Genomic DNA, 54,070 nt, shown 5'->3' with positions numbered 1-54,070 from the left:
GACACGAAGCGGATCCGTGCGCTCGCGGTGCCGTTGACGGACGAGGTGATGGTTTCGGAATAGGTGCCCGGTGCGACGTGAACCGTGTCGCCCGGCAGGGCCAGGTTGGAGGCGCGCTGGATGGTGCGCAACGGAGCGGTGCTGGACGTGCCCGCGTTGGTGTCGCGGCCCGAGGTGGAAACATACAGGTTTCTTGCAGACGCTGCAGCCGAGCTCATGAGTAATACTGCAAAACCGCTGAGCAACATTAGCTTAGACATATTGGATGCCGCACCTTGTCGAACTACCGCGCAAACCAGCTTTTCGGGCGAACTTAGCACGATTTACGCCCTGCCGCGCTTTTGGCTGGATGGGCATGTGCACGATACCGAACCAGTCGGTGCCGATGGCGTACAAGGAATTCGACGACGCGGGGCGGATGCGGCCTTCTGCCTACGACCGGGTTGTCGACGTGATGGAAGAGCTCTATAAAATGACGCTGCTGATGCGCGGCCGTACCGACTACCTGAGCGACCGCTACAGCGAGCGCAACGAGCGTGCAAGGAGATCGACCGGCAGATTGAAAAATTGTAGGTGGCGGTCAACTGAATCAGCTGACGGGTGCAAGCGCCTTCAAATACGCCAGTGCACGCTCGACGGTAGCGATGTCGTCCTGCCGCCCAACCCCAACCCGCCCGCTTCGAAGATCGACCTTGACCTCCAGCGCCGGATCGATCTTCCGGATTGCCGTCTTCAGACGATAAACGCACAACACGCAGCGCAAGCCCGGCACGGGATACTCGACCATGATCGCTCCAAGAGAGATGAATATGAGATCGAGCGTAATCCTTCCAATAATGGCAAGGTCAATCGAATTCGAAAGCCTGTCCGCCAACCGTCACCAGGCGCCGGCTCCCCGAACTCTTGACCGTCACATTCGGCCGCTTGCAGCCGACATCCAGCAGTACCAGGAATTCCGCCACCGAGCCGCCATCGTTCTTCAGGTAGAAGGCGCCATGGTCCTCCGTCACGCCCTTCTTCGGCCGCGGCCCATCCCACTTGGCGAACGGGGCGTCACCGTTCAGGTCGCGCAGGCAGACGGATTGGCGGCCCGATCCGATCTTCACGCTGGCCGGGCTCTCGACCTTCATGAGGACCGGCGCGTGCACGTTGAACTCGTAGGTGTGCGGCGCATTCGCCGCCAGCTTGTCGCGCACCACGAAGGCGTTCGGGCCATGCAGGTACACGACCTGGCGCCTGGCCTGGGTCAGCTGGCCGCCGTAGGCCGGGGCCGCATCGCCTTCGGCGTAGTCGTGGTCCGGCTTCACGGAGAACGCGGTAATGCGGCCGTAGTGCTGCAGCTGCTCGCGGTAGCCGTTCACCAGCTGTCCCTTGCCGCCGTCGAAGGTGACCGCGTTCTGCGACCTGGTCTGGCGGTACCAGTCGGTCCATTGCGGCGAGCCGTACCAGTCGTACCAGCCGGCCTTGACCAGCAGCGGCTTGCCCGCCACCGTCAGCAGCAGGCCGTTCTGGTCGCCGTGGCTGTGGTTGAACGCGCCGTAGGGGCTGGACTTGAAGTAGAACGAGGTATCCCCGCTCGAGCCGATGTCCTTGTGCATCGCCACCCAGCCGATGCTCGGGAACGAGGCCGCGTTATCCGGCGGGATCTTGCGCCGGGTCCCGGTCACGGGCATCGGGTAGGGGCCCTCCAGCAGCGACAGCGCATCCTCGCTGGCCTTCACCTTGCTCGCATACCAGGCGGCGCGCGGCGACACCATGCGGTTCGCCAGCGCGCGCAGCACGCGGAAGTCGGGCCTGGTCTCGGAACCGTCGCCAAAGGCATGCACGGGAGCGCCGGGCGGGACGAATTCGATGAGGAAGTTCATGAAACCCACCGTCCACGGCTTGGCGTACAGGTTGACGCCGGTCGCCTGGAGAATCGGGTCCCACAGCGCGACCAGGTAGCCGGCCGTGTATTCGGCGTAGGCGGTGCCGTTGGCGTAGCCGCCCTCCTGGCCCGACCACGGCTCCGGCATGGCGGCATGGGCACGGAAGCTGAAGTCGAACCACTGCTGCGCGTCCGGGATGTCACCCAGCGCCAGGGTCGAGATCAGCGCCATATAGCCCTGCAGCGTGGTGGCGTGCGGATCGAAGGGATGCTGGTCCAGGCGTCCGCGGTCGGCGGCCAGGTCCTTGAACATCTCGGCGGCGCGCACGCTGACGGTCTTCAGCCATTTCGCCTTGCGGCCGACGTCCAGGTCGCCGGCCAGCAGGTCGGCCGCCTTCACCAGCGAGAGCGCGATCTGGCGTGTCGCCTGGTCCTGGCCAGCATGGCCGGTCGGACCCGCGGGGTCCAGCGCGGCCAGCTGGTCGCCGCGCTTGAACGCTTCGTTCAGGTAAACCGGGTCTTTCTTCAGGCGCCACAGGATGGCCGCCGATTCCAGCTGGCGCGAGGCTTCGTCGATGCGGTTCGCGACTTCCCTCTGCTGGGCCGCCATCGCCGCGGTCAATGGTGCAGCGATCACGAGCGGCCAGTTCTCGTCATCCAAGTCCGGCAGCGCCCCGGTCTGCAGCTTGACCACGTTGACCAGGCGGCTCAGGTAAGGGTCCAACTCCTTCTTCTTCGAGGCGCTCCAGGCGGCGTAGGGCGTGAACGACGGCGGCAGCGAACGCGGCCGGGCCCTGGCCAGGATGCGCGCGCGCAGCGCTGCATTGTCCGGCACCTCGAATGCGGTCGACTTGCCGGTGATCGAGAACGTCCGCGGCGTCGACCAGTCGTTCGATCCGGACGGGCGCACGCGCCAGCTGTAGTTGCCCGGCGCCAGGGACTTGGCCGGCAGGTACCAGTTGCGGTCGACGGTCGCACCGAGCGGCGAACCGCCCTCCGGCCTGATCTGGATCTCGTAGCGGGGGGCGCCGCCCGGGTAACGGGCCCAACTGAAGGTCGGCGGGTTCTGCAACTGGACTTCGCTGTTCGAGGGGATGGTCCGGACGACCAGGGGATCGGCCGATTGCGCCCAGTCGGCCTGCGCGCTGAGCGGCCACAGCAGCGGCATGAAGGCCGCCGTAACGGCTATTCCTTTCCAGTGCAATGTCATGCGGATGCTCCCGTGAATGGGAAGCATGATCCTACCGCACGACTTTCTCGACTGTGCGCCAGTTAGCGGTACCGGCGAGCGTCCGTGCCGCGCCGGACGAAATCCGCTGCGCCGGATGCTTTCGTTTACTACCCCGCTTTTGTCGCGAAACTGTATCAATTTGTCCAGCTACGACGGTAAATCTGCCTCTTTGATATTTGCTCTTATACAATCACGGCTCAAGGAGAACATCATGTATCGCGTACTGTTGATCGAAGACGATCCGCGCCTGGCGGAACTGGTCACGGAATACCTGTCCGGCTATGAATTTTCGGTCGAGCTCGTCACTCGGGGCGATACCGCGCTCGAACATTTCAAGGAAAAGCAGCCCGACATCGTCGTGCTCGACCTGATGCTGCCCGGCATGGACGGCATGGTGGTATGCCGCCAGATCCGCGAACAGTCCGATGTGCCGATCCTGATCCTGACCGCGCGCGAAGATACCTACGACGAAGTCTCGGGCCTGGAACAGGGCGCGGACGATTTCGTCAACAAGCCGGTCCAGCCGCGCGTGTTGCTGGCCCGCCTGCGCGCCCTGCTGCGCCGCACCCAGACCAAGGCGGTGCCGGATACCCGGATGCTGGAATTCGGCCAGCTGCGCATCATGACCAACGACCGCAGCGTCACCTGGCGCGGCCTGCAATGCGTGCTCAGCAATACCGAGTACAAGCTGCTGCTGGTCCTGGCCGAGGCCGCCGGCCGCGTGCTGTCGCGCGACGAACTGCTCAAGAAGATGCGCGGCATCGAGTTCGACGGCCTCGACCGCAGCATCGACAACTGCATCTCCAAGCTGCGCAAGAAGTTCGACGACAACCTCTCCGAAAAGATCAAGACCGTGTGGGGCGAGGGTTACCTGTTCTCGCCCTCGGCCTGGAACTGATCAACGACCTCCAGACACGTCGATGAAGCTGCCGGTCGTATAGGACGCTTCATCGGACAGCAGCCACAGGATGGCGCGCGCCACCTCGATCGCTTCCCCTCCCCGCCCCATCGGCACCGAGCCCTGCAGGCGCGCGATGCGTCCCGGTTCGCCGCCGCTGGCGTGCATCTCGGTGTCGATCAGGCCGGGGCGCACGCCGTTCACGCGGATGCCCTCGTCCGCCACTTCCTTCGACAAGCCGATCGTCAGCGCATCCAGCGCCGCCTTCGAGGCCGCATAGTCGACGTATTCGCCGCTCGACCCCAGCACCGCGGCGCGCGAGGAGACGTTGACGATCGCGCCGCCGCTGCCGCCATGCCTGGTCGACATCCGCAGCACCGCTTCGCGCGCGCACAGGAAGCTGCCGGTCACGTTGGTGGCGAGGATGCGCCCGATGCGCGCCGCATCCATCTGCTCGACCCGCATCTGGCGCGCCAGGATGCCGGCATTGTTGACCAGGCCGTCGAGCCGGCCGAAGCGTTCGTCGAGCGTGGCGAACATGCGCAGCACATCGTCTTCCCGGGCGACGTCGGCCTGCACGGCGAAGGCGCTGCCGCCGGCATCTTCGATGCGGCGTACGATGGTGGCGGCGGCCGCGCGGTCGGCACGGTAGTTGATGGCGACTTGCCAGCCGCGTTCGGCAGCCAGGATGGCGCAGGCGGCGCCGATGCCGCGGCCGGCGCCGGTAATGAGCAAGGATTTAGGCATGCCGCAAGAATAACGCGGCTATTCGAAGATGGGAAGGATGGCCAGCGGGGCGTTGTAGGTGGCGATCTGGCCGCGCTCGGCGCCGCCGCCGAAGCGCCAGCCGACGGCCGGGAAGCCGCCCTCGGCCTCGGCATTCGTCACCGGCAGCACCTGCTCGGTGCCGTCCGGGCGGCGCAGGCGGGCGCCGGCTTCGGTCTTCTTCGCGAACACGAAGCGCACGCCGGCGCACTGGCGCGAGCGCTGGGAGGCGTCGACGTAGCGCGCGAAATCCAGGGCCTGGGCGCAGGCGCTGCGCAGTTCGGCGACGTCGTAGACGCCGTCGGCGCGCGGCGCGATCGACACCTGCGGGCGCAGGGTGAAGGCGATGCCCTTGCGGTTCAGGCTCAGCGAGGCGTTCTCGTCGTAGGCGGCTTTCTGCAGGGGGAACACGGCGCGTCCCAGCGGATCGAGCGGCAGGTTCAGCTGAGTCGACCTGCCGGTCAGGCTCAGTTGCAGCCCTTCGGCGAGGGCGCCGCGCTCCCTGGGCAGCACTTGCAGCTGGTTCACCAGCAGGTTTTTCGGACCGCCGTATTTGTCGAACACCACCATGGCCCGGTAGGCGTCCCGGTAGCTCACGGCATCCTGCGCCTGCGCGCCGGCCGAACCGGCCGCCAGCAGCAGGGCAAGGGATGCGATGAGTGGTCGAGCGGGACGCATCGTCAGAATCGATAGGCGAAGGCGGTCGAAACCGTCAGGTTGGTGGGCCGCTGGGTAAGCGGGCTATGGCTGGCGTCGCCCAGCAGGCGTTTGGCCTGCAGGTTCGAGGTCAGCATCCAGGAGGGGCTCAGCACCCAGTTCCAGCGTACGGAAGCGTGCACGTCCTGCAGGCCGCCGCCCGGCTGCCAGGCGCCGAAGCGGCTGCGCATGGCTTCCGCCACGGTGACGCCGAAATAGGTTTCGCTGTACTGGCGGTTGACCAGGCCCACGCCGGCCGTCAGCGACACGCGGTGATGGCTGCCGGCGGCCAGGGCCAGGCGCTGGACGTTCAGCTCGAGGCGCGCGCCGTCATGGTCGCGGCCGGCGCCGACCAGCAGGCTGGAAGTCAGGCGCCACTGCGGGTCGAGGTAGACATTGTAGAATCCGCCGAACTGAAGGCGCGCACCGATCTCGTCCATGCCGGCCAGGCGGCCGGTCATGAACATCGCCTTCTCGCCGGCCGCCGGGCCGATCAGCCCGTTCATGCCGACGCCGCCGACCTCGACGCTGGTGCCGGACTCGTCACGGCCAGCCTGGACCGCCAGCAGCGGGCCGTACTCGACGGTGGGCGACCTGGACAGGTGCATGCCGGCGCTCATCCCGGAAATGAAAATGCCGTTGCTCCATTCAACCTGGAGCACCGGCAATGCGGACAGCTTGCGGCTTCCCGAACCCTCGTAGCGCGGTGCCGACTGGGCGCCCAGGCCCACGTACATGTCGCGGCTGCCGTCCGGCATCGGATTGACGGCCGGCGTCTGGGCGCGCGCCGCACCGCCAGCCAGCCAGCCCGCCAGTGCGCCGGTACTCACAACGAGGAAGAGAAGCTTGTTCATAGGGTGAGTAAAGATTCAGGAAGACAACATTCTACGTGCTTGTCTTTCGTCCTCCCACATCTTCACTGTCCCTGCACGACTTCTGTCGCAAATTCGACCGGCAGATCGCTGCGCTCGATGGCGACCAGGTGGGCCGGCGAGGTCATGATCATCGCGCACATCACGCCCGGCGGCGGATGCCGGTCGACTTTCTGGACCGTGATCTTGCCGGCATCGCGGGTGATCTTCGCGATCGAGGTCGAATAGCAGGGGTTGGTATAGCCCATGAAGACGCCGACCACCATCGTGGTGCTGAAGTCGACCGGCGGCACCGGCTGGTCCGGCGCATGGTAGCGCCACAGCAGGGACCAGGCGTCGGCATCCTTGACGACCACGGTGCGGGCTTCCTCCACCTTCGACTGGCTGGTCTGGCTGATGGTCTTGAACGGGACCTCGTTGGCGGAGGCGGCGACGAACTCGACCGGGATATCGCTGCGCTCGATCGCCACGACCTGCATTGCATGGGTGACCACGGCCGGGCAGACGTCGAAGGTCTGCAGCTCGCGCTCGTCGACCTCGACCTTGATGGTGGTCGTGCCGGCGGTCACGCGCGGGATCGCGATCGTGTGGCAGCCGCTGCCGGATTCGCCGGCGAACACGCCGACCAGCATCTTGTTGGCGAAATCGACCGCCGGCAGTGTGGGCGCCGGCGTGCGGCCGGCGACGTGCTCGCTCCACAGGCGGCCCCAGGAAGCTTCGTCCTTGATGACGACATATTTCTTCCCGGTCACACCGGAGAAGCTGTCCTTGGCCACGCGCTCGAAGGGGATCCGGGTGCCGGCCGTCGGCAGGAAGCTGACCCGTTCGACCTTGTGCGTGCCGCCGAGTCCGAGGTCGGGCTTGTCGAGGTTCTGGATGATGGTCTCGAACAGCGTGCGCGCGGCGCCGTCCTGGCAGGTGGTGCGCGGACCGGCGAAGGTGTCGCCGTGGGTGCACAGCACGGTGTCCGGCTTGTCGCCGTACAGCACCTGTTCATAGGAAGCATCGGCGCAGTAGCCGGCATGGTCCCACAGGACCTGTTTGCCGTCGATGAGGTAGAGGCGGTTGCGGGTCTCGTTACAGCTGGCCTCGCGCGCCCGGGTGATGAAGTCGCCCAGCGCCAGGCTCGGGGCCGGTTCACCCACTGCCACACCCTGGCTGGCCTGGCCTGCCTGGCGGTCGGATTGCGTACCGGAACCTCCGCCGCAAGCGGCCAGTCCCGCCGCCAGAAGCGCGCCGGCGACCGGCAGCGCAAACATCGCACGTCCAAAGATCCTCATGCTGCCCTCTTTCGGAATAAAAAAGGCCCACCGTCAGTCGCGCATCAGGTGGGCCAAACGGAAAAACCTGATGAGTAACGATCCTACGCAGGACATGCAAGCAAATCCCCCTCGAGATGTCCGGCTTTTGTCTGAACTTTGTAAAAGATGGTTTTTTTGATCATTGCTCCTATACAATTTCGCCTCATGAGCATGACGACCTGCCCGGCAGCGTGAACCGCCTCTTCTTCCGTTTTTTCATCCTGGTCATGCTGTCGATCACGGCAGCGACTTTCGTCGTGTATTTCGTCTTCACGCGCCTGTTCGGCGATCCCTTCGAAGACATCGCGCGGCGCCAGGCCTCGGCCCAGATCTTCCTGCTCGAACAATACGTGGACCAGGCGCCCGCCGACGAATGGCTGGGGCGCCTGAACAAGGTGCGCGAGGTATCGACGACGCAGTTCGACCTGATCCCGCTGGACCAGGCGCGCCAGGCCCTGCCCTACGGCAGCCGGGCGGCCTTCGAGCGCGGCGAGCTGGTGCTCGACCCCAGCCATAAAACCTTCTTCCGCCGGGTCGACCTGGCCGGCGAGCGCTATATCGGCAGCAACGAGGAGGCGTTACGCGCCTCCCGCCTGCCGGTCGACCTCGGCCAGGCCCTGCTGATGGAACTGGTGCGCTACGTGGTGGTGGCGCTGGCGCTGCTGGTGCCGATCGCGCTGTGGTCGCGCTCGCACTGGCAGGGCCTGCAGATGCTGGCGCGGGTGGCCGACGAGTTCGGCGCCGGCAAGCTGGCGGCGCGCGCGCAGATGAAACCCTCGGACGCGGCTTATCCGCTGGCCCAGCGCATCAATGCGATGGCCGGACGCATCCAGGGGCTATTGGAATCGCAGAGGAACCTGCTGCATTCGGTGTCGCACGAATTGCGCACCCCGATCGCGCGGCTGGAATTCGGGCTCGAACTGCTCGCCGACAAGGCCGGCGACCCGGCGCTGTCGAAACGCGTTGCGGCCATGCACGGCGACCTGGCCGAGCTGAACGAGCTGGTAAACGAACTGCTGTCGATGAGCAAGCTGGACAATGCGACGGAAGCGCAGCGCGCCCTGTTCGAGCTCGAACCGGTGCTGCGCGAATGCGCCGAGGGCCTGCATCCGCCGCCGGCCGAGCTGCACGTCGAACTCGGCGCCATGCTGGGCAGCGTCGCCGGCGACCGCCGCCTGCTGGCGCGCGCGGTGGGCAATCTGCTGCGCAATGCCCAGAAATACGCGGCGCATACGGTGGCGCTGAGCGCCCGCCGCGACGACGGCCTGCTGCGGATCCTGGTCGACGACGACGGCCCCGGCATCCCCGAGGAAGAACGGGAACGCGTGTTCGAACCCTTCTACCGCCTCGACCGCAGCCGCGACCGCGCCACCGGCGGCTTCGGGCTTGGACTGTCGATCGCGCGCAAGGCGGTCAGGCTGCATGGCGGCACCTTGCGCGTGGAACGCTCGCCGCTGGGTGGGGCGCGCTTCATCATCACCCTGCCCGACGGCGTACTGACCGGCTGAGCTTATTTGCTCTGCAGCGCCTTGGCGACCAGGGCATCGGCCACCTGCAGCGTGGCCTGGAACATTTCCTGCGGATTGTTGGTCTTCAGGCTGGCGTTGACCTGCCCCGGCGAGGTCACGTAGCGGCCGTCGATGACCAGGGTCGGCACCGTCTCGACCTTGTAGGCGCCCAGCACGCGGTCCAGTCCGCGCAGGCGGGTTTGCACGCCGAAGGAATTCCAGGCGTTCAGGAAGGTCGCGCGGTCGATGCCGTTCTTCGAGACCCAGTCGATGATGGGGCCGTCCTGGTTCAGGCGGATGCGCTGCTTGTGGACGGCATCGAAGACCTTGCCATGCATCTCGTCGAGCTTGCCCAGGGCTTCCAGGGTCAGGAACAGGTGGGCTTCCGGATCGTTGGCGCCCGTAAATGGCATGTGGATGCGGCGCACCTGGATGCGGTCGCCCTGCTTCTTGACCCATTCCTCGAAGCCCGGCTCGAGGCCATTGCACACCGGGCAGTGGTACATGAAGAACTCGATCACCTCGACCTTCTTGCCGCTGGTCTGTACCGGCTGCGGCTGGGCGAGGGTCGTGTAGTCGACGCCGTTTTGCGGGTTCGCCGGCGATGCGAAGGCCGGGATGGCGACGGCGGTGGCGAGCAGGCAGGCGGCGGCAAGGCGCAGTAGACGCATGGACAATTCCCCTTGTGGTTATCGGTATTGTCTAGCTTATCATTCTTTCGGGCAAAAAAAATCCCGCCTGGGTCGCGGGATTCTCGAATAAACCTGAAGAGTCAGCGGCGGCGCGCCGGCGTTTCCGCAGGCCGTTCCGGCTTCAGGTGGCTCATGCCGTACCACAGGTGTTCCCAGAAGTGCGGGCGCGAGTCCACGGTCAGCAGGCAGCGGCGGTCGATCTCCCCTTTGAACAGGGGATCGGCACACTTGTTCGTCATCAGCGCATAACGCTGGTTTTCGGCATTCACGAGGGCGATGCAGAGCCAGAAGACCAGGCCGACGAGGACCGCCACCAGGGCCCAGGCCCAGTGGAGGTAATACCTGGTGTCGTACAAGTCCTCGTCTTCCGGCTTGGACTTGTCATAGATCTTCAGGATCTTGCCTTCGGCATCGCTCATTTCGATTTGGCTGCCTTCGCGACCAGTGCATCCATGACCTGCAGGGTGGCCTGGAACAGCTGGGGTTCGTTACCCGTCTTGACCGAATTGTAAACCGTCGCCGGCGAAGTCTGGTACTTGCCGTCGATGACGATGGTCGGCGCGCCATCGACCTTGTAGGCATCGACGACTTGCGACAGGCGGCGCAGCTTGGTCATCACGCCGAAGGAATTCCAGGCGTTGGTGAAGGTCGCGCGGTCGATGCCGTTCTTGGAGGCCCAGTCGATGACGGTGGCGTCGTCCTTCATGCGGATGCGGTCCACGTGGATGGCCTTGAATACCTTGGCGTGCATCTCGTCGACCTTGCCCAGCGCTTCCAGCGTCAGGTAGAGGTGGGCTTCCGGATCGTTGGGGCCGCTGGCCGGGATGTGCACGCGCTTCAGGACGATGTTATCACCCTGCTTTTTGACCCATTGTTCGAACTGCGGTTCCAGCGCGTTGCAGTGCGGGCAGTGGTACATGAAGAACTCGATCACCTCGACCTTCTTGCCGGCGGCCTGCGTCGGCTGCGGCTGAGCGAGCGTCACGTACTCGACGCCGTTCTTCGGGTCGGTCGGCGAGGCGAAAGCAGTGCTGACGACGAGACTGGCGGCAAGCAGGGCAAAACGGAGGGAACGCATAAGTATCCTTCTAGTGTGGGTTGTGCAAACGACCGCGAGATTACCACTTTTTCGCCTGCGAGCCTTAGCCGGGGCTTATTTTTTACGGCACTTACCAATGGTAACAAAAACCGGCTTCCCGTCAATTAACAATTGATCGCGCCGTAGTAAGTTCACGCCAGGTTGTCGAACCGGTCCTTCAGTTCCTGCCGGGCAGGACGCATTTCGTCGAATCTCGCATCACATCGGTACTTTTACTGTCCAGCCCATTCCACCATGACTTTCCAAGAAAACAATTAATTCGATTTGCATAAAACAAATCTAAATAAATTAAATCAGAAAAATTCGTTTGATAAATATCAAATCACTTATCAAATTTTATCGCTAGAAAACCCATTTTCAGACGGAATAGATATCCGAAAATATCTTGCCGAGAAACTGAACAATATGTATAGTAAAAATCAGAAAATCCATCCCCAACCATGCGAGGACGAATTGAGAAATATCCGAAACTGCTGGCTTGCTTTCAAACGCCTTTTAGCATTCAGTATTATGGGCTTCATTCTCTCGTCGGGATCTGGAATGGCCAAAGCCGAGACTTTGCCGAGCTCGACGACGGCTGACTGGAGTTCCTTGCTGGATAGCGGATGGACCTGCGGCCAAATCACCGGATCGCGCTGGAATCAGTGGAAAAAGAGCGTTCTATTATTTGCCGCAACCAACGGCTATGGTTTCAAAGGCGAGTGTGCAAAAATTTCGGACAGAGCGGCAGGCGACCCCATTCGCCCCGGTACGATTCTTGTCATTTTTCGAGACAAGAACAATATCGTCCAGTACGCCGGATGGTATGACTCGAAACTCGACAGGGAAAACCAGCCGATATTTGGCGGCATCTCGGCCGTCAGGGCGGAAACGCATTATGACCTGAGAGCGACGACGCCTCCGTATCAAATAGCATCGCCCCCATACAGGCCGATGTACACCATGGAAGAACGGCGAGCGTTCATGGGATGGCTCGACCTGCGGCGCGTGCAGCCGACGGCGTATTATCATATCCTCAGCGTGTTCGAATCCAACTTCACGTACCAGAACGGATGCGTTACGCCATTCACGGTATGTGGAACCGGCCGCATCGACATACCGATTTCGAACGGATCGGCAAACATTAATATCGGCTTCGAAGACGCGGCAGGCACCAGGGTAAATGGGTGGCTTTACGAATATCATCCTCCCGAGCCCACTTTCCTCGAAAAGCTCATCGTGGTCGCATTCAGTATCGGTCTGGCGATCCAGGGCCAGTATATTGGTGAATATATCGGGCTTGCCGCGGGCACGGCGGAAAACGCAGCATTTGCGGCGGGATTTTCGAGTTTCAGTACCGGATTACTTCAGGGGCAACAGGTCAACCAGGCACTGCTGAGCGGCATAAAAGGCGCAGGTCTTGCATATACCGGAAAACTGGTCCTCAACGCTTATGGCGATCCGGACTCACTGGTTGGCGTCAGCGGAGCTGGCTGCCCTACCGGGGATCAATGCTGGTATTTCCAAATGGCCAACGGGTTCCCGCCGCTGAAACATCTGGCGGAACTACATGACCCATTTATTAACTGGAGCGTCAAGGCCTTCGGTTCGATCGGCGAAAACGGCTGGTACAAGGCGGTTACGATCGCGCCATTCATTGTGCCGGGCTGCCTGGCCTCCGACGCCTGCGTATCGGCTGGAATTACCATCGTCCGGGAGGACGAGATCAGGTAAGCCGACGGCAATTCGCACGTCGGACAGGACGCAGCCGGCCGAAACAGGGCTGCGTCCATCTTGCCGTAAAAGTGCCGAGCTAAAGCGTTCAGAAGTTGTAGCGCGCCGATAATTTCAACTGACGGCCTGCACTGGGGTAAATTCCCCCTTCGCAATCGAAGGCATAGCTGAAGTAATGACGGTCCGCCAGGTTCAGGCCCGCGACAGCGAACTCCCATTGACTGACACGCAATGCATAACGAGCGTCAATGGTCGTATAGGAGGATATCCGTGTCGGGCAGGCATTACTGACATCGCCGCCGTAGCGCTGGCTGTCGACCCATTGCACGCCGAAATCGGCGGTCTGGCCATTGCCCGGCAGCCAGGCCAGGCGGGCCGTGAGCACGTTCTTCGGCACCAGCACCATCTCGCGGCCGGCGTTCGGACCGTCCGTGAACTTGGCGTTGATGTGTTGCAGGTGGGCGGTGGCGCGCCAGGCGGTGGCCAGTTGGGTTTCGGCATCGATCTCGAAGCCCTGGCGGCGTGTCGGGTCGAGGTTGGTGTTGGCGAAGGCGGTCGGGTCGTAGAAGATCTCGTTGTCCAGCTTGTGGCGGAACACGCGCGCGGTCAGCTTGCGTAAGCCGTCGCCCCAGCTGGCGCCCAGCTCCAGGTCATGCGAGGTCTGCACCTTCAGCAGGCTCAGACTGGTGCGGTAGCTGTTCTCGTCGACATTGGCCACACGGTAGCTCTGCCCTGTCCGCGCGAACATTTCCAGTTGTGGCAGCACCGCGTAGCTGCCCTGCGCTTCCCACGCGTTCTGGGCCTGCGAACCGTTGTCGGCCACGCCGCCCGCCATCGCATCGACGTAGTCCTTGTCGAAAATCTCGCGGCGCACGCCCAGCGCCACGCGGCCATTGTGGGCCGGGTCGAAGCGCAATTCGTCGCGCACATACAGCGCCTTGGATTTCTGGCTGGCGTCGGCCAGCGAGAAGCCGGACGTGGTCTTGCGCTTCCAGTCGATGACGTCGATGCCGGCCACGAGTTCGTTCAGCATCCCGCTGCCGATGTCATGCAGCCAGCGCGCACGCGGCGAGAACTGGTTCTGGCGGCCCTTGAAATGCGTGACCGATGCCGACGAACCGAAGTAGTAGTTCGAGTCGGCCTCGCGTTCGCGGTGCGACAGTTCGGCCGCCAGGTCGACCGTGCCCAGGCGGTATTCGGCGTAGGCGTTGACGCGGTCGGTATCGAGTTTGCCGAAGTCCCGCGGCGTCTTGGTGTCGGTCGGATCGGCCTGGAACTCGGCCAGAGTCAGCGAACCCGGGAAGCGCTGGTCTTGGCGCGCGCTTTCCATGCGCACGCCGGCGCGGCCGCCCGAGTACGTGAGCTGCAGCCCGGCGGACACACTGTTCTGGATAAAGTTACCGTTGTCACGGTAGTTGTCGTTGTCCTGACGCGCCACGGCCACGTCCGCGCTAATATTGCCGGCCACGTGAGACAGGGAAGCGCGCACGTCGCGCTCACGGAATTGCCCTGCTTCGGCGAAAACCGAGCCGTGGGTGCCCGGCTGGCCCGAGCGGCGGGTGACGATGTGGATGATGCCGCCGGTCGCGCCCTCGCCGTACAGCACGCTGCTGCCGCCGCGGGTGATCTCGATGCGTTCGACGGTGTCGATCGGGATCGTCGACAGCACCGAGCTGGTCAGTTCGTTCTCGTTCAGGCGCACGCCATCGACCATGATCACCATGTTCTGCGCGCCATTGGTGCCGAAGCCGCGCAGGTCGAGCGCGAAGTCCGGTGAGGAATCCAGGCTCTGGCGGCCGAACACGCCGCCGATCTTGCGGATCGCCTGGTTGACGTCGTTGACGCCGGCTTCGCGGATCTCGTCCTGGGTGATGACGGTCGCGCCGATCGGCTGCAGCGCCTCGTTGCTGGGAAAGCGCGAGCCGGTGATGACGACGGTCGCCGGGGCGGCTTCGTCGGCCAGGGCGGCAAAGGGAATGGAAAAGGCAATGGCGCAGGCCAGCGCGAGCGGCTTTTTGGAAATCATCGATTATTCAGTGTTCGATCGTTAGGCCGGCGCGCGTCCCCGCACACCGGCTCGTCACGGAAGCGCGGCACAGTACCCGCTTCCCCCTGTCCTGGCCGGTATCCGGGCTCGCAAGACGGACCGCTCCACCTTCCTGCACGCGCAGCGCACAGTGGTCATCGAAGCGGCCAGCCGCCATCAAGGCGGCGCTTGTTTACCGTTGCGGGGGCAGCACACGTTGGCGCGGCGCCGGGGGCGCCTGCGCTCCGTGTTTCCCGTTTAACTGCACGCATAGACCATGCGTGCGGGCACCAGAACCGGCGAATTATAAACCTAACAAGCAACAACTCTGCCGTCTGGCGTCGATTTCGGGTCCGATTGTGCAGACCCGTGAGATTTTCAGCAAGGTTTTCGCATATAGTGTGAACACAAATACAACTTAATAAACAATCCATACTTGGGGGGCTTGCATGAGATTGGGTTCGACACTATTGCGCACGGGTGCGGCGGCCATCCTGCTGGCGGCCGGGGTGGCGGTCACCGCCGACCTGCTGGCCGGGCCGGACCAGGCAGCGCCCGCGCCCGCCGCGGCCGGCACGCCGGCGCCGGCGCCCGACGGCATTCCGCTGGCGGCACCGAACGCGGCCGCCGTCACCGTGGCAAGCGCAACAAACGCCTGGGGCGGCATACGCACCGGGCTCGAGACGACGCTGTCCGAGCGCGTGGTCCACTACGACATCGACGCCACCCTCGACCCGGTCAAGCACACCGTGACGGGCCGCGAAAAGCTCACCTGGCGCAACCGTAGCAGCGTGGCGGTGAAGAGCGTCTACGTCCACCTGTACATGAACGCCTTCGAAGGCGCCGGCAGCACCTTCTTCACCGAGAAGCGCCAGCGCGGCACCGCCTTCCGCTCCGGCGTCGACATCAAAGAGGGCGAATGGGGCCACATCGCGCTGCGCGGCGTGACCCAGGGCGAGGCCACCGTGCCCTGGACCTTCGTCCATCCGGACAACGGCCCGGCCACCGACCACACCGTGGTGCGCTTCGACCTGCCGGCCGCGGTGGCGCCGGGCGCCTCGACCACCTTCGACATCGACTTCCACACCCAGCTGCCGCGTGTGATGGCGCGCACCGGTTACTTCGGCAGCTTCCACCTGGTGGGCCAGTGGTTCCCGAAGATCGGCGTGCTGGAACTGCCGGGCGAACGCGGCGCCACCACGCCGCGCTGGAACGCCCACGAGATGCACCTGAACTCGGAGTTCTACGCCGACTTCGGCAGCTTCGACGTGCGGCTCACGGCGCCGAAGGACTACACGATCGGCGCCACCGGCGAGCTGCAGGGCGCACCCGTCGAGCAGCACGGCATGCTGACCCACCGCTACGTGCAGGGCGACGTCCACGACTTCGCCTGGACCGCGGATAAACGCAGCGCGAAGCCGATGGTCGAGACCTGGACCGGCCCGGGCAGCCCTAACGTCACCGTCACCGTGCTGTATCCGCCCGAGTACGCGGCCAGCGCGGCGCCGGCGATGAAGGCCGCCAAGGATTCGCTGAGCTATTTCTCGAACACCCTCGGCCCCTACCCCTACAAGACCCTCACCGTGGTGATCCCGCCGCACAATGCTGTAGAAGCCGGCGGCATGGAATACCCGACCTTCTTCACGGCCGAAGGCTATGCGAAGGTCGAGCCGGACCTCGCCAGCCAGTACTTGCTGGACTTCACCACCATCCACGAATTCGGCCACGGCTACTTCTACGGCATCCTGGCGAATAACGAGTTCGAGGAACCGGTGCTGGACGAAGGCCTGAACGAGTACTGGGACCTGCGCATGCTCCGCGACCGCGGCCAGAAGCTCCACGCCGGCACACCCTTCACCCGCAGCCTCGGCATCACGCCGGCCTTCGACGCCTTCGCGGCCGAGCGCATGGGCACGCCGCGCAACGACCCGGCCGACGCGCCGGGACAGAACGCCTACGACCGCCTGCAGGACATCGGCGCGGTCTACAGCCGCACCGCGACCCTGATGCGCGACCTCGAGGCGCGCGTCGGCAAGGAGCCGATGGAGCGCGCCTTCAAGGAATACTACCGGCGCTGGAAGTTCCGCCACCCGAGCACCGCCGACCTGCGCGAGACCCTGGCCGAAGTGACCGGGCAGCGCGCCGCCGTCGAATCGGTATTCGCCCGGCAGGTGTATGCGGCGACCAAGGTCGACGACCGCATCGCCGACTTCAGCAGCCGCGAACAGCTGCCGCTGCCGGGCACGCGCCAGGCGGGCAGCGGCTGGGTCGAGGACAAGCAGGCCGACCTCGACAAGCGCATCGAGAAGACGCGCGAAGCCTGGAGCAAGGCCAACCCGAAGGCGAAGGATGGCCTCGGCCCCTACCCCTTCCGCACCGAGGTCCTGCTGCGCCGCTACGGCGCCGCGGTGCCGCAGACCCTGGCCGTGAAGTTCGCCGACGGCAGCGTGGAAACCGTGCGCTGGGACGCCGGCGAAAGCTGGCACAAGTTCAGCTGGGTCAAGCCGGCGCGCGCCGTCTCGGCCGAACTCGACCCGCAGCGCCTGCACTACCTCGACGCCAACAAGCTGGACGACAGCCGCACCCTCAAGGCCGACGCCAGCGCCTCGCGCCGCTGGGGCATGGACGCGTCCTCCTTCATCGAATATCTCCTCAGCCTGATCGCGACCGTATGATGCACACCGACCAGACCCTCGACTCTCCCTCCCTGGCGCCGCAGAACGCCGGCGCCCGCCGCCGCCATGGCCTGCGGCCCTTGTTCGGCGCCATGCGCGCCGCGCTGCAATGGCGCCTGCTGCTGTGGTGGGCCCTGCTCCTGCTGCTGCCGACCATCGTCGCCAGCCTGCCGGTGTGGCAGATGCTGGGCGCCAACCTCGACCATTCCGTCCATGCGGCCCAGCTGGCGGACAAGCTCGACATGATCGCGATCGCCGACCTGGCGGGCAGCATGCGCGATCGCTTCGCCGCGGCGATCGGCGCCGGCGGCCTCGTCGCGCTGGGCCTGACCCTGCTGCTGTCGCCGCTGCTGGCGGGGATGAGCATCCACGCGGCGCGGGCGCCCCGCCGCCCCGGCTTCAGCGAGCTGCTGGCCGGCGGCGCCCAGGAATACACGCGCATGTTCCGCATGATGGTGTGGAGCGCGGTCCCGCTCCTCATCGTGGGCATCGTGGCCGGCATCGCCTTCAGGCTGGCCGGCAAGACCGCCGAGACTGCGATCCTGGAAAGCGATGCCGAGCATGCTTCGAATCTGGCGCTGATCGCCACCGCGGTGGTGTTCGTGCTGGTGCACGCCACCATCGACGCCGGCCGCGCCCTGCTGGCCAACGAACGCCGGCGCCGCTCGGCCATCGTGGCCTGGTGGGGCGGCGTACGGCTGATGCTGCGCCGGCCCTTCTCGCTGCTGGGCGTGTACGTGATCGTCACCGGCATCGGCCTGGTCCTGGCCGCGCTGCTGGCGGCAGTGCGCGTGCAGGTGCCGGCACTGGGCGCCGGCGGCACGATCGGCGCGGTCCTGCTGACCCAGCTGGCGGTGCTGGTGCTGGGCTGGATGCGCAGCGCGCGGCTGTTTGCGATGATGGCGCTGGTGCGGGCCCGTCCGCAGTGAGCTAGCTTCAAACCGTCGCTCCCGCCTGCGCGGGAACGACGGCTGCGTTACCATGGTGCTTTCACCGTCCGCCGAGGAGCCCCCATGCCCACCCGCCTGCCCACCTATTTCGTCTCGCACGGAGGCGGTCCCTGGCCCTGGATGAAGGGCCAGTACGGCGGCGCCTACGACCGCCTGGAAGCCTCGCTGGTCGACATGAAGCGCCAGGCCGGCGAGCGGCCGAAGGCGGTGCTGGTGGTGACCAGCCACTGGGAGACCGAACAGTTCATGGTGTCCAGCAATCCGGCGCCCGGCATGATCTACGACTACGGCGGCTTCCCGCCGCACACCTACCAGATCCAGTACCCTGCGCCGGGCGATCCTCGACTGGCCGCCCGCGTGGCCGACCTGCTCGGCGCCGCCGGCCATCCGGCCGCCCTGGACCCGGAGCGCGGCTTCGACCACGGCACCTTCTCGATGCTCTACCCGGTCTATCCGGAAGCCGACATGCCGGTGGTGCAGCTGTCGATCCGCCATGGCTACGATCCGGCCGTGCACCTGGCCGCCGGCCGCGCGCTGGCGCCGCTGCGCGACGAAGGCGTGCTGATCGTCGGCAGCGGCCTGTCCTTCCACAACCTGCGCCAGTTCGGCCCCGGCGGCGCGCTGGCCTCGCATGCCTTCGACACCTGGCTGCAGCACGTGTTGCTGGAACTCTCCCCCACCGACCGCGAACAGGCCCTGCTGAACTGGAGCGAGGCGCCCTTTGCGCGCCATGCGCATCCGCGCGAGGACCACCTGGTGCCGCTGTGGGTGGCGCTGGGCGCGGCCGAGCAGGAACAGGCCGCCTGCGTGTATCACGAAGACGCCTTCTTCGGCGCGCTGACGGTGTCGAGCTTCCGCTTCGGAACGGCGCCGGGAGAAGGCTGAGGCATGGGCGGCGATTTCACGGTCTCGAATACGGTTTCCGAGGCCGAGCTGCGACGCATCCACCGCTTCCTGGCCGAAGAAGCGTACTGGTCGAAAGGCATATCGATCGAGTTCGTCCGCAAGGCGCTGGCCAATTCGCTGTGCTTCGTGGCTTGTCTCGACGGCGAATTCGCCGCCTTCGGGCGCGTCGTCACCGATCTGGCTTCGTTCGGCTACCTGAAGGACATCTTCGTGCTGTCGGAATACCGCGGCCGCGGCCTCGGCAAGCTGCTGGTCGCCGCCATGCTCGAGCGGCTCGAGCAGGAAGGCGTGGGCTCGCTGATGCTGACGACCGCCGATGCGCACGGGCTGTACCGCCGCTTCGGCTTCGAGCCGGTCGGCGATTCGCCCAGGCTCATGCGCCGGGCCGTGGGCTGATGACGGAGACCTGAGCAGGGCTCAGGTGCCGCGCTTGCCGCGCGCCGCCTCTTCGGCCTTGCGCGCGGCCTTCTCCTCCGCGATGCGCGCCTTCTCTTCCATGTCGATGCGGTGCTGCTCGAGCGCCGCCGCGCGGGTCGCCGGCGTCTCGAGGCTGATGCGGCCCAGCGCGCCCTGGCGGTAATCCTGCAGCAGCACGTGGGCCGCCTTTTCGTAGTCGTAGTCGCCGCCGCGCACGCGGAAGCCGCGGCGCGCGGCCACGCCCTCGATCACGCCGACACCGTCCATGCCCTCGGTCTTGAGGCCGTAGCGGGCAGTCAGGAGCTGGGGGTAGCGCTGCAGCAGCAAGCCGCCCAGGAACTCGGCCACTTCTTCCTCGATCACGGCATTGGTGCCGACCGCGTGGCTGGCGGCCAGCATCAGGCCGTCGCTGTCCATCGCGATCTTCGGCCACAGCATGCCGGGGGTGTCGACCAGCACCGTGAACTTGTCCAGGTAGATCTTCTGCTGGGCCTTGGTGACGGCCGGTTCGTCGCCGACCTTGGCCACGCGCTTTTTCAGCAGCGCGTTCATCAGGGTCGACTTGCCGACGTTCGGGATCCCCATGATCATGATGCGCAGCGGCTTGGTCGGCACGCCGCGGTGCGGGGCCAGCGCCTTGCACAGTTCGGGGATGCGGGCGACGTCGGACGGCTTCTTGGTCGTCATCGGATAGGCGCTCACGCCTTCCTGGGCGTCATACCAGGCGGCCCAGGCGGCGGTTGCCACGGGGTCGGCCAGGTCGGTCTTGTTCAGGACCTTCAGGCAGGGACGGTTGCGGAACTTGCGCAACTGCTCGACCATCGGGTTGCTGCTCGCCTCCGGCAGGCGCGCGTCAAGGACCTCGATGACCACATCGGTGTTTTCCATCTGCTCCGCGGCCTGCTTGCGGGCAGCGGCCATGTGGCCCGGGAACCATTGAATCGACATACTTATTCTCAATAATCTGCGTACAAGGCGCTATTTTACGCTGGAGAAGCCCTCGAGCTCATGTTCGCTGAAGCTCGGGTTCGCCACGGCCTGGCGCAACAGCTCGGCGACATCGCCCTGGCGCAGCAGGGCCAGGTCGGCGCGCTGGCGTCCGAGCGCACGCTGGATCAGGGGGTGGGCCAGCAGCCTGGCCTCCTTTTTCGGGGTATCCGGGACCACGCCGGTGAGCCGGATCGCGGCCTGGTCGGCGGAGTCGTACTCGCGCGCCACCGCCCACTCGGCCTGGGACGGCTCGTCGACCAGCAGGCAGCGGATCGCATAGGCCAGCGAGGCCAGCGCATCCTCGGCAATCTGCGCCAGCAAGCCGCCCTCCACTTCCGGCCCCGGGATCATGGCCATGACTTCATCGAGGATGGCCGGCCAGGGCTGCTGGCCGGCGTCGCCGGTCAGGATGGCTTGCCAGAGCTCGGCGACGATCTCGCGCGCGCGGCCCTCCATGCCGGTGGATTGCATCGAAGCGAAGCGCTCACAGGCCGGCATGAGCCGGGTCGCGGCCGCCGCCGCGCAGGCCTGCCGCGCCGCCGGCGGCAATGCCGCCAGGGCACTCAGTTGAAATTGCTTGTCGTAGCTGAACGTCGAATCTGCCATTGGCACATTCTATCGCGCTACCGGCTTGGTGGCGCACTCGCTCGGCGGCGCGGGCTGGCTGGGGTCGAAGGCCTCCAGTTCCTTCTTCGCCAGCTTGACGTCCTTGCCGAACTCGGTCAGGTAGCGGCTGCGCTCCTCGCTCTGCCATTCGGCGTCCGAAAAGCCCTTCAGCGGATGGTTCTTGCTGGTGAAGACCTTGCCTTCCAGGCGAGGCATCAGGGCGCGGTCGGGGTCCGTGTTTTCCTTCAGCAGATAGCCGTCGACGTCGCGCAGGGTCAGCGGCAGGGCCGCGTCCTGGTCGCGCATCAGCTTGCCGAACATGGTCAGCCTGACCTCGTTGGGACCTGGGCCGAGCAGCTCGTTGAAGGTCAGCAGGGCGAAGGGCTTGCCGCGCGCATCGTCGACACGGCCGCTGATGATGTAGCGTCCCGGCAAGCGCACCTCGACCGGAAGGATGAAGCTGAGCGAGCCGTTCTCGACCGCTTCGCGGACCTGGCCGGTCCAGACCGCGGGCAGCTCGGGCGTGTAGATCACGTCGAACACCACCATGCCGTTCTTGCCGTTCACGTTATAGCTGACCTGGGTGCGGATGGTGCCGGTGAAGCCGGCCAGGCCGGTCTGCGCGGGGGCCAGCACGCCGGCGAAGGCGCCGTCGTTCGGCACCGGATCGGCGCCGTTGCCGTCGTCGGCGAAGGGGATGCTCACCTGCGGCGTCTGGCGCGCGCCGGCATAGGTGATGCCCTGGCTGAGCGCGCGCGTGACCACCAGCGGCAGCACCCGGTTCGAGGCATCCACGGCGCGCAGCGAGAAGGCCACCGCCTCGTTGGCCGCCATGTAGACCCGCGACTGCGAGGTCTGCAGCAGCACGCCGCGGTCCGCGCCGCCGCCCTGCAGGCGCATCGGGTTCATGTCGGTGACCGGCGCGTTCGGAAGATTCTGGTCGGCGTTCTCGGCCATCGGGCGCGAGCCCACCGGATACTGGCTGCTCTCGCGGTAGCTGCAGAAGGTATGGTCGGCCAGGCGGACATTCTCGATCAGCTGGCGGCGGCGCTGGCCGCGTTCGTCGACGGCCGGCAGGCCCTGCCCGCCCACCGGATCGAAGAAGGCCCGGCCCTGCGGGGCCGGGGCCTGGGCCGCGGTGGCGACGGGCGCCGGGCCGCCATGGCCCATCAGGCTCCAGACCAGCGCGGCCAGCACCGCCAGCGCCACGGCCGGCAGTGCCAGCCGGCGCAGCCAGGGCCGCGGTGCGGACCTTGGCTTCGGCGGCCGGCGCTTTTTCTCCGGTGGCTTGTTAGAGCGCACTGTTCACCATCGCACTTCGGACGACGGAAACGATGCCGGCCCAGTTCCCGCTCGTGTAGTGGTTATAGGCCTCATTGTCGTCCCGGAAGGACACCGAGTGGTAACTCCACTTGGCCGCGCCGCCTTCGTTGGCGGCGGTGCCGAGGGTCAGGTCGTTGCACAGCCAATCGCTGGGGTTGCAGTAGGAGCCGCCCGAACTGCCCGAGACGCCGCCCGAGCTGTGGTGGTACATGGCGCGCGCGGTGGCGGTCTTGAGGTCCTGGGTGAGCGGATCGGAGACCGCCCAGGAGCCGTAGTCGGCCAGCTCAGAGCCGCCGCCGGCGCCGGAGGCGGCGCGCACCCACTTGATGTTCCAGCCGGTCTGCGAGCTGCCGTCCGCATTGCCGCACACACCGGAGGAATTCGCCACCGCGTTCTTCTTCATGCGCGCCGAGCCGCCGTAGTTGGCCAGCACGTAACCCATCATCAGGTCGCCCGCGCTGTGGGTCGCGATATAGCACCAGTTGTTCCCGGTGCAGAAGCAATCGAGGGCATCGCGGATGTGGCCGCTCTGCGAGGCGATGCTGTTGTAGCCGTCCCAGTTGACGGCCTTCTTGTTGACGCCCGCCGCCGTCGACGACGGGCCCCAGTAGGTGAAGCTGTTGTAGTCACCGATCGTGCCGCCGCCTGTGCGGCCGTTGATCCATAAGGTGTAGTTGGTTGCCGATACCAGTCCCGCTACCGCGAACAGGCACACCGCCAGTATCGTGCGTATCAGTCTCATCTTTTCTCCACACAGGCGTACGCAAAAAAGCGCACGACCGTGCGGGAGCCGAGTCGAATGTAGATGGGACATATTTACAAGTCACACCGCGCGAGCCAAACTGCTGAGTGTGGCGAAAATGGCCTCATTTCGAGCTAGCGCGCATAGTTGACCATCGTGCCCAGCATCACCGAGACGATGCCGCTCCAGCTCGCTTCCGTGAAGTGGCCGTAGACTTCGCGATCGTCGCGGAAGGACACTGAGTGGTAGGCCCACTTGGTGCTGCCGCCCTCGTTGGGCGCCACCCCCAGCGTGAGGTCGTTGCAGAACCAGTCGCGCGGATTGCAGAGCGACCTGCCGGAACTGCCCGAGATGCCGCCCGCACTGTGGTAGGCCTCGACGCCGTCGTCCTGGCCCGGCAGGAGGAAGGAGCCCGGTCCGCCGGAGGCGCCGGCATACATGTAGAACCAGATATTGTGCGTGGCATTGTGGTTGTACATGGCGCGCGCGGTACTGGTCTTCACGTCCTGCACCAGCGGTTCCGAGGTGGTCCAGGCGCCGTAGTCGGCCAGCTCGGAACCGCCGCCGGAACCGGCCGCGGAGAGGACCCACTTGATGTTCCAGCCGGCCTGCGCGCCACCGCCCGCATTCCCGCACACGCCGGAGGCATTCGGCACCGCGTTCTTCTTCATGCGCGCCGAGCCGCCGTAGTTGGCCAGCACGTAGCCCATCATCAGGTCGCCCGCGCTGTGGGTTGCGATATAGCACCAGTTGTTCCCGGTGCAGAAGCAGTCGAGGGCGTTGCGGATGAGGCCACTCTGACTGGCGATGCTGCTGCGTCCGTCCCAGTTGACGGACTTCTTGTTGACGCCGGCATTGATGGTGCCGAGGCCCCAGTAGCTCCAGCTGTTGTAGTTGCCGATGGCGCCGCCGCCGGTGCGGCCGTTGATCCAGAGACTGTAGTTGGTCGCCGCTGCCGGGTTCGCCGCCGATGCGGTGAGTGCGAACAGGCACAGCGCCATGAAAGTGCGCAGCAGTTTCATATCCCCTCCAGTCCAGTGGTTTGTCGAGGTTAGATACCGCTGCGTTGCGGTGGTTCTCAGTCGAGATCGGCCAACGCTTTGACGTGCACCGCTACGCTGCGGCCCAGTGCGGATAAATTATAGCCCCCTTCCAGGCAGCTGACGATGCGTCCGCTTGCGTGCGTGCGCGCGACCTCGATCAGCCGGTGGGTGATCCACGCATAGTCGGCCTCGACCAGGGCCATGCCGCCCAGGTCGTCTTCCCGATGGGCATCGAAGCCGGCCGAGATGAAGATCATCTGCGGACGGTGCGCATGCAGGGCCGGCAACCATTGCTCCAGCACGATCTTGCGCACCGCGTCGCCGCCGCTGTAGGCCGGCACCGGAATGTTGACGCTGTTTGCCGTCACCGGTGTCGGCTCGCTGTACGGATAGAAAGGGTGCTGGAAGAAGCTGGCCATCAGCACGCGCGGATCGTCGCGGAAGGACTCGTCGGTGCCGTTGCCGTGATGGACGTCGAAGTCGACGATGGCGACCCGCTCCAGGCCGTGCACCTCGAGCGCATGGCGGGCGGCGATGGCGACGTTGTTGAAGAGGCAGAAGCCCATCGGCTCGCCGGGACGCGCGTGGTGGCCGGGCGGGCGGATCGCGCAGAAGGCGTTGTCGATGCTGCCGGCGATGACGGCGTCGGTGGCGGCCAGCGCCAGCCCGGCGGCGCGCAGGGCGGCGCGGTAGCTGTCCTTGCACAGCAGGGTGTCGCCGTCGAGCGGATAGTGTTCGCCGGCCGCGGGCAGGTTCTCGCGTACCAGGTCCAGCGCGCCCTGGCTGTGGTTGCGCAGGATCGCCGCCTCGTCGGCCGGCGGGCCATCGCAGCGCTCGACCAGGCCGTCCAGCCGGGCCAGGATCAGCTGGTCCTCGATCGCCTGCAGGCGCGCCGGCGTCTCCGGGTGCCAGTCGCCCATCTCGTGCAGGGAACAGTCGGGGTGGCTGTAAATTGCTGTGCTCATGTGCTGCGCATGGTAGATTGCCGATGACGCTAATCTACCATGCGCATCGGATCGACGAGAAGAAGCCATCCATGTTCAAACAATTACATTCCGCCGCGCGCCAGGTCGGACAGATCGTGGTGGGCAAGGACCAGCAGGTGCGCCTGGCCCTCACCTGCCTGCTGGCCGGCGGCCACCTGCTGATCGACGACGTCCCGGGCGTCGGCAAGACCACCCTGGCGCATGCCCTGGCCTTGTCGCTGGGCCTGCGGTTCAACCGCGTGCAGTTCACCAGCGACCTGCTGCCGGCGGACGTGGCCGGCATCTCGGTGTACGAGCGCGAGAAGAACGGCTTCATGTTCCATCCCGGGCCCATCTTCACCCAGGTGCTGCTGGCCGACGAGATCAACCGCGCCACGCCCAAGACCCAGTCCGGCCTGCTGGAAGCGATGGAGGAGCGCCAGGTCACGGCCGACGGCGTCACGCGGCTGCTACCCGAACCCTTCTTCGTGATCGCGACCCAGAATCCGGCGCACCAGGTCGGCACCTTCCCGCTGCCGGAATCCCAGCTCGACCGCTTCCTGATGTGTCTGTCCCTCGGCTACCCCGACGCCAGCGCCGAACGCGCGCTTCTGATGGGCGAGGACCGGCGCGCCATGCTGAAAACCCTGCAGCCGGTGATGCGGCCGGAAGAGCTGCTCGATGCCCAGCGCTCGCTGCGCGCCATCCATGCCTCCGGAACGCTGATCGACTACCTGCAGGCCCTGGCCCAGGAATCGCGCTCCGGCAAGCTGTTCGCCGAAGGCCTGTCGCCGCGCGCCACCCTGGCCCTGCTGCAGGCGGCGCGCGCCTGGGCCGCGCTGGAGGGACGCGACCACGTGATCCCGGAAGACATCCAGACCCTGCTGGTGCCGGTCTGCGCGCACCGCCTGCGGCCGCTGAAGGCCGCGCATGGGGGCGGCAGCGCCAGCCGCGACCTGGTGCTGCAGCTGCAGAAGTCGGTGCCGGTCTGAATGGTGGACGCGGCATTGACCAGGCTGCCGCTCGGGGTCCGCATCTTCGGCTGGCTGCGCGGACGGCGCAGCACCTGGCGCGAACGCACCACCGCGCGCGACCGCGGCGAGGTCGAGCTGAGCCAGCGCCGCGTCTACATCCTGCCGACCCGCGCCGGCCTCGGCTTCGGCGCCCTGCTGCTGGCGCTGCTGATCGGCTCGGTCAACTACAGCCTGGGCCTGGGCTTCGGCCTGACCTTCGTGGCCGCTGCCTGCGCGCTGGTCGACATGATCCATACCTACCGCAACCTGGCCCACCTGCACCTGCGCCCGGGCCGCGCCGGCGCGGTGTTCGCGGGCGAAGAAGCATCTTTCGAGCTGCTGCTGGCCAACCGCACCCGCCTGGCCCGCTACGCGCTCTGGGTCGACCTCGACACCGTCAAGGATGCGCGCCATGCGGTCGACGTCGCCGCCGGCTCGAGCACCGGCGTGGTGCTGTCCGCCACCAGCAGCCGGCGCGGCTGGATGAATGCGCCGCGCGTGCGCCTGTCCACCCGCTTCCCGCTCGGCCTGTTCAAGGCCTGGAGCTACTGGCAGCCCGATAGCCGCGCGCTGGTCTATCCCTATCCCGAACAGGACGCGCCGCCGCTGCCGGTCAGCGGCCACCCGAGTCCGGACGGCGTCAAGAGCGCCGGCAGCGACGACTTCGCCGGCGTGCGCAGCTACCAGCCGGGCGATCCGCTGCGCCAGCTGGCCTGGCGCCACATCGCGCGGCTGGACCCGGCACTCGGCGGCCAGCTGGTCACCAAACAGTTCGAAGGCGGCTCGATGGACGAGCTGGTGCTCGACCTCGACGCGCTGCCGCCGCGGCTCGATCTCGAACTGAAGCTGGCGCGCCTGGCGCGCTGGGTGCTGGAGGCGGAACTGCGCGCCCTGCCCTATGCGCTGCGGCTCGGCCGCCAGCGGATCGAGGCCGCGCTGGGGCCGGCACACCAGGCCGCCTGCCTGGAAGCGCTCGCGCTGTACGGCAGCGCCGCCGAGGCCACATGAAAGTCCTGCGCCCCGCCTTCCCGCTGTCGCGCGACAAGCAGGACACCCTGCTGCTGCTGGCCAGCACGGTGCTGGTGCTGCTGCCGCATACCGCCCACCTGCCGCCCTGGGTGACCCTGCTGTGCGGCGCGACCCTGGCCTGGCGCGCCCTGCTCACCCTGCTGGGACGGCGCATGCCGGCCAACCTGGTGCTGGTGCCGCTGGCGATCGCTGCGATGGCGGGCGTGCTGCACACCTATCACACGGTGCTCGGGCGCGATGCCGGGGTCGCGATGCTGGTGCTGCTGGTGGCCTTCAAGATGCTGGAGATGCACGCGCGGCGCGACCTGTTCGTGGTGGTGTTCCTGTGCTTCTTCCTGGTGCTGACGAATTTCTTCTACTCGCAGAGCATCGGCACCGCCCTGCTGATGCTGGTCTCGGTGGTGGCCCTCCTGACCACCCAGCTGTCCTTTCAGCTGACCGGCGTGGTGCCTCCCTTGCGCACCCGCCTGCTGATGGGCGCGAAGATCCTGGCGCTGGCGGCGCCGCTGGCGGCCCTCGGCTTCTTCCTGTTTCCGCGCGTCGACGGGCCCTTGTGGGGCCTGCCCGAGGATGCCCGCGGTGCCCGCAGCGGCCTGTCCGACAGCATGGCGCCGGGCCAGTTCTCGAACCTGGCTCAATCGGACGATCCGGCCTTCCGCGTGAAGTTCGACGGCCCGCCGCCGGCCCAGCCGCAGCTCTACTGGCGCGGCCCGGTACTGGGCGCCTACGACGGCCGCACCTGGACCCGCCTGCTGCCGCGTCCGCATTTCGGGCGCAAGGCGCCGCAATCCGTGTCGATCTCGGTGCGCGGCGCGCCGCTGCACTACCAGGTCACGATGGAACCCTCGAACACGCGCTGGCTGTTCGCCCTCGAGATGCCGCGCGCCCTGCCGCAGATGTCCGGCGACGCCGCCAGCGTGACGCCCGACCTGGAGCTGCAGGCGTCAAATCCGGTACGCGAGCGGATCCGCTACGAGCTCTCATCCTATGTCGACTTCAGCCTGCAGGCCGACGCTCCGCTCGACAATGCCTACCAGTGGCTGCAGCTGCCCTACGGCCGCAACCCGAAGACGCTGGCCGCCGGCGAGCGCCTGCGCCAGGACTATCCGGAACCCATGCAGCGGGTGCAGGCGGTGCTGCGCCAGTTCTCCACCGGCGGCTATGCTTACACGCTGCAGCCGCCCCTGCTCGGCGGCGACGCCGTCGACGAATTCCTGTACACCACCCGCGCCGGCTTCTGCGAGCACTTTGCCGGCGCCTTCGTGTTCCTGATGCGCGCGGCCGGCATCCCGGCGCGCGTGGTGACCGGCTACCAGGGCGGCGAACTGAATCCGATCGACGGCTACTTCACGGTGCGCCAGTCGGACGCCCATGCCTGGGCCGAGGTCTGGCTGCAGGAACAGGGCTGGGTGCGGGTCGACCCCACCGCCGCGGTCGCGCCGGAGCGCGTGCAGCGCAGCCTGGCGCGCGCGCTGCCGGCGCCGGCGCCCTTCGGCATCGAAGGCCTGGGGCGCCTGATGCAGCCGGCCCCCGGTTCGCTGCTGGCCAAGGTTCGCTTTGCGATCGCCGCCGCCAACAATGGCTGGAACCAGTGGGTGCTGAACTACACGCCGCAGCGCCAGCATGCCTTGCTGGAAAGCCTGCAGGACAATCTGTTCGGCTGGCGCAGCGCGGCCCTGCTGGCCCTGGGATGCGCGCTGTTGTTGATCGCAGGAAAATTGTCGCGGCAACAGCGGATGGACCCGGTCGATAAGCTATACTCGGCCCTGTGCCACCGCCTCGGCCAACTGGGCCTGCCGCGTGCGCCGGACGAAGGCCCGACGGCATATGCCGCGCGTGTCGCCGGCGCCGAGCTGGCCTCCGGACCGAAGGCCGCCGCGGCCGAATTCCTGCGCCGCTACAGCGCCTGGCGCTATGCGCCGCCCACGCAGTCCCAGCCGCATGGCGCCGGCCTGCCGACTATCCTGAAAGAGTTGCTGTCCCGAGTTCGATGAAATCTTTTGTACCGCTGCTGCTTGCCCTCGCCATCGGCGCCGGGCACGCGTCCCACGCCGCCGCCTCCTCCTCGATCCACCATGCCGGCGCCAAGTCGGCCAAGGCGTCCAAGGCGTCCAAATCCGCCAAGGCTGGCAAAAAAGCCAAGGCCACGGCCGCGAAAGCCGCGCCGGCGCCCAAGCGTCCGGCGATCGACTATGACGGCGAACAGGTCGCCTTCGGCGAATGGCAGGCGGTACGCGATTTCGAAGACGAGATGGTCAGCCGCCACAACTTCGACCGCGCGGCGCTGGACGCACTGGTGGCCAAGACCCGCTTTATCGACTCCGCGGTCCAGCTGGTGAAACCGGCGCCGCCGGGCAAGCCGAAGAACTGGCAGGCTTACAGCGAGCGCTTCATCGAACCGATCCGCATCAATGCCGGGGTCCGCTTCTGGAACGAGAACGCGGCCCTGCTGGAACGCGCCGAGGCGATCTACGGGGTGCCGGCCGAGATCATCGTCGGCATCATCGGCGTCGAGACCATCTATGGCCGCGACACCGGACGCTTCCGCGTGGTGGACGTGCTGACCACCCTCGCCTTCGCCTATCCGGAATCGCCGAACCGCAACGACCGCATGCAGTTCTTCCGCAACGAGCTGGAAAAGACCCTGGTGCTGGCGCGCAAGGAAAACATCGATCCTTTCTCGCTGCTCGGCTCGTTTGCCGGCGCGGTCGGCATGCCGCAGTTCATGCCCGGCAATATCCTGAAATACGGCGTCGACTTCGACGGCGACGGCATCGTCGACCTGCGCAACTCGGCCGCCGACGCGATCGGCAGCGTGGCCAACTTCCTGGTCAACCATGGCTGGGACCGGAATGCGACCGGTCCCTCGGTCTTCCCGGCCGAAGTCGCGCCGAGCCTTGCCTGGGAGCCGCTGCTGGGCGGACTCGAGGCCCGCTACGAGCCGGCCGAGCTGCGCGGCGCCGGCGTCGTCACGCGGACGCCGCTGCCGGAACAGCGCCAGTACGGCCTGATCGACCTGCAGAATGGCGCCGCCCCGACCGAGTACTGGGTCGCAAATGCTAATTTCTTTGCAATCACAAAGTACAATCGCAGTTATTTCTATGCCATGTCGGTGATCGAACTGGGCCGCGCGGTGCGTTTGGCACGGGGTATGTGACCCTTAACCAGCTAGAAACTTTGTATCCGTTTGTAACGGTACAACAGTGTTAATGCTGAGCTAATGCAGTACTGACAACGATATACTCCCTGGGGTATGCTGTTTTCCTGGACGTAGTTCTCCGAGGAAACAGACCTTTCGCCCCGATACCCCCATATTTCTTGGTGTTTCTACATGCTTTTTGGAAACGTGCGGCAGCGCATCGAGGATTGCTTTACACTTAAGTTTAAATAAAAAGCAATTAATTTTTCAGTGAGTTTGTGAGAGAATTGCATTGCGGCTATTGTTGCAGCAAGACAACGAATTAAGCAGTTACGCCTGATAGTTATTGCTCTTAAGTACTAAATTTAAAAAAGTTGTATAATTTAGTAGAAATTTTCGAAACTTTGTTGTGATAATAGAGTAGAGCCGCTAACGAGCTCCCTTAACCCAAAAATAGGAATAGTGACATCATGACGAACCAAGTCGGCATTGATATGAACAGCGATTCGGAGAATGACGAACTGCTGCAGTACAACCCGAACCGCCTGCTCGACACCCTGATCGAGAACCTGCGCCTGAAGAACGACGCAGCCCTGTCCCGCGCCCTGGAAGTTGCGCCGCCGGTCATCTCGAAGATCCGCCACCACCGTCTGCCGGTCGGCGCCTCGCTGCTGATCCGCATGCACGAAGTCAGCGACCTGTCGATCCGCGACCTGCGCTACCTGATGGGCGACCGCCGTGCGAAATTCCGCATCAGCGACAAGCAGTTCAAGCCGAAGGACAAGGACAACAACGCAGCCGCCAGCGCAGAATAACCGTGGGCGCGACTACGGACGGCGGCCACACGTGCCGCCGCACCGGCACCAGCATTTGTATTGCCAGCTTCGCCAGTTCATCCTCGTGAGGGGAGACACCCAGCGCCCAGACCTCGCGCCGGGAAAAAGACATCCAGCCAATCAGGCGGGGAACACACCCGTCGACAGATAACGATCGCCGCGGTCGCAGACGACGAACACGATCGTCGCGTTCTCCACGGTCTGCGAAATGCGCAACGCGATTTCGCAGGCCCCGGCCGCGGAAATACCGCAGAAGATCCCCTCCTCGGCCGCCAGCCGGCGCGCCATCTGTTCCGCAGCAGCCTGGGTCACGTTCTCGACCTGGTCGACACGCGCCTTGTCGAAGATCTTCGGCAGATAGGCTTCCGGCCATTTGCGGATGCCGGGAATCGACGAGCCCTCTTCCGGCTGGGCGCCGATGATGCGGATCGCCTCGTTCCGTTCCTTCAGGTAGTGTGACACGCCCATGATGGTGCCGGTCGTGCCCATCGCGCTGACGAAATGGGTGATGCGGCCTTCGGTATCGCGCCAGATCTCGGGACCGGTGGTCTCGTAGTGGGCGCGCGGATTGTCCTGGTTGGCGAACTGGTCCAGGATGATACCCTTGCCGTCCTTCTGCATCTGCTCGGCGAGATCGCGCGCATATTCCATGCCGCCGGTCTTCGGGGTCAGGATGATCTGGGCGCCGTAGGCGGCCATGCTCTGGCGGCGTTCGACCGATAGGTTGTCCGGCATGATCAGGAGCATCTTGTAGCCGCGGATGGCGGCCGCCATCGCCAGCGCGATGCCGGTATTGCCGCTGGTCGCTTCGATCAGGGTGTCGCCCGGCTTGATCTGGCCGCGCTCCTCGGCGCCGCGCAGCATCGACATCGCCGCGCGGTCCTTCACCGAACCTGCCGGATTGTTGCCTTCGAGTTTGCCGAGAATGACGTTGTTGCGGGCCGCGGCGTCGGCGCCGGGAATGCGGACCAGCTGCACCAGCGGGGTGTTGCCGATCGTGTCCTGGATGGTCTTGTATGCCATGGGTTGCGTCTGCTTTCTTGCGATCTCAAAACGCCATTCTAATCCGAGATCAACAGCGGCGTATGGCGCCGCCCGCAGAGAGCGTGATTCGAAGCAATGTAGGGTGGGGCCTTCAGTCCAGTGGACTGAAAGGCGAGCCCACCCTACCAGGCTTACTTGGAAGCCTTGGCCGGCTTGGCGGCCTTGTCATCGGCCTTGGCCATCGGCGCGCCGGAATGCGCAGCCATTGCCGCGCCTTCCTTGGACTTGCCGTTCACCTGCAGGCCGGCTTCGGACAGCTTGGCGGCGCGCTTCTCGCCGACGCCCTTCACGCGCTTCTGGAAATCGGCCCAGTCCTTGAACTCGCCCTTGGCGCGTTCGTCGATGATGGTCTTCGACATGGCGGGACCGACGCCCTTCACCGAGTCCAGTGCCGCGGCATCGGCCTTGTTGACGTCGACCTGGGCGAATGCGATGTTGACCGACGCCGCCAGCGCGGCGATTGCAAGGAACAGTTTCTTGATCATCTGGTCTTCTCCGTTGGTTTGTATGTGGACGGCGAGCGCCGCCCGCATCCATTAACGGACCAGCCCGGCGGGCGTTGACGCCCGGCCTTTGGCAAAGCTCAAGTGCCGGCGTCGGTGCGGCGGCGGTGCGCGAACAGCTCGTCGCGGGTGACGGTGGCCGTACCCAGCTTGCCGACCACGATGCCGCCGGCGCGGTTGGCGGTGGCCAGGGCTTCCGCCAGCGGCGCGCCCACGCCCAGCATCGCGGCCATGGTCGCGATCACGGTGTCGCCGGCGCCGGAGACGTCGAACACCTCGCGGGCGTCGGCATGCACGTGCAGCACCTCGTCGGCGGTGTACAGGCTCATGCCCTCTTCCGAACGGGTCAGCAGCAGCGCGGTGAGACCCAGCTCCTCGCGCAGGCTCTGGGCCTTCTCGGTGAGCTGTTCCTCGGTCTTCCAGCTGCCCACGATGCGCTTGAGTTCCGACTTGTTCGGGGTCAGCATGGTGGCGCCGGCATAGGGCGTGAAATCGTCGCCCTTGGGGTCGACCATCACGGTCTTGCCGGCCGCGCGCGCCATGCGGATCATCTCGGCCACGTTCACCAGGCTGCCCTTGTTGTAGTCGGAGAAGATGATGACGTCGTAGTCCGGCAGGATGGCCTTGAACTGGGTCAGCTTGTCGCGCAGCGTGGTCTCGCTGGGCGCCTCTTCGAAGTCGATGCGCACCATCTGCTGCTGGCGTCCGATCACGCGCAGCTTGACGATGGTAGAGATCTGCTCGTCCCGCTTCAGGTAGGTATCGATGCTGGAATCGCGCAGGATCTGCTCGACCTCGTCGCCGGCCTCGTCGTTGCCGACCACTCCCAGCAGGCCGCAGTGGGCGCCGAGGGCGGCGGCGTTGCGCGCCACGTTGGCCGCGCCGCCCAGGCGGGCTTCGCGGCGCTCGATGCGCACCACCGGCACCGGGGCTTCGGGCGAGATGCGCGAGACGTCGCCGAACCAGTAGCGGTCGAGCATGACGTCGCCGACCACCAGCAGGCGCACGCTCTCGAGCTGCGGCGCCTCGGCCTGGCGGTAGCTGTCGGTCGGCAGCAGGCGGCTGGGAATGTCCTTGTAGCTCGACATCGCTGTCCTCACTTGCTGGTCAGGACCGAACGGCCGATCCCGTGGTATTCGATGCCCTGGCCGGTCATCAGGGCCGGCTCGTACAGGTTGCGGCCGTCGATGATCACCGGCTGCTTCAGGCGCGCCTTGATCTGCTCGAAGTCGGGGCTGCGGAAGGCTTTCCACTCGGTGACGATCAGAAGCGCCTCGGCGCCATCCAGCGCCTCCATCGGCGCCTCGGCGAAGCCGATGCGGGACAGCTTTTCCTCATCCAGGTCGAGGGCCAGCACGCGGCGCGCCTCTTCCATCGCCACCGGGTCGTACACGGTGGCGGTGGCGCCGCGTTCGATCAGCTCGGCCAGCAGCACGCGCGACGGCGCTTCGCGCATGTCGTCGGTGTTCGGCTTGAAGGCCAGGCCCCAGACCGCGAAGCGCATGCCGGACAGGTCCTCGCCGAAGCGGGCAACGACCTTGCGGCCCAGCACCTGCTTCTGGCGGTCGTTGACGGCCTCGACCGCGCTCAGGATCAGCAGTTCCTGGCCGTACTGGCGCGCGGTGCGCTCGATCGCCTGCACGTCCTTCGGGAAGCAGGAGCCGCCGTAGCCGGCGCCGGCGTACAGGAAGCTGTGGCCGATGCGCGGGTCGGAACCGATGCCGTGGCGCACCGCTTCGATGTCGGCGCCCACCTTGTCGGCCAGGTTGGCCAGCTCGTTCATGAAGGAGATGCGGGTCGCCAGCATGGCGTTGGCGGCGTACTTGGTGAACTCGGCCGAACGCACGTCCATCCAGTAGGTGCGCTCGTGGTTGCGGTTGAAGGGTGCGTACAGCAGCTTCATCAGCTCGTGGGCGCGGCTGCCCGCCGGGGTGTCGTCGAGGCCGATGACGATGCGGTCCGGACGCATGAAGTCCTCGACCGCGGCGCCCTCTTTCAGGAACTCGGGGTTCGAGACCACCGAGAACTCGGCCCCGCTCTTGCCGCGCGCCGCCAGCTCCTCACGGATCGCGGCGGAGACGCGGTCGGCGGTGCCCACCGGCACGGTCGACTTGTCGACGATGACCTTGAAGCCGTCCATGTGGCGGCCGATGTTGCGGGCGGCGGCCAGCACGTACTGCAGGTCGGCCGAGCCGTCTTCGTCCGGCGGGGTGCCGACGGCGATGAACTGCAGCTGGCCGTGGGCCACGCTGGCGGCGACGTCGGTCGAGAAATGCAGGCGGCCGGCGGCGCGGTTGCGCGCGACGATCTCTTCCAGGCCGGGTTCGTGGATGGGGATGCCCCCGTTGTTGAGCAGGTCGATCTTGCGCTGGTCGACGTCGAGACAGAACACATCGTTGCCGAGTTCCGCCAGGCAGGCGCCGGTGACGAGACCGACGTAGCCGGTGCCGATAATCGTAATCTTCATATTCTTAATTCATCACATTGAGTTCTTCGGTGCGGCGCGGCGGGTAGGTCTCCCACTTGCTGCATCCCGGGCATTGCCAATAGTACTGGCGGGCCTTGAAACCGCAGTGGCTGCACTGGTAGCGTGCGAGCTTCTGCGTATAACCGTGGACGAGGTTCTTCACCATCGACAGCTCTTCCCAGACATTCGCCGGCGCATCCATGAGGCGTGCTTCGAGCAGTTTGTCCAGGCCGAGCAGCGTCGGATTGCGGCGCAGTTCTTCGACCACCAGCTGTTTGGCAGCGTCCACGCCGTTCAGTTCGATGACGGCCTTGAACACCACCTCGATCAGATCAATCGACGACGCTTCCGCCAGGTAGGAGCGCAGCAGGTTCACGCCTTCCTGGGGCCGGCCGACCTTGCGGTAGCCGTCCATCAGGCGGGCCGCCACCAGGGCCACGTGGGGCACGCTCTGCTGCTCGACGCGGCGCCAGGTCTTGAGGGCGCCTTCGATGTCGCCCTGGGCGGTCTGGGCATCCCCGTACAGCATGGTCGCGCGCACGCTCTTGCGGTCGGCCTGCAGGGCCTTGTCGAGCAGCTGCATGGCGTCGGCCGGCTGCATGTGCACCAGCGCATCCTGGGCCAGCTCGCAGTAGAACTGGGCGATTTCCTTGTGCTGGGCGCCGGCGCCGGATTCCTGCAGCCCCTCGGCGGCGGCGATCGCGCGGCGCCATTCCTTTTCGCGCTGGAAAATTTCTAATAACGCGCGCCGGGCCTGCACCCCGTATTGCGTGTCGACCAGCAGGTTGAAGGTTTCCTCGGCGCGGTCCAGCAGGCCGGCCTTCAGGTAGTCCATGCCGAGTTCGTACTGGGCGTGCACCTGCTGCTCGATCGGCAGGTCGGGACGCGACAGCAGGTTCTGGTGGACGCGGATGGCGCGCTCGGTCTCGCCGCGGCGGCGGAACAGGTTACCGAGCGCAAAGTGCATCTCGGCGGTTTCGGGATCCAGCTTGACGATCTCGATGAAGGCGTCGATCGCCTTGTCGGGCTGCTCGTTGAGGAGGAAGTTCAGGCCCTTGAAGTAGCCGCGTGGCAGGCTGCGCGATTCGGACACGAGTTGCTTGATGTCGACGCGGGCGGCGATCCAGCCGAGGGCAAAAAAGACGGGGATGCCGAGCAGCCACCAGATTTCAAATTCCATGTGATTCTTATTCTGTTGTTACGACGGTTCAGCGCGGGGTGACGCTGTCGGGTTGCGGGGCGCTGGCGGCGGTGCCGGCGGCGCTCTGCAGGGCCTGGATGGTGTTCTTGTGCTGGGAGCTTTCGCGGCGGTGGCGGAACACGGTGGGCGTCACCGCCAGGATGCCGAGGAAGGCGCCGGCGATGAAGAAGGCCAGCAGCATCAATACCAGCGGTCCGCGCAGTTCATAGCCCAGGAAGAAATGCAGGTCCACCTGATCGGTGTTCTTGAGGGCGAAGCCGAAAAAGAGGACGAACAGGATGCATCCAAGGATGGCTGAAACAATCTTCATCTCATTAGGTCCTGTCAGGAGTGGCTACAAAGGCGCAGTGTCGCATATTTGAGACGAGTTTTCAAAAGGCGGGCCTATCCGTCGTTCCGCGCAGGCGGGGACGAGGGATAGGCAGGCATAAAAAAAACGGCATCTCCGAAGAGACGCCGTTTCTGTCCGCCAAACGGCAGACGACTCAGTCTTCGATGATCGGTTGCCCGACCATCGCGTCGACCCGCTCGCGCAACTGCTTGCCCGGCTTGAAGTGGGGCACCCGTTTTTCGGGCACCATCACCTTGTCGCCGGACTTCGGATTGCGTCCGATGCGGGGCGGCCGGCTGTTCAGCGCGAAGCTGCCGAAACCGCGGATCTCGATGCGCTGGCCGGTCGCCAGGGCGTTGGTCATCGCATCGAGGATGGTCTTGACAGCGTATTCCGCATCTTTGGCCACCAGCTGGGAATAACGTTCAGCCAGGCGGTTGATCAGCTCGGACTTGGTCATCTGCGCGTTCCCAGGTTAATTAACCCTTGTTGTCGAGCTTGGCCTTCAGCAGGGCGCCCAGCGAGGTGGTGCCCGATGCAGCGTTGCTGTCCGAAGCCAGCTTGCTCATCGCTTCCTGGGTGTCGGCGTTGTCCTTGGCCTTGATCGACAGCTGGATGCTGCGTGCCTTGCGATCGATGTTGATGACCAGGGCTTCGACCTTGTCGCCCACTTTCAGGTGGGTGCCGGCATCTTCAACGCGGTCACGCGAGATTTCCGAAGCGCGCAGGTAGCCTTCGACTTCCTCGCTCAGGGCGATCACGGCGCCTTTCGGCTCAACCGATTTCACGGTGCCGGTGACCAGGGTGCCCTTGTCGTTCAGCGAAGCGAAGTTGTTGAACGGGTCGCCTTCCAGCTGCTTCACGCCCAGCGAGACGCGCTCGCGCTCGACGTCGATTGCCAGAACCACGGCTTCCAGCTCGTCGCCCTTCTTGAACTTGCGCACGGCTTCTTCGCCGGCTTCGGTCCAGGACAGGTCCGACAGGTGCACCAGGCCGTCGATGTTGCCCGGCAGGCCGATGAACACGCCGAAGTCGGTGATCGACTTGATCGAACCCTTGACCTTGTCGCCCTTCTTGTGGGTCATGCCGAAGTCGTCCCACGGATTCGCCTTGCACTGCTTCATGCCCAGCGAGATACGGCGACGCTCTTCGTCGATTTCCAGGACCATGACTTCGACTTCGTCGCCCAGCTGGACAACCTTGTTCGGAGCCACGTTCTTGTTGGTCCAGTCCATTTCCGAGACGTGCACCAGGCCTTCGATGCCCTGCTCGACTTCCACGAACGCACCGTAGTCGGTCAGGTTGGTGACCTTGCCGAACAGGCGGGTGCCTTGCGGGTAGCGACGCGACAGACCGGTCCACGGATCGTCGCCCAGCTGCTTCACGCCCAGCGAGACGCGGTTCTTTTCCTGATCGTACTTCAGGACCTTGGCGGTGATTTCCTGGCCGACGGTCAGGACTTCCGACGGGTGACGCACACGGCGCCATGCCAGGTCGGTGATGTGCAGCAGGCCGTCGATGCCGCCCAGGTCGACGAACGCACCGTAGTCGGTGATGTTCTTGACGACGCCGGTGACCACGGTGCCTTCCTTCAGCGTTTCCATCAGCTTCGCACGCTCTTCGCCCATCGATGCTTCGATGACGGCGCGACGCGACAGCACGACGTTGTTACGCTTGCGGTCCAGCTTGATGACCTTGAATTCGAGGGTCTTGCCTTCGAACGGGGTGGTGTCCTTGACCGGACGGGTGTCGACCAGCGAACCCGGCAGGAATGCGCGGATGCCGTTGGTCAGGACGGTCAGGCCGCCCTTGACTTTACCGTTGACGGTACCGGTGACGATTTCACCGGATTCCATTGCTTTTTCCAGAGCCAGCCACGATGCCAGGCGCTTGGCCTTGTCGCGCGACAGGATGGTATCGCCGAAACCGTTCTCCAGCGATTCGATGGCCACGGAAACGAAGTCACCCACGTTGACTTCCAGTTCGCCCTGGTCATTCTTGAATTCTTCGATAGGAATGAAAGCTTCCGATTTCAGGCCGGCGTTGACGATCACGAAGTTGTGATCCAGACGCACGACTTCGGCCGAAATGACTTCGCCCGAACGCATGTCTTGACGCGACAGCGACTCTTCGAAGAGTGCTGCGAAGCTTTCCATGCCGGTATCTTGATTTGCTGCAGTAGCCATGAGTTTTTGAAAGGTTAGCCAGCAGAACGGCGATATGCCCTCTGAACTGGGTCAGGTTGAAACACACCCGGGAAACACTCCCCGGGCACCACTAGCCGTGCGCCCACCAGCCGAGCACCTGGGCAACCGCGTCTTCCACGGTCATCTCCGAGGTATCGAGGATATGCGCACCCTCTGCCGGGACCAGCGGCGCCACGGCGCGCTGGGTATCGCGCGCATCGCGGGACTGCAAATCCGCCAGCAGATCGTCCATATTAGCAGAAAACCCTTTGTCAATCAATTGCTTATACCGGCGTTGCGCACGCGCCTCGACACTTGCCGTCAGAAACACTTTCAACTTGGCGCCAGGGAAGATGACGGTCCCCATATCGCGCCCGTCGGCCACCAGTCCCGGGGTCTGGCGAAAGCCCAGCTGCAGCCCGAACAGGGCCTGGCGCACCGCCGGCAGCGCCGCGATCTTCGAGGCGGTATTGCCGACTTCCTCGGCGCGGATCGCATTGCTGACGTCCTCCGTGCCCAGGTAGATGTGGCCGCCGTTGAAACGGGCCGGCAGGTGTTCGGCCACCTTGGCGACCGCGTGTTCGTCCGACAGGATGGTGCCGCGGCGCAGCGCCGACAGCGCGGTCAGGCGGTACAGGGCGCCGGAATCGAGCAGGTGGAAGCCCAGGTGGTCGGCCACCCGGTGGGCCACCGTGCCCTTGCCGGACGCGGTCGGGCCGTCGACGGTGATGACGGGAATATTTGAATGGGGCATACGTAGCTTGTTCGTCAGAATAATTCTTCTTTGGCAATCGACGCAAACGTCTCGAAGTAATCCGGGAAGGTCTTGGCCACACACTTCGGATCGTTGATGCGCATGGCATTGCCGCGCCGCGCCTTGCCGTCCAGCGAAGCCAGCGAGAAGCACATCGCCATGCGATGGTCGTCGTAGGTGTCGATGGTGGCCGGCTGCAGCTCGGCCGGCGGGGTCACGCGGATATAGTCCGGGCCCTCCTCCACGATCGCGCCAACCTTGCGCAGCTCGGTCGCCATCGCGGCCAGGCGGTCGGTTTCCTTCACGCGCCAGCTGGCGATGTTGCGCAGGGTGCTGGTGCCGTCGGCGTACAGCGCGGCCACGGCGATCGTCATGGCGGCGTCCGGAATGTGGTTGAAGTCGGCGTCGATGGCTTTCAGCACGCCGTTCGAACGGGCCTCGATCCAGGTGTCGCCCTTGACGATGGTCGCGCCCATCTGCTCGAGCGCGTCGGCGAAGCGCACGTCGCCCTGGATGCTGTCGCGACCCACCCCCTCGACCCGCACCGGACCGCCGGCAATCGCGCCGGCCGCCAGGAAATAGGAGGCGGACGAGGCATCGCCCTCCACGTGGATGGTGCCGGGAGTATGGTAGCGCTGGCCCGGCTGCACCGTGAAGGATGCCCAGCCGTCCTGCCCGACCGTCACGCCGAAGCGGCGCATCAGGTTCAGCGTGATCTCGATGTAAGGCTTGGAGATCAGCTCCCCTTCCACCTCGATGGTCACCGGGCGGTCTTTCGCCATCAGCGGCGCGGCCATCAGAAGCGCGGTCAGGAACTGGCTCGAGACATTGCCGCGCACCGACATGCGGTCGGCGTGGATGTGGCCGCGGCGGATCCGCAGCGGCGGATAGCCCGGGGCACCCAGGTACTCGATCTGGGCGCCGACCGCGTTCAGGGCGTCGACCAGGTCGCCGATCGGGCGCTCGTGCATGCGCTGCACGCCGTGCAGGGTGTAATCGCCGCCGATCACGGCCAGGGCCGCCGTCAGCGGACGGATCGCGGTGCCGGCATTGCCCATGAAGAGGTCCGCTTCATGAATGGGCAGCTGCCCGCCGGCACCGTGCACGACGTGGGTGCGCTCGTCCAGCTGCTCCCACTCGATGCCGAGCGACTTGAGGGCGCCCAGCATCACCAGGGTGTCGTCCGAGGCCAGCAGGTCGTGGATGGTGGTCGTGCCCTCGCTGAGCGCGGCCAGCAGCAGGGTACGGTTGGAAATGCTCTTCGAACCCGGCAGGCGCACGGCGCCTTCCACGTGCATCACGGGTTCCAGGTCGAGGTGTTCGGGGTAGTGTTTTGCTTGGCTCATTCTGTTCCTGATTCCGGTGCGGGCGGTTTTTCGGCGGCTTCGATCGCTTCGATCCATGCGCGGCGGGCGCGCTGGGCATTGCCGTAGACCGCTTCCAGCGCGACGCCATCGGCATCAAGCAGGCGCGCGCGCAGGCCATTCAATTGTGCCAGATAGGCATCCAGCTCACCGAGCAGCGCGTCGCGGTTGGCGAGGCTGATGTCGCGCCACATCTCGGGTGAAGAGCCGGCGATCCGGGTGAAGTCGCGGAAGCCGCTGGCCGCATACTGGAACAACAGGTCCGCATGCGGCTTGTTGGCGATATCGTCGACCAGCGCGTAGGCCAGCAGGTGCGGCAGGTGGCTGACGGCGGCGAACACCTTGTCGTGCTCTTCCGGCCCGAGGACGTGGATGATGGCGCCGCAGGCGCGCCAGGCGGCGGCCACCTTGTCGACTGCCGCTTGCTGGTTTTCCGGCAGCGGCGTCAGCACGGCTTTCTTGCCGCGGTAGAGATCGGGGATGGCGGCGTCCGGACCGTTCGATTCGCGGCCGGCGATCGGGTGGCCGGGCACGAACTGGGCGATGCGTTCGCCGAGCACGGCGCGCGCGCTGGCGACCACGTCCGCCTTGGTGCTGCCGGCGTCGGTGACGATGGTATGCGGCTCCAGCCAGGGCAGCAGCGATTCGAGGATGCGGGCGGTCTGGGCCACCGGCGCCGCCAGCAGCACCAGGTCGGCGCCGCGCAGGGCCTGCCGCGGATCGGTGCAGGCTTCGTCGATGATGCCGAGCTGCCCCGCCCTCTCCAGCGCCGCGCCGGAACGCTCCAGCCCGACGATCCGCCGCGCCGCGCCGGCCGCCTTCAGGCCGAGGGCGAAGGAGCCGCCGATCAGGCCGACGCCGACGATGACGACTTTATCGAACATTCAGGCCAGTGCCTCGCGCAGTGCTTCGATAAAGCGTGCATTCTCTTCCGGCAAACCGATCGAGATGCGCAGCCACTGCGGCAGGCCATAGGCGCCGACCGGACGCACGATCACGCCCTGCTTCAGCAGCGCCACGTTCACGCGCGCGCCCGCGCCTTCGTCCTCGCCCACCTTCACCAGCACGAAGTTGCCGTGCGAGGGCACGTACTCGAGCTTGAGCTCGTCGAAGGCGGCGGTCAGCTGCTTGTAGCCGGCGCGGTTGTTCTCGGCACCCTTCTGCAGGAATTCCTTGTCGTTCAGGGCGGCGATGGCCGCGGCCTGGGCCAGGGAATTCACGTTGAAGGGCTGGCGGATGCGGTTCATCAGGTCGGTCACCGCCGGCTGGGCGATCGCGAAGCCGACGCGCAGGCCGGCCAGGCCGTAGGCCTTCGAGAAGGTGCGCGAGACGATCAGGTTCGGGAACTTGCGCACCCACTGGGTCGACTCGAACTGGTCCTTCTGTTCCAGGTATTCGTTGTAGGCCTCGTCCAGCACGACGACGACATTGGCCGGCACCTTGGTGAGAAAAGCTTCGATCTCGGGCGCCGAAATGAAGGTGCCGGTCGGGTTGTTCGGATTGGCGATGAAGACCAGCTTGGTGTCCGCATCGATCGCGGCCGCCATCGCATCGAGGTCGTGGCCGTAGTCCCTGGCCGGCACCACGATGCCGCGCGCGCCCACGCCCTGGGCCGCCAGCGCGTACACGGCAAACGAATACTGCGAGTACAGCACCGCCTGGCCCTTCTGCACGAAGGCGTGGGCGGCGATCTCCAGGATATCGTTGGAGCCGTTGCCGAGGGTGATCCAGTCGGCCGGCACATCGTAGCGCTTGGCCAGCGCGGCCTTCAGCTCGAAGCCGTTGGCGTCCGGATAGCGGCCCAGTTCCGCGGCGGCGGCGGCCATGGCCTGCCTGGCCGATTCCGGCACGCCGAAGGGGTTCTCGTTGGATGCCAGCTTGACGATATTGGCTTCATCCAGGCCGAACTCGCGGGCGACTTCGGAAATGGGTTTGCCCGCCTGGTAAGGGGCGATGGCACGGACGTATTCTGGACCGAATTGCGACATGGGGACTCTCGATGACAAATGAAAAATGGATTACAAGCCTAGCGGATACGAGCCGAGCACCTTGAAGAAGGCGGCGTTGGCTTTCAGCTCCTCGAGGGCGCGGGCGACGGCCGCATCCTGCAGGTGCCCTTCGACGTCGACGTAGAAGTAGTATTCCCAGGTGCCGATGCGCGCCGGGCGCGACTCGAAACGGGTCATCGACACGCCGTGCCTGGCCAGCGGGGCCAGCAGATTGTAGACGGCGCCTGCCTTGTTCGGCACCGCCAGCACCAGCGAGGTGCGGTCCTGGCCCGACGGGCCGGTCGCCTGGCAGCCGATCACGGCAAAGCGCGTGCGGTTGTGCGGATCGTCCTGGATGTGGGCTTGCACCACGCCCAGCTTGTACTGCTCGCCCGCCATCTCGCTGGCGATCGCTGCGATCGTCGGATCCTGGCTGGCCAGCACGGCGGCTTCGGCGTTCGAGGCGACGGCGCGGCGCTCGACGTTCGGGTGGTGCAGGTTGAGCCAGGCCTGGCACTGGGCCAGGGCCTGCGAATGCGCGCACACGACTCTCACGCCGTCCATGCTGCCGGTCTTGCTCATCAGGCTGTGGTGGACCGGGATCGAGACTTCGCCGCTGATGATGGCGGTGGTGGCCAGCATCAGGTCGAGGGTGCGGTTGATCGCGCCTTCCGACGAGTTCTCGACCGGCACCACGCCGTAGTCGGCGGTGCCGGCCTCGGTGGCGCGGAACACTTCGTCGATCGACACGCAGGGCAGGCCTTCGACGGCGCTGCCGAAGTGCTGGAACACGGCCTGCTCGCTGAAGGTGCCGGTGGGGCCGAGATAGGCGACCGTGATGCGCTTTTCCAGCGCGCGGCAGGACGACATGATCTCGCGGAAGATGGTCTGCACGTCCTGGTCCTTCAGTGGACCGGGATTGTTCTCGGCGACCTTGCGCAGAACCTGGGCTTCGCGCTCCGGGCGGAACACCGGCGCATTGGTTTCTGCCTTCACGTGGCCGACCTCCTGGGCCACCTTGCCGCGGCGGCTCAGGAGTTCGAGGATTTGCGCGTCGATCGCATCGATCTGTTCGCGCAGGGGTTGTAATTTGTCTGTCATTGTTTGCTCATGATTATCGTTTGCCCGTCGTTCCCGACACTACCGGAACCGACTTCCCGCGAAGGCGGGAACCCAAGTTCTGCATGCATCTCGACTGCTCGACAAACTTGGATTCCCGCCTGCGCGGGAATGACGTCGGGTGATCAGCGCCCGGCAAACTCGTTCAAATAATCGACCAGGGCATGCACGCCCTCGATCGGCATCGCGTTGTAGATCGATGCCCGCATACCGCCGACGGACTTGTGGCCCTTCAGTTGCAGCAACCCGCGCGCCTTGGCGCCGGCCAGGAATTGGTCGTTCAGGGATTCGTCGCGCAGGTAGAAGGGTATGTTCATGCGCGAACGGCAATCGGGCGCCACGCGATTCCGGTAGAAATCGTCGGCATCCAGCGCCTCGTACAGCAGGCGCGCTTTTTCGATATTGCGGCGTTCCATCTCGGCCACGCCGCCCAGCCGCTTCAGGTGAGCGAACACCAGGCCGGCGATGTAGATCGCGTAGGTCGGGGGCGTGTTCAGCATCGAGTCGGCATCCGCCACCGCACGCCAGTTGAAGACGCCGGGGCAGATCGGCAGCGCGTGGTCCAGCAGGTCGTCGCGCACGATCACCAGGGTCAGGCCGGCCGGGCCGATGTTCTTCTGGGCGCCGGCGAAGATCACGCCGTATTTCGAGACGTCGACGGCGCGCGACAGGATGTGCGAGGACATGTCGGCCACCAGCGGGGTCTCGCCCTGCACGGTCGGGACGAAATTGAATTCGACGCCGTCGATGGTCTCGTTGGTGCAGACGTGCAGGTAGGCGGCGTCGCTGCTGAGTTTCCAGCTTTCCTGCGGCGGCACCGTGGTGAAGCCGCTCGCCTCGCCGGAGGCGGCGATGTTGACGTTGGCGTAGCGCCGCGCTTCCTTCAGGGATTTGCTGGACCAGGAACCGGTCTGCACGAAATCGATGGTGGCCGGCTGGGGCTTGCGGCCGGCCAGGTTCAGCGGCACCAGGGAATTCTCGCCCAGTCCCCCGCCCTGCATGAACAGGATCTCGTAGTTGGACGGGACGTTCAGCAGTTCGCGCAGGTCGGCTTCGGCCTGCTCGTAGATCGAGATGAATTCGGGGCCGCGGTGGCTCATCTCCATCACCGACATGCCGCTGCCGTGCCAGTCGAGCATCTCGGCGGCGGCCTGCTGGAGAACTTCCTTCGGGAGGACGGCCGGGCCGGCGGAAAAATTGAAAACCTGGGTCATCGTGCCTGTTGCCTCACTTCCCGCCGAGAGCCTGGTGGCTTTGCGCCATGGCTTTCTGGATTCGCGGCATCATCACGCGCTGGCTGATCTCCATGCTGCGGGTCATCAGCTCGGGCATCTTGGCCTGCATCTTCTGGCCCAGCGGCGAAGTGTAGAAGGCAGTCAGCTGGCGGATCTCGTCCAGCGTATAGGTTTCCGCATACAGCGGCACCATTTCCGCGAGCATGTCGTCGACCAGGGTCGGATCGGCGAACAGCGTATGCGCCTGGACGGCCGCGGCCTGGGTCGCCTCGTCGAGCTTCTTCAGCTGCTCGGCCTTCTGGGCGGCGTCCAGGTTGGGATTGCCGTTGATCGAGGCCGTCATCGTCGACCGCATCTGCGCCGGCATCTGCTGCTCCATGCGCGCCAGCATGCCGGTCATCATCTCGCGCACCTTCATTGCCGCCAGCATCTCCCTGGTCGCCGCGACCACTGCCGGATCGGCGGACGGCACCGGCGCCGCCGCCAGACTGAAAGCGGGTGCGCAGCTCAGAATGAAGGTGGAAGCGATGGCGGCGAGCGTTTTTTTCATGATGATCCTTTGGATGGACGGCCCGTGGGCGAGCCTGTTGGCGTCATGGCAGCAGTGACGGGGAACCTGATTTTCGCACGAAACTTGCAAAAAATCCTCAGGGCGGACCATTTTTCGCCGCATTGCAGCAATCCGCCGCCGAATGCGTCAAATGAAAAACGGCCCGTGCATCGCTGCAGGGGCCGTTTCGATGGCTGGGACGCGCCTTATTCCGGCGCCGGCTCCAGCTCCACCTCGTCGACGTCGCTCTCGACCACGCGCTGCAGGCCGGACAGCTTGGTGCCGTCCTCCACCGCGATCAGGGTCACGCCCTGGGTCGCGCGGCCCATCTCGCGGATCTCGGCCACGCGGGTGCGGATCAGCACGCCGCCGGTCGTGATCAGCATGATCTCGTCGGTTTCGTCGACCAGGGTCGCGGCCACCACCTTGCCGTTACGCTCGGTGGTCTGGATCGCGATCATGCCCTTGGTGCCGCGGCCATGGCGGGTGTACTCCAAGATCGGGGTACGCTTGCCGAAGCCGTTCTCGGTGGCGGTGAGCACGGACTGCTGTTCGTTCTCGGCCACCAGCAGCGCGATCACGTTCTGGCCTTCTTCCAGGTTCATGCCGCGCACGCCGCGCGCGGTACGGCCCATCGGGCGCACGTCGTTCTCGTCGAAGCGCACGGCCTTGCCGGCGTCCGAGAACAGCATCACGTCGTGCTTGCCGTCGGTAAGCGCGGCGCCGATCAGGAAGTCGCCCTCGTCCAGGTCGACCGCGATGATGCCGGCCTTGCGCGGGTTGCTGAAGTCCTTCAGCGGGGTCTTCTTGACGGTACCCAGGCTGGTTGCCATGAAGACGTAGTGATCTTCCGGGAAGCTCGAGTTCTCACCCGACAGCGGCAGCACCACCGTGATCTTCTCGCCGTCCTGCAGCGGGAACATGTTCACGATCGGCTTGCCGCGCGAGTTGCGCGAGCCCTGCGGCACTTCCCACACCTTCAGCCAGTACATCCGGCCGCGGTTGCTGAAGCACAGGATGTAGTCGTGGGTATTGGCGATGAACAGCTGGTCGATCCAGTCCTCGTCCTTGGTCGCCATCGCCTGCTTGCCGCGGCCGCCGCGCTTTTGGGCGCGGTATTCCGAGATCGGCTGCGACTTCATGTAACCGGTGTGCGACAGGGTCACCACCATGTCCTGCGGGGTGATCAGGTCTTCGGTTTCGAGGTCGCTGGCGTTGTGCTCGATGGCCGAGCGGCGTGCATCCTTGCCGTTCTCGGTGTAGTCGGCCTTGATCTGGCCCATTTCGTCCACGATGATCGCGGTGACGCGTTCCGGCTTGGACAGGATGTCGAGCAGGTCGGCGATGTGGAGCATCACTTCCTTGTACTCGTTGACGATCTTGTCCTGCTCCAGGCCGGTCAGGCGCTGCAGGCGCATCTGCAGGATTTCCTGGGTTTGCTCGTCGGACAGGCGGTACATGCCATCCGGCTGCATGCCGTAGTGCTTCGGCAGGTGTTCCGGACGGAAGGCGTCGATGCCGCCGGATGCGCCCAGTTCGGTACGGCTCAGCATCTCGCGCACCAGGGACGAATCCCAGGTCCGCTGCATCAGCTCGACCTTGGCGACCGGCGGGGTCGGCGCGGCCTTGATGATGGCGATGAACTCGTCGATGTTCGCCAGCGCGACGGCCAGGCCTTCCAGCATGTGGCCGCGTTCGCGCGCCTTGCGCAGTTCGAACACGGTGCGGCGGGTGACCACTTCGCGGCGGTGCGACAGGAAGCTTTCCAGCATCTGCTTCAGGTTCAGCAGCTTCGGCTGGCCGTTGACCAGGGCCACCATGTTCATGCCGAAGGTGTCCTGCAACTGGGTTTGCTTGTACAGGTTGTTCAGCACCACTTCCGGCACTTCGCCGCGCTTCAGCTCGATCACCACGCGCATGCCCGACTTGTCGGACTCGTCGCGGATGTCGGAGATGCCTTCCAGCTTCTTGTCGCGCACGTTCTCGGCGATGCGCTCGAGCAGCGACTTTTTATTGACCTGATACGGCAGCTCGTCGACGATGATGGCCACGCGGCCGCCGTCCTTGCCGTACTCTTCGAAGTGGGTCTTGGCGCGCATCACCACACGGCCGCGGCCGGTGCGATAACCGTCGCGCACGCCGGACACGCCGTAGATGATGCCGGCGGTCGGGAAGTCCGGCGCCGGGATCAGCTCGATCAGCTCGTCGATCGTGCAGTCCGGATTCCTCAGCACGTGCAGCGCGCCGTTGATGACTTCGGACAGGTTGTGCGGCGGAATGTTGGTCGCCATGCCGACCGCGATACCGGAGGAGCCGTTGACCAGCAGGTTCGGGATACGGGTCGGCAGGACGGTCGGTTCTTTTTCCTTGCCGTCATAGTTCGGCTGGAAGTCGACGGTGTCCTTGTCGATATCGGCCAGCAGCTCCTGGGAAATCTTGTCCAGGCGACACTCGGTGTAACGCATCGCCGCAGCGCTGTCGCCGTCGATCGAACCGAAATTCCCCTGCCCGTCGACCAGGGTGTAGCGCAGCGAGAAGTCCTGCGCCATACGCACCAGGGTGTCGTAGATCGAGGCATCGCCATGCGGGTGGAACTTACCCATGGTCTCGCCGACCACGCGCGCGCACTTGAGGTACGGGCGGTTCCACACGTTGTTCATCTCGTGCATCGCGAACAGCACACGGCGGTGCACCGGCTTGAGACCGTCGCGCGCGTCCGGCAGAGCACGGCCCACGATCACGCTCATCGCGTAATCGAGGTAGCTCTTGCGCATTTCTTCTTCCAGGGAAATTGGAATTGTTTCTTTTGCGAATTGATCCATTGGCGGGTCGGCTGTTTTGGGCCGTGAAATTTAAGTTTCCAAGGGGTAGATTTTACCACGCGCGCTATATCAGCAGTGCATTTTGAAAGCAAGTCCAGCTCGGCTTGCGTGTGCACGTTTGCTAATCTGACACATGCTTGTAATAAACTTTCGTCAAGCTTGCGATCCGTTCACAATTACGTTGTTGCGCAGAAACAACGAGAGAAATCGCATGCGCAGCAAATGGGCTTTCCGCGGTCGTGCGGATGTAGCGTATGTGGCAAAATGGCCGAGATGTTAATTGCTCGTTTCACAATGCGAAACAGACACGTCCGTGCAAGTGTTAATATTCTGCCCACGTGCTCACATCATGCGCATCGGCGCGCAAGTTTCGCGGCGGGAAGAATTTACCGAAAGGAAGAAAAAATATGAAAAAACTGGCAACCCTCATGCTCGCAGCCTCGGCCGCGATGGCAGGCAGCGCTTTCGCGCAAAGCGCTCCGCCGTACGCGCCGCTGACGACCGACATCCAGGCGCCGACGCCTTACAGCGCTTACGTTCAGGATGCCCGCGGCGTGATCGCGCGCAATCCTTTCGGCCTGTGCTGGCGTACCGGCTACTGGACCCCGGCCGACGCGGTCCCAGGCTGCGACGCACCGCTGTGCGTGGCGCCTGAGAAACTGGAAAACGGCAAGTGCGTCGCGCCGCCGCCGCCACCGCCGGTCGAAGCTCCGGCCCCGGCACCTGCTCCGGCACCGGCTCCGGCTCCGGTCCCGACCTCGGAAAAAGTGAGCTACTCGGCTGACGCCTTCTTCGACTTCGACAAAGCCGTGCTGAAGCCGGCCGGCAAGGCATCGCTGGATGACCTGGTCTCGAAGCTGAAGGACATCAACCTGGAAGTCATCATCGCCGTCGGCCACACCGACTCGATCGGTACCGATGCCTACAACCAGAAGCTGTCGGTCCGCCGCGCTGAAGCCGTCAAGGCCTACCTGCAAGGCAAGGGCGTGGAATCGAACCGCATCTACACCGAAGGCAAGGGCGAGAAGCAGCCTGTGGCCGACAACAAGACTGCCGAAGGCCGCGCCAAGAACCGCCGCGTGGAAATCGAAGTGGTCGGCACCCGCGGCACCCAGCAGCAGTAATCTGCCGCTGGCGGGCTGACGCCCCGGACAAACCCCGCTTCGGCGGGGTTTTTTTTCGCCAACCCAACCGTAGCACGGCGGCATTTCCGCTATTATTCGCACCTATGACTACGCAAGCATCGACGACGGCCAACGCCGACCCCTTGGAAATCCAGAAGTTCAGCGAGCTGGCCCACCGCTGGTGGGACCCGACGTCCGAGTTCCGCCCGCTGCACGAGATCAATCCGCTGCGCCTGGAATGGATCAACGCGCGCGTGCCCCTGAGCGGCAAGAACGTGATCGACATCGGTTGCGGCGGCGGCGTGCTGTCGGAATCGATGGCGCGCAAGGGCGCGAAAGTGACCGGCATCGACCTGTCGAAGAAGGCCCTGAAAGTGGCCGACCTGCACAGCCTGGAATCGGGCATCGAGGTGCGCTACAAGCTCATCGCCGCCGAAGACATGGCCGCCGAGGAACCGGGCCAGTTCGACGTCGTCACCTGCATGGAAATGCTCGAGCACGTGCCCGATCCGGCCGCCATCGTGCGCGCCGCGGCGACCCTCGTGAAACCGGGCGGCCACGTGTTCTTCTCGACCCTGAACCGCAATCCGAAGTCCTACCTGTTCGCGGTGATCGGCGCCGAGTACGTGCTGCGCATGCTGCCGCGCGGCACCCACGACTACGCCAAGTTCATCACGCCGGCCGAGCTCTCCAGCTTCATCCGCGCCGCCGGCCTGCAGGTCGAAGGCCTGAAGGGGCTGAGCTACAACCCGCTGACCAAGATCTACTCGCTGAACCAGGACACCGATGTGAACTACATGGTGGCCTGCACCAAGCCGCTTTAAGACGATACTGCATGACCTTTCCCTCCCGCCTGCCCGTGCCGCGCGCCGTCCTGTTCGACCTCGACGGCACCCTGGCCGATACCGCGCCCGACCTCGCCGCCGCCGTCAACTGGCTGCGCACCGAGCGCGGCCTCGAACCGACGCCCTACGCGGTGCTGCGCCCGACCGCCTCGGCCGGCGCACGCGGCATGATCGGCGCCGCCTTCGGCCTGGCGCCGGGTGACGAGGGCTATGAAGAACTGCGCCTGCAATGGTTCGACCGCTACCAGTCGGCGATGGCGGTCGAGAGCCGCCTGTTCGACGGCGTGTCCGAGCTATTGAACGGCATCGAGCAGGCCGGCATGGCCTGGGGCGTGGTCACCAACAAGCCGATGCGCTTCACCGACCCGCTGATCCCGCAGATCGGCCTGGCGCACGCCGGCTGTGTCGTCTCCGGCGACACCACCGCCTTCGCCAAGCCCCACCCGGCCCCGCTGCTGGAAGGCGCGCGCCTGCTGGGCCTGGCGGCCGAGGAATGCTGGTACGTCGGCGACGACCTGCGCGACGTCGAAGCCGGCCGCGCCGCCGGCATGGTCACGGTCGCCTGCGGCTGGGGCTATTGCGGCGAGATTCCGCCCGCAACCTGGGGCGCCGACTACCTGCTCGACAACCCGCTGCACCTGCTGCAGGTGTTGCGCGACGTGATCGACGCCGCCCGTACTGCCGAAGCATCGGCCTGATCAAGCGCTTACATATCTTTACGATTGATACAGGGATGAGTCTATCTCTGCGTGACTCCCGCCATTAATCTACTCCCATACAACAACGCAACGTTTCGGGAGCAGAGAACATGGAAGCGATCAAGACCACCACCAACCGTATCCACCCGCTGATGGCCGGCGCCGCCGTGTCGGTCATCGTCGTCAGCCTGGCCGGCGCCGCCGCCATCACCGGCATCCTGCCGAGCTCGAACAGCGCTCCGCAAGCCCAGCCGGCCGCGCTGATGAGCTCCCAGGCCGCGCCTGGCTACGCCGGCGCACTGGCCCCGGTCGCCGCCCCCGTCGCGCCTCAGGGCGTGCAGCAGGCGCCTGTCGGCTACGCCCAGCCGGTGGCTGCAGGCTACGTCCAGCCGGCCGCCTACGCGCAGCCGGGCTATGGCCAGCCGGCATATGGTCAACAGGTGGCAGTCCAGCCGGCGCCCGCCCCGGCTCCGGTGGTGATCAAGGAAACCGTGATCAAGGAAGTGCCGGTGAAACAGGCTGCACCGCGTCCGCGCACCGTCGCCCACCACAGCTATGCCCGTGACGATTACTACGCCCCGGCACCGCGTCCGGCACCGCAGCCGAACTACGTCGGCATCGGCACCGGCGCCGTGATCGGCGGCCTGATCGGTAACCAGGTCGGCAGCGGCAACGGCCGCAAGCTCGCCACCGTGGCCGGCATCATCGGCGGCGGCATGATCGGCAACCAGATGATCAACCGCTGATCGCCGGTCCCCTGAAGGAAAGCCGCGGATGCGCAAGCCCGCGGCTTTTTTACGTCTTGCGGAACACGCTGACGATGATGTCGCTCGGGAACAGGCGCAGCAGCGGAAGCGCGCACATCACGGCGGCGTATTGCAGGTAGAGCGAGGGCCCGGAGATATTGCCGGCGCAGCGGATACGCTCCAGCAAGCCCTTGGCGCGCAGCGAAGGCAGTTCGCCGGAATGCAGGCGCTCGAAACCGTGCCGGGACACCAGACGCTCCAGGTTAGTGGGACGGAAGTAATGGACGTGGGGCGAAGGCAGGTCCTTCTGCCACAGGCGCTCAAAAGGGCTGCGCCAGCCCATCCGCGCAAAGGTCTTCGACAGCCGATAGAAGAAGCCTGCGCTGTTGGGCAGGTTAAGGATCAGCAAGCCGCCCTCCTCCAGGCGCGCATGGCAGGCGTCGAGCGCGGCGCGGATGTCGGGAATGTGTTCGATGACGTCGTTGAAGACGATGACGTCGAAGCGTTCGCCGGCCTCCAGCGCATCCGGAAAATATCCCTGACGCACCGGCAAGCCCCGCGCCGCCGTGCGTCCGCCGACCACGGCATCCGGCTCGATCCCCAGCGCCTCGAAACGCTCGCGCGCCGTCTCGAGGAACCAGCCATGCGCGCAGCCGACGTCGAGCAGCTTGCGCGCACCCGGCCGAGCCAGGCAGACCGCGATGTCGACGATGTCGCGGAAGTTCTCCTGGCGCAGCGCCTTCAGGCCCAGCTCGCGCTCATCCTCGTCGACCGGTGCCCCCGCCGTCTTCTCGTTGATCGCTCCTTGCAGAGCGGCACTTTCGTACCCACATTCGTGGCAGGACGCATGCCATCCAGCCAAACCAGCGGTTTGCGGCGTACCGCAGACGATACATGCCATATTCTCTCCGTTCAGTGTCATCGAGCCGTCTCCAGCAACCATGCATGATAGTTCGGATTTGACAATGAAAATCTATCGAAAGTTAACATTTTCGTGTGTTCTCGGAGAGATCCGTATCACTGCACACCGCCTCGGTTTGGAGTACAATGGTAGTTCTTCGTTGGGGGGCGACCTGGTTTCGACGTGGGTTGCAAAGCAGCGCAGGGCATACCGAGGACTGGTTACCTCGTAAATACATCCAGAAATCAATAACTGCAAACGATAACTCGTACGCACTCGCAGCCTAATCGCTGCTAGCTCTACATCACCTCGCCTCTGGGGTGAGCCGCAAGGCAAGTAGAGTCATTTACAGAGGCTAGGAATCAACTGGGTCACTTGGTTGCTTCCGAAATTTAAGGTGACTCGCTTGTACACAGGGTGCACATCCCCGTTGTACTGGTTAAATTAAAAGATAGTGCTAAGTATGTAGAACTGTCTGTAGAGTGCTTGCGGACGAGGGTTCGATTCCCTCCGCCTCCACCAGTATTCAAAAACAAAGCCCTGCCGGCGCAAGCCGGTGGGGCTTTGTTTTTGAATACTCGCATGAGAAGAAGGAAATCAAATCCTCGTCCGGCACGGACGAGGGGCGAGCGGGGGTGTCGAGCCGCACCGCGGCGAGCCCGCGAGCGGCTTGGCGCTTGCAAGCGCCAAGCCGCCCGATTCGCCTGGCTAAGCAGTCGCGCAGCGACTGTGCCTTACCTTCACCACTATTCAAACAAAAGCCCTGCCGGCGCAAGCCGGTGGGGCTTTGTTTTTGAATACTCGCATGAGCAGAAGGAAATCGAATCCTCGTCCGGCACGGACGAGGGGCGAGCGGGGGTGTCGAGCCGCACCGCGGCGAGCCCGCGAGC

49 protein-coding genes, 1 other RNA gene, 1 pseudogene and 1 riboswitch are annotated in these 54,070 nt (G+C 65.2%); of the genes and pseudogenes, 18 read left to right on the top strand and 33 right to left on the bottom strand.

Going from position 1 to position 54,070, the window contains the following annotated elements; translation table 11 throughout:
• Nucleotides 1-218 (bottom strand): DUF1565 domain-containing protein (locus AC1DOP_RS26015; protein WP_442123696.1); only part of this gene is annotated, 218 nt, incomplete at its 3' end.
• 128 nt (nucleotides 219-346) lie between these two features.
• Between AC1DOP_RS26015 and AC1DOP_RS26010 the strand changes: the two are divergent.
• Nucleotides 347-559, top strand: a pseudogene (locus AC1DOP_RS26010) (arsenical resistance protein ArsH); the annotation flags it as partial.
• Nucleotides 560-845: 286 nt separating this feature from the next.
• Here the strand turns inward: AC1DOP_RS26010 and AC1DOP_RS26005 are convergent.
• Entirely contained in the window at nucleotides 846-3,077 is a 2,232-nt protein-coding gene (locus AC1DOP_RS26005; RefSeq protein ID WP_477254153.1) for a heparinase II/III domain-containing protein, read from the bottom strand.
• 232 nt (nucleotides 3,078-3,309) lie between these two features.
• Here AC1DOP_RS26005 and AC1DOP_RS26000 point away from each other — a divergent pair, with 232 nt between their 5' ends.
• Nucleotides 3,310-3,996 carry a response regulator gene (locus tag AC1DOP_RS26000; RefSeq protein WP_442123694.1) on the top strand — a complete coding sequence of 229 codons (687 nt, stop codon included), beginning with the start codon at nucleotides 3,310-3,312 and terminating at the stop codon, nucleotides 3,994-3,996.
• Here the strand turns inward: AC1DOP_RS26000 and AC1DOP_RS25995 are convergent, their stop codons facing one another.
• The 4 genes from AC1DOP_RS25995 to AC1DOP_RS25980 all read right to left on the bottom strand — a co-directional run bounded on the left by AC1DOP_RS25995 (nucleotide 3,997) and on the right by AC1DOP_RS25980 (nucleotide 7,609).
• Nucleotides 3,997-4,743: an SDR family oxidoreductase gene (locus tag AC1DOP_RS25995; protein ID WP_477254150.1), complete on the bottom strand. Its 747-nt coding sequence runs from the start codon at nucleotides 4,741-4,743 to the stop codon at nucleotides 3,997-3,999.
• 18 nt (nucleotides 4,744-4,761) lie between these two features.
• A complete protein-coding gene (locus AC1DOP_RS25990) occupies nucleotides 4,762-5,439 on the bottom strand; it encodes a hypothetical protein (protein ID WP_477254148.1) in 678 nt (225 codons plus the stop codon).
• Between the two features lie 2 nt (nucleotides 5,440-5,441).
• Nucleotides 5,442-6,311: a MipA/OmpV family protein gene (locus tag AC1DOP_RS25985; RefSeq protein WP_442123691.1), complete on the bottom strand. Its 870-nt coding sequence runs from the start codon at nucleotides 6,309-6,311 to the stop codon at nucleotides 5,442-5,444.
• 62 nt (nucleotides 6,312-6,373) lie between these two features.
• The gene (locus AC1DOP_RS25980) at nucleotides 6,374-7,609 is read right to left on the bottom strand and encodes a hypothetical protein (protein ID WP_442123690.1); all 1,236 of its coding nucleotides are present in this window, start codon (nucleotides 7,607-7,609) and stop codon (nucleotides 6,374-6,376) included.
• A 212-nt stretch (nucleotides 7,610-7,821) separates the two neighbouring features.
• Between AC1DOP_RS25980 and AC1DOP_RS25975 the strand changes: the two genes are divergently transcribed.
• The gene (locus tag AC1DOP_RS25975) at nucleotides 7,822-9,138 is read left to right on the top strand and encodes an ATP-binding protein (protein ID WP_442123689.1); all 1,317 of its coding nucleotides are present in this window, start codon (nucleotides 7,822-7,824) and stop codon (nucleotides 9,136-9,138) included.
• A gap of 2 nt (nucleotides 9,139-9,140) precedes the next feature.
• Here AC1DOP_RS25975 and AC1DOP_RS25970 read toward each other — a convergent pair whose 3' ends face one another.
• From AC1DOP_RS25970 to AC1DOP_RS25960, 3 genes are all read right to left on the bottom strand, one after another.
• Nucleotides 9,141-9,809 (bottom strand): thiol:disulfide interchange protein DsbA/DsbL, encoded by a 669-nt coding sequence (locus AC1DOP_RS25970; protein WP_442123688.1) that lies wholly within the window; start codon nucleotides 9,807-9,809, stop codon nucleotides 9,141-9,143.
• A 101-nt stretch (nucleotides 9,810-9,910) separates the two neighbouring features.
• On the bottom strand, nucleotides 9,911-10,249 hold the full coding sequence (locus tag AC1DOP_RS25965; RefSeq protein ID WP_442123687.1) for a hypothetical protein: 339 nt from the start codon (nucleotides 10,247-10,249) through the stop codon (nucleotides 9,911-9,913).
• Nucleotides 10,246-10,908: a thiol:disulfide interchange protein DsbA/DsbL gene (locus AC1DOP_RS25960; protein ID WP_442123686.1), complete on the bottom strand. Its 663-nt coding sequence runs from the start codon at nucleotides 10,906-10,908 to the stop codon at nucleotides 10,246-10,248. The genes AC1DOP_RS25965 and AC1DOP_RS25960 overlap by 4 nt, the downstream gene beginning before the upstream one ends.
• 285 nt (nucleotides 10,909-11,193) lie before the next feature.
• Between AC1DOP_RS25960 and AC1DOP_RS25955 the strand changes: the two genes are divergently transcribed.
• Nucleotides 11,194-12,642 carry a hypothetical protein gene (locus AC1DOP_RS25955; RefSeq protein ID WP_442123685.1) on the top strand — a complete coding sequence of 483 codons (1,449 nt, stop codon included), beginning with the start codon at nucleotides 11,194-11,196 and terminating at the stop codon, nucleotides 12,640-12,642.
• Nucleotides 12,643-12,730: 88 nt separating this feature from the next.
• Here AC1DOP_RS25955 and AC1DOP_RS25950 read toward each other — a convergent pair whose 3' ends face one another.
• Nucleotides 12,731-14,668 carry a TonB-dependent receptor gene (locus tag AC1DOP_RS25950; RefSeq protein ID WP_477254145.1) on the bottom strand — a complete coding sequence of 646 codons (1,938 nt, stop codon included), beginning with the start codon at nucleotides 14,666-14,668 and terminating at the stop codon, nucleotides 12,731-12,733.
• A 76-nt stretch (nucleotides 14,669-14,744) separates the two neighbouring features.
• Nucleotides 14,745-14,978: riboswitch (cobalamin riboswitch) on the bottom strand.
• A 139-nt stretch (nucleotides 14,979-15,117) separates the two neighbouring features.
• On the opposite strand from AC1DOP_RS25950, the gene AC1DOP_RS25945 reads away from it, so the two are divergent.
• The 4 genes from AC1DOP_RS25945 (at nucleotide 15,118) to AC1DOP_RS25930 (ending at nucleotide 19,595) form a co-directional block, all read left to right on the top strand.
• Nucleotides 15,118-17,343, top strand: coding sequence for a M1 family metallopeptidase (locus tag AC1DOP_RS25945; protein WP_477254143.1), 2,226 nt, complete (start codon nucleotides 15,118-15,120; stop codon nucleotides 17,341-17,343).
• Nucleotides 17,340-18,272: a hypothetical protein gene (locus AC1DOP_RS25940; RefSeq protein WP_442123682.1), complete on the top strand. Its 933-nt coding sequence runs from the start codon at nucleotides 17,340-17,342 to the stop codon at nucleotides 18,270-18,272. The genes AC1DOP_RS25945 and AC1DOP_RS25940 overlap by 4 nt, the downstream gene beginning before the upstream one ends.
• Before the next feature lie 84 nt (nucleotides 18,273-18,356).
• Entirely contained in the window at nucleotides 18,357-19,178 is an 822-nt protein-coding gene (locus AC1DOP_RS25935; RefSeq protein ID WP_477254141.1) for a DODA-type extradiol aromatic ring-opening family dioxygenase, read from the top strand.
• Nucleotides 19,179-19,181: 3 nt separating this feature from the next.
• A complete protein-coding gene (locus tag AC1DOP_RS25930) occupies nucleotides 19,182-19,595 on the top strand; it encodes a GNAT family N-acetyltransferase (RefSeq protein ID WP_477254139.1) in 414 nt (137 codons plus the stop codon).
• A 21-nt stretch (nucleotides 19,596-19,616) separates the two neighbouring features.
• Here the strand turns inward: AC1DOP_RS25930 and ylqF are convergent, their stop codons facing one another.
• From ylqF to AC1DOP_RS25900, 6 genes are all read right to left on the bottom strand, one after another.
• On the bottom strand, nucleotides 19,617-20,537 hold the full coding sequence (gene ylqF, locus AC1DOP_RS25925; RefSeq protein WP_442123700.1) for a ribosome biogenesis GTPase YlqF: 921 nt from the start codon (nucleotides 20,535-20,537) through the stop codon (nucleotides 19,617-19,619).
• Between the two features lie 57 nt (nucleotides 20,538-20,594).
• Entirely contained in the window at nucleotides 20,595-21,212 is a 618-nt protein-coding gene (locus AC1DOP_RS25920; RefSeq protein ID WP_477254137.1) for a hypothetical protein, read from the bottom strand.
• A gap of 9 nt (nucleotides 21,213-21,221) precedes the next feature.
• Nucleotides 21,222-22,514, bottom strand: coding sequence for a choice-of-anchor X domain-containing protein (locus AC1DOP_RS25915; protein WP_477254135.1), 1,293 nt, complete (start codon nucleotides 22,512-22,514; stop codon nucleotides 21,222-21,224).
• Nucleotides 22,504-23,277, bottom strand: a complete 774-nt coding sequence (locus AC1DOP_RS25910) for a hypothetical protein (protein ID WP_477254133.1) — start codon at nucleotides 23,275-23,277, stop codon at nucleotides 22,504-22,506. The genes AC1DOP_RS25915 and AC1DOP_RS25910 overlap by 11 nt, the downstream gene beginning before the upstream one ends.
• Before the next feature lie 134 nt (nucleotides 23,278-23,411).
• The gene (locus AC1DOP_RS25905) at nucleotides 23,412-24,299 is read right to left on the bottom strand and encodes a hypothetical protein (RefSeq protein ID WP_477254131.1); all 888 of its coding nucleotides are present in this window, start codon (nucleotides 24,297-24,299) and stop codon (nucleotides 23,412-23,414) included.
• A 56-nt stretch (nucleotides 24,300-24,355) separates the two neighbouring features.
• Complete coding sequence (locus AC1DOP_RS25900; protein WP_477254129.1) at nucleotides 24,356-25,285, bottom strand: histone deacetylase family protein; 930 nt, start codon at nucleotides 25,283-25,285, stop codon at nucleotides 24,356-24,358.
• A gap of 71 nt (nucleotides 25,286-25,356) precedes the next feature.
• Here AC1DOP_RS25900 and AC1DOP_RS25895 point away from each other — a divergent pair, with 71 nt between their 5' ends.
• The 5 genes from AC1DOP_RS25895 (at nucleotide 25,357) to AC1DOP_RS25875 (ending at nucleotide 31,281) form a co-directional block, all read left to right on the top strand.
• Entirely contained in the window at nucleotides 25,357-26,277 is a 921-nt protein-coding gene (locus AC1DOP_RS25895; protein WP_442123674.1) for an AAA family ATPase, read from the top strand.
• Nucleotides 26,278-26,301: 24 nt separating this feature from the next.
• Nucleotides 26,302-27,306, top strand: a complete 1,005-nt coding sequence (locus tag AC1DOP_RS25890; protein ID WP_442123699.1) for a DUF58 domain-containing protein — start codon at nucleotides 26,302-26,304, stop codon at nucleotides 27,304-27,306.
• Nucleotides 27,303-29,321: a transglutaminase TgpA family protein gene (locus AC1DOP_RS25885; protein WP_442123673.1), complete on the top strand. Its 2,019-nt coding sequence runs from the start codon at nucleotides 27,303-27,305 to the stop codon at nucleotides 29,319-29,321. The genes AC1DOP_RS25890 and AC1DOP_RS25885 overlap by 4 nt, the downstream gene beginning before the upstream one ends.
• Nucleotides 29,318-30,484 (top strand): lytic murein transglycosylase B, encoded by a 1,167-nt coding sequence (gene mltB, locus AC1DOP_RS25880; protein ID WP_442123672.1) that lies wholly within the window; start codon nucleotides 29,318-29,320, stop codon nucleotides 30,482-30,484. Before AC1DOP_RS25885 ends, mltB begins: the two co-directional genes overlap by 4 nt.
• Nucleotides 30,485-30,936: 452 nt before the next feature.
• Complete coding sequence (locus AC1DOP_RS25875) at nucleotides 30,937-31,281, top strand: hypothetical protein (RefSeq protein WP_442123671.1); 345 nt, start codon at nucleotides 30,937-30,939, stop codon at nucleotides 31,279-31,281.
• A 141-nt stretch (nucleotides 31,282-31,422) separates the two neighbouring features.
• Here the strand turns inward: AC1DOP_RS25875 and cysM are convergent, their stop codons facing one another.
• The 16 genes from cysM to gyrA form a co-directional block, all read right to left on the bottom strand.
• Nucleotides 31,423-32,325 carry a cysteine synthase CysM gene (cysM, locus tag AC1DOP_RS25870; RefSeq protein WP_442123670.1) on the bottom strand — a complete coding sequence of 301 codons (903 nt, stop codon included), beginning with the start codon at nucleotides 32,323-32,325 and terminating at the stop codon, nucleotides 31,423-31,425.
• Nucleotides 32,326-32,477: 152 nt separating this feature from the next.
• The gene (locus AC1DOP_RS25865; protein ID WP_442123669.1) at nucleotides 32,478-32,831 is read right to left on the bottom strand and encodes a ComEA family DNA-binding protein; all 354 of its coding nucleotides are present in this window, start codon (nucleotides 32,829-32,831) and stop codon (nucleotides 32,478-32,480) included.
• A 98-nt stretch (nucleotides 32,832-32,929) separates the two neighbouring features.
• Nucleotides 32,930-33,937, bottom strand: coding sequence for a D-glycero-beta-D-manno-heptose-7-phosphate kinase (rfaE1, locus tag AC1DOP_RS25860; RefSeq protein WP_442123668.1), 1,008 nt, complete (start codon nucleotides 33,935-33,937; stop codon nucleotides 32,930-32,932).
• 8 nt (nucleotides 33,938-33,945) lie between these two features.
• Nucleotides 33,946-35,316, bottom strand: coding sequence for a UDP-glucose dehydrogenase family protein (locus tag AC1DOP_RS25855; RefSeq protein WP_477254125.1), 1,371 nt, complete (start codon nucleotides 35,314-35,316; stop codon nucleotides 33,946-33,948).
• A 4-nt stretch (nucleotides 35,317-35,320) separates the two neighbouring features.
• Nucleotides 35,321-36,496, bottom strand: coding sequence for a lipopolysaccharide assembly protein LapB (lapB, locus tag AC1DOP_RS25850; RefSeq protein WP_442123666.1), 1,176 nt, complete (start codon nucleotides 36,494-36,496; stop codon nucleotides 35,321-35,323).
• A 28-nt stretch (nucleotides 36,497-36,524) separates the two neighbouring features.
• Complete coding sequence (locus AC1DOP_RS25845) at nucleotides 36,525-36,827, bottom strand: LapA family protein (RefSeq protein ID WP_230027580.1); 303 nt, start codon at nucleotides 36,825-36,827, stop codon at nucleotides 36,525-36,527.
• Nucleotides 36,828-37,002: 175 nt separating this feature from the next.
• On the bottom strand, nucleotides 37,003-37,308 hold the full coding sequence (locus AC1DOP_RS25840; RefSeq protein WP_008446215.1) for an integration host factor subunit beta: 306 nt from the start codon (nucleotides 37,306-37,308) through the stop codon (nucleotides 37,003-37,005).
• A 19-nt stretch (nucleotides 37,309-37,327) separates the two neighbouring features.
• Nucleotides 37,328-39,034: a 30S ribosomal protein S1 gene (rpsA, locus tag AC1DOP_RS25835; protein WP_442123665.1), complete on the bottom strand. Its 1,707-nt coding sequence runs from the start codon at nucleotides 39,032-39,034 to the stop codon at nucleotides 37,328-37,330.
• A 91-nt stretch (nucleotides 39,035-39,125) separates the two neighbouring features.
• A complete protein-coding gene (cmk, locus tag AC1DOP_RS25830; protein WP_442123664.1) occupies nucleotides 39,126-39,788 on the bottom strand; it encodes a (d)CMP kinase in 663 nt (220 codons plus the stop codon).
• A gap of 14 nt (nucleotides 39,789-39,802) precedes the next feature.
• Nucleotides 39,803-41,134, bottom strand: coding sequence for a 3-phosphoshikimate 1-carboxyvinyltransferase (gene aroA / locus AC1DOP_RS25825; protein ID WP_477254119.1), 1,332 nt, complete (start codon nucleotides 41,132-41,134; stop codon nucleotides 39,803-39,805).
• Complete coding sequence (locus AC1DOP_RS25820; protein ID WP_477254117.1) at nucleotides 41,131-42,036, bottom strand: prephenate dehydrogenase; 906 nt, start codon at nucleotides 42,034-42,036, stop codon at nucleotides 41,131-41,133. Before AC1DOP_RS25820 ends, aroA begins: the two co-directional genes overlap by 4 nt.
• Nucleotides 42,037-43,140 carry a histidinol-phosphate transaminase gene (gene hisC, locus AC1DOP_RS25815; RefSeq protein WP_477254115.1) on the bottom strand — a complete coding sequence of 368 codons (1,104 nt, stop codon included), beginning with the start codon at nucleotides 43,138-43,140 and terminating at the stop codon, nucleotides 42,037-42,039. It abuts the gene before it with no gap.
• A gap of 30 nt (nucleotides 43,141-43,170) precedes the next feature.
• Entirely contained in the window at nucleotides 43,171-44,241 is a 1,071-nt protein-coding gene (gene pheA / locus AC1DOP_RS25810; protein WP_442123660.1) for a prephenate dehydratase, read from the bottom strand.
• Between the two features lie 143 nt (nucleotides 44,242-44,384).
• Nucleotides 44,385-45,473, bottom strand: a complete 1,089-nt coding sequence (gene serC / locus AC1DOP_RS25805) for a 3-phosphoserine/phosphohydroxythreonine transaminase (RefSeq protein ID WP_442123659.1) — start codon at nucleotides 45,471-45,473, stop codon at nucleotides 44,385-44,387.
• Nucleotides 45,474-45,486: 13 nt separating this feature from the next.
• Entirely contained in the window at nucleotides 45,487-46,044 is a 558-nt protein-coding gene (locus tag AC1DOP_RS25800) for a DUF2059 domain-containing protein (protein WP_442123658.1), read from the bottom strand.
• Nucleotides 46,045-46,250: 206 nt separating this feature from the next.
• Nucleotides 46,251-48,866 (bottom strand): DNA gyrase subunit A, encoded by a 2,616-nt coding sequence (gene gyrA / locus AC1DOP_RS25795; protein ID WP_442123657.1) that lies wholly within the window; start codon nucleotides 48,864-48,866, stop codon nucleotides 46,251-46,253.
• A 407-nt stretch (nucleotides 48,867-49,273) separates the two neighbouring features.
• Between gyrA and ompA the strand changes: the two genes are divergently transcribed.
• The 4 genes from ompA (at nucleotide 49,274) to AC1DOP_RS25775 (ending at nucleotide 52,279) form a co-directional block, all read left to right on the top strand.
• Nucleotides 49,274-49,990, top strand: coding sequence for an outer membrane protein OmpA (ompA, locus tag AC1DOP_RS25790; protein ID WP_442123656.1), 717 nt, complete (start codon nucleotides 49,274-49,276; stop codon nucleotides 49,988-49,990).
• Between the two features lie 104 nt (nucleotides 49,991-50,094).
• Complete coding sequence (gene ubiG, locus AC1DOP_RS25785; RefSeq protein WP_477254112.1) at nucleotides 50,095-50,814, top strand: bifunctional 2-polyprenyl-6-hydroxyphenol methylase/3-demethylubiquinol 3-O-methyltransferase UbiG; 720 nt, start codon at nucleotides 50,095-50,097, stop codon at nucleotides 50,812-50,814.
• An 11-nt stretch (nucleotides 50,815-50,825) separates the two neighbouring features.
• The gene (locus AC1DOP_RS25780; RefSeq protein WP_477254110.1) at nucleotides 50,826-51,533 is read left to right on the top strand and encodes an HAD family hydrolase; all 708 of its coding nucleotides are present in this window, start codon (nucleotides 50,826-50,828) and stop codon (nucleotides 51,531-51,533) included.
• 110 nt (nucleotides 51,534-51,643) lie between these two features.
• Nucleotides 51,644-52,279 carry a glycine zipper 2TM domain-containing protein gene (locus tag AC1DOP_RS25775; protein ID WP_442123653.1) on the top strand — a complete coding sequence of 212 codons (636 nt, stop codon included), beginning with the start codon at nucleotides 51,644-51,646 and terminating at the stop codon, nucleotides 52,277-52,279.
• A 49-nt stretch (nucleotides 52,280-52,328) separates the two neighbouring features.
• On the opposite strand, the gene AC1DOP_RS25770 is transcribed toward AC1DOP_RS25775, so the two are convergent.
• Entirely contained in the window at nucleotides 52,329-53,180 is an 852-nt protein-coding gene (locus AC1DOP_RS25770) for a class I SAM-dependent methyltransferase (protein ID WP_477254107.1), read from the bottom strand.
• A 163-nt stretch (nucleotides 53,181-53,343) separates the two neighbouring features.
• Here AC1DOP_RS25770 and ssrA point away from each other — a divergent pair.
• Nucleotides 53,344-53,702: a transfer-messenger RNA gene (ssrA, locus tag AC1DOP_RS25765) on the top strand.
• The last annotated feature ends 368 nt before the right edge of the window (nucleotides 53,703-54,070 follow it).

It is taken from the genome of Massilia sp. 01N410 (genome assembly GCF_056399665.1).
The sequence above is the reverse complement of the archived record's forward strand: the minus strand, read 5'-3'. Positions and strand labels throughout refer to the sequence as shown.

What these genes read in the sequence shown, in the direction of transcription:
- mltB (WP_442123672.1), top strand. Translation starts at nt 29,318, where the DNA reads ATGAAATCTTTTGTACCGCTGCTGCTTGCCCTCGCCATCGGCGCCGGG.
- AC1DOP_RS25775 (WP_442123653.1), top strand. Translation starts at nt 51,644, where the DNA reads ATGGAAGCGATCAAGACCACCACCAACCGTATCCACCCGCTGATGGCC.
- cmk (WP_442123664.1), bottom strand. Translation starts at nt 39,788, where the DNA reads ATGCCCCATTCAAATATTCCCGTCATCACCGTCGACGGCCCGACCGCG.
- AC1DOP_RS25995 (WP_477254150.1), bottom strand. Translation starts at nt 4,743, where the DNA reads ATGCCTAAATCCTTGCTCATTACCGGCGCCGGCCGCGGCATCGGCGCC.
- AC1DOP_RS25950 (WP_477254145.1), bottom strand. Translation starts at nt 14,668, where the DNA reads ATGATTTCCAAAAAGCCGCTCGCGCTGGCCTGCGCCATTGCCTTTTCC.
- serC (WP_442123659.1), bottom strand. Translation starts at nt 45,473, where the DNA reads ATGACCCAGGTTTTCAATTTTTCCGCCGGCCCGGCCGTCCTCCCGAAG.
- AC1DOP_RS25770 (WP_477254107.1), bottom strand. Translation starts at nt 53,180, where the DNA reads ATGGCATGTATCGTCTGCGGTACGCCGCAAACCGCTGGTTTGGCTGGA.
- AC1DOP_RS25910 (WP_477254133.1), bottom strand. Translation starts at nt 23,277, where the DNA reads ATGAGACTGATACGCACGATACTGGCGGTGTGCCTGTTCGCGGTAGCG.
- hisC (WP_477254115.1), bottom strand. Translation starts at nt 43,140, where the DNA reads ATGTCGCAATTCGGTCCAGAATACGTCCGTGCCATCGCCCCTTACCAG.
- AC1DOP_RS25920 (WP_477254137.1), bottom strand. Translation starts at nt 21,212, where the DNA reads ATGGCAGATTCGACGTTCAGCTACGACAAGCAATTTCAACTGAGTGCC.
- AC1DOP_RS25900 (WP_477254129.1), bottom strand. Translation starts at nt 25,285, where the DNA reads ATGAGCACAGCAATTTACAGCCACCCCGACTGTTCCCTGCACGAGATG.
- rpsA (WP_442123665.1), bottom strand. Translation starts at nt 39,034, where the DNA reads ATGGCTACTGCAGCAAATCAAGATACCGGCATGGAAAGCTTCGCAGCA.
- AC1DOP_RS25840 (WP_008446215.1), bottom strand. Translation starts at nt 37,308, where the DNA reads ATGACCAAGTCCGAGCTGATCAACCGCCTGGCTGAACGTTATTCCCAG.
- AC1DOP_RS26005 (WP_477254153.1), bottom strand. Translation starts at nt 3,077, where the DNA reads ATGACATTGCACTGGAAAGGAATAGCCGTTACGGCGGCCTTCATGCCG.
- lapB (WP_442123666.1), bottom strand. Translation starts at nt 36,496, where the DNA reads ATGGAATTTGAAATCTGGTGGCTGCTCGGCATCCCCGTCTTTTTTGCC.
- AC1DOP_RS25945 (WP_477254143.1), top strand. Translation starts at nt 15,118, where the DNA reads ATGAGATTGGGTTCGACACTATTGCGCACGGGTGCGGCGGCCATCCTG.
- AC1DOP_RS25865 (WP_442123669.1), bottom strand. Translation starts at nt 32,831, where the DNA reads ATGATCAAGAAACTGTTCCTTGCAATCGCCGCGCTGGCGGCGTCGGTC.
- AC1DOP_RS25935 (WP_477254141.1), top strand. Translation starts at nt 18,357, where the DNA reads ATGCCCACCCGCCTGCCCACCTATTTCGTCTCGCACGGAGGCGGTCCC.
- AC1DOP_RS25905 (WP_477254131.1), bottom strand. Translation starts at nt 24,299, where the DNA reads ATGAAACTGCTGCGCACTTTCATGGCGCTGTGCCTGTTCGCACTCACC.
- gyrA (WP_442123657.1), bottom strand. Translation starts at nt 48,866, where the DNA reads ATGGATCAATTCGCAAAAGAAACAATTCCAATTTCCCTGGAAGAAGAA.
- pheA (WP_442123660.1), bottom strand. Translation starts at nt 44,241, where the DNA reads ATGACAGACAAATTACAACCCCTGCGCGAACAGATCGATGCGATCGAC.
- AC1DOP_RS25780 (WP_477254110.1), top strand. Translation starts at nt 50,826, where the DNA reads ATGACCTTTCCCTCCCGCCTGCCCGTGCCGCGCGCCGTCCTGTTCGAC.
- ylqF (WP_442123700.1), bottom strand. Translation starts at nt 20,537, where the DNA reads ATGGCCGCTGCCCGCAAGCAGGCCGCGGAGCAGATGGAAAACACCGAT.
- ompA (WP_442123656.1), top strand. Translation starts at nt 49,274, where the DNA reads ATGAAAAAACTGGCAACCCTCATGCTCGCAGCCTCGGCCGCGATGGCA.
- ubiG (WP_477254112.1), top strand. Translation starts at nt 50,095, where the DNA reads ATGACTACGCAAGCATCGACGACGGCCAACGCCGACCCCTTGGAAATC.
- rfaE1 (WP_442123668.1), bottom strand. Translation starts at nt 33,937, where the DNA reads ATGTCGAGCTACAAGGACATTCCCAGCCGCCTGCTGCCGACCGACAGC.
- AC1DOP_RS25875 (WP_442123671.1), top strand. Translation starts at nt 30,937, where the DNA reads ATGACGAACCAAGTCGGCATTGATATGAACAGCGATTCGGAGAATGAC.
- aroA (WP_477254119.1), bottom strand. Translation starts at nt 41,134, where the DNA reads ATGAGCCAAGCAAAACACTACCCCGAACACCTCGACCTGGAACCCGTG.
- AC1DOP_RS25965 (WP_442123687.1), bottom strand. Translation starts at nt 10,249, where the DNA reads ATGAGCGATGCCGAAGGCAAGATCCTGAAGATCTATGACAAGTCCAAG.
- cysM (WP_442123670.1), bottom strand. Translation starts at nt 32,325, where the DNA reads ATGGCATACAAGACCATCCAGGACACGATCGGCAACACCCCGCTGGTG.
- AC1DOP_RS25855 (WP_477254125.1), bottom strand. Translation starts at nt 35,316, where the DNA reads ATGAAGATTACGATTATCGGCACCGGCTACGTCGGTCTCGTCACCGGC.
- AC1DOP_RS25980 (WP_442123690.1), bottom strand. Translation starts at nt 7,609, where the DNA reads ATGAGGATCTTTGGACGTGCGATGTTTGCGCTGCCGGTCGCCGGCGCG.
- AC1DOP_RS25990 (WP_477254148.1), bottom strand. Translation starts at nt 5,439, where the DNA reads ATGCGTCCCGCTCGACCACTCATCGCATCCCTTGCCCTGCTGCTGGCG.
- AC1DOP_RS25985 (WP_442123691.1), bottom strand. Translation starts at nt 6,311, where the DNA reads ATGAACAAGCTTCTCTTCCTCGTTGTGAGTACCGGCGCACTGGCGGGC.
- AC1DOP_RS25970 (WP_442123688.1), bottom strand. Translation starts at nt 9,809, where the DNA reads ATGCGTCTACTGCGCCTTGCCGCCGCCTGCCTGCTCGCCACCGCCGTC.
- AC1DOP_RS26000 (WP_442123694.1), top strand. Translation starts at nt 3,310, where the DNA reads ATGTATCGCGTACTGTTGATCGAAGACGATCCGCGCCTGGCGGAACTG.
- AC1DOP_RS25885 (WP_442123673.1), top strand. Translation starts at nt 27,303, where the DNA reads ATGAAAGTCCTGCGCCCCGCCTTCCCGCTGTCGCGCGACAAGCAGGAC.
- AC1DOP_RS25800 (WP_442123658.1), bottom strand. Translation starts at nt 46,044, where the DNA reads ATGAAAAAAACGCTCGCCGCCATCGCTTCCACCTTCATTCTGAGCTGC.
- AC1DOP_RS25930 (WP_477254139.1), top strand. Translation starts at nt 19,182, where the DNA reads ATGGGCGGCGATTTCACGGTCTCGAATACGGTTTCCGAGGCCGAGCTG.
- AC1DOP_RS25820 (WP_477254117.1), bottom strand. Translation starts at nt 42,036, where the DNA reads ATGTTCGATAAAGTCGTCATCGTCGGCGTCGGCCTGATCGGCGGCTCC.
- AC1DOP_RS25845 (WP_230027580.1), bottom strand. Translation starts at nt 36,827, where the DNA reads ATGAAGATTGTTTCAGCCATCCTTGGATGCATCCTGTTCGTCCTCTTT.
- AC1DOP_RS25960 (WP_442123686.1), bottom strand. Translation starts at nt 10,908, where the DNA reads ATGCGTTCCCTCCGTTTTGCCCTGCTTGCCGCCAGTCTCGTCGTCAGC.
- AC1DOP_RS25895 (WP_442123674.1), top strand. Translation starts at nt 25,357, where the DNA reads ATGTTCAAACAATTACATTCCGCCGCGCGCCAGGTCGGACAGATCGTG.
- AC1DOP_RS25940 (WP_442123682.1), top strand. Translation starts at nt 17,340, where the DNA reads ATGATGCACACCGACCAGACCCTCGACTCTCCCTCCCTGGCGCCGCAG.